This is a genomic window from Alteromonas sp. G4i13, assembly GCF_054960505.1.
Genome location: NZ_JBHNYX010000039.1, coordinates 1 through 45,389, shown reverse-complemented (window position 1 = coordinate 45,389; position 45,389 = coordinate 1). Strand labels below are relative to the sequence as shown.

Sequence of the window (45,389 nt, the reverse complement as noted above, 5' to 3'; positions counted from 1 at the left end):
AGCAGCTCAATTGAGCTGCTTTTATTTTTTAGCCAAGTAACGGAAACCTACAAACGTAGACCTTTACTGTCGTTATCACAAAAACGAAGGTCTTCTTATCGAGACCGGTTCGCATGAGTCTAATAAAGTCTTAGTTCACATAGCCTTCATTAGCTTTCACTGTAAGTGGGTGATAGCCCGGTTTCGCTTCTTCAAATGCGCGTTTAGCAAACGCCTTGCCTTCAGGTGTTTTTGATAGCTCGCGATAAAGGGGCCTAACAAGCTTATTGCGCCCTATCGACACCAAGTAGCTATACAAACGATCATAGGCAGGCTGATAGTTATTCTCTACTGCGATCATCAACCAGCTATGAGCAATTTCGTTGTTTTTAGTCGAGGTGAGTGAAAACGCTGAATCTAGCTCAGCCAGCTTTGCGCTGCTTAGCGATTCGGGCATGTTGTTTAGAAAATATAGCCACTCGTGTACAGTCCACTGCGCGGTTTCAATATCCGCCGCTTTCACGTCGCCAGAAAGCCAAGCGCTTCGTGTGTCATCGATTTTAGTGAACGCATCAGATTCTGGCTGTGGCGCTCCCTCGGGAATGCCTGGTTCAAAAATCCACGTTTGGATGCGCTCCGCGTCTAGCTTATCTGGATACTGCTTTAACAAGGTATCATCTAAATAAGCAATAAACGTGTCGGTAGTAATGCTCTTAAAAGCAAAGTCTTTAAAGTACTGCATTAAGAAAGCATCAAAGTTTTCTCGGCCAATCTTTTGTTCAATTTCACGTAAGAAAAGTGCGCCTTTTTCATAGGGAATATTTGAGAAAACATCGTCCGGATTGCGACCACGAAGGTCAATAGCCAGGATCTCATCATTTTCCTCTAATGCAGCAACATCATTCTCCAGGTCTTGATAACCGAGCACCGCTTCTTTTTTGAAACGATCGTGACCGTAGATCATTTCCATAATTCGGTAAGTTAAGTAGGTTGTGAAGCCCTCGTTTAACCACAGATCACGCCATGTTGCATTTGTTACTGTATTCCCAGACCAGCTGTGCGCCAGTTCATGAGCAATCAATGAAACCAAGCTTTTATCACCAGCAATGACCGTTGGGGTGATAAACGACAAACGAGGGTTTTCCATACCACCAAACGGGAATGACGGCGGTAGAATTAATAGATCGTAACGGTCCCACTGGTAAGGTCCATAGGTTTCTTCTGTTACTTCTAACATCGCCTCAGTGTCTTCAAATTCTTTCGCTGCACTTTCAAGTAACGCAGGCTCAGCATACACACCGGTACGCTCACCCATGGCTTTAAATTCTAAATCACCTATAGCCAACGCAATAAGATACGAAGGGATAGGCTGCGGCATGGTGAACTCATATTCACCATCGCGCTCGGTGGTAGGATCGTTTGACGCACTCATCACCGCCAACAGCGCTTCAGGTGTCTTAATGGTCGCGTCATAGGTTACGCGTACTTGCGGTGAGTCTTGAAGCGGAATGAAGCTTCGCGCGTGAACCGCTTGCGCTTGGGTAAACAGGAACGGGTGCTTTTTACCTGCAGTTTGCGCTGGCGTTAACCATTGTACGCCAGACGCTTCAGGTGAGGTTGAATACGCAACCGTTACTGCGTTTGCGGAACTAGGTAACGTAATAGTAAGAGGTGTACCTAAATCAGGGTCAACCTCTCCCATTTCAAAAGGAACACTTTCACCGTCTACGGTAACACTTTGAATGTCTAATGCTCGCGTATCTAACACCAATGTGTTGTTGTCGGGCTTTTCACGCTTTACATCAAGCGTTACGTCGCCAACAAGCTGCTTGGTCTCAAAGTTTGCAGTTAAGTTTAGGCTGAGATGGGTCACCCGAATCTCATTGGGGTTCGCGAAGGAGTGATAATCTACCCCAGAGGCAATAGCCGCGTCAGCTTGGCTTGCTACTGCAACATTTTGTGCTTCAGTGTCTGAAGTCGAGCGTACGCTGACGGCTTGCTCTTTGTCTGTCTTGGCTGCGTCTACATTGCTGTTGTCGCTGCATGCGAACAAAACAGGCGCGCATACGAATGTAGCCAGTAATCCGTATTTTTTCATATAACTTCCTAAAGGATGATTGATACGATCTCAGTGTATCAATCTGTTATATGACTGGCGACTCTAATTCGAAGAGCTGCGTTGTAACTGCGCTATATTTCGAAAAGCAGTAAGGGTTAACGTGAATAAGTGCAGGATAGCTACGCCATCTGACGAAGACGTAGCTATCCGACAAGGGCATTAACTATCTGCGTTAACCGCTGACTCGTTTGCCGTTTAATTAAGCAAGGCTAATATCTACTTCAATGTTACCGCGGGTCGCATTTGAGTATGGGCATACTTGATGCGCAGTTTCCACCAAGCCTTGCGCTTGTGCTTTGTCCATATCGCCCAAATCTACCGTCAGTTTTACTGCAATAGCAAAGCCTTGTTCAATAGGTCCAATTGCAACGTTGCCAGTTACACTAATGTCATCGGCCAGCTTAATTTTTTGCGATGCAGCCACATGCTTAAGTGCACCGATAAAGCACGCCGAATAGCCCGCTGCGAACATTTGTTCAGGGTTCGTCCCTTCTCCACCTGCACCGCCCAATTCTTTAGGTGTAGAGAGTTTAAGGTCTAGCTTACCATCACTTGATTTCGCTGTTCCTTCACGACCACCTGTTGCTGTTGCACTTCCGGTATAAACGACTTGTTGAAGTTTATGCATAGTTACTCTCCTCATAGGTTTATTTAAACAACTACTTTGCATGCAAAATAAATTATCACCAAACCAACTTGCAGATCAAGTGCTTTGTATGCAAAATATTATTATTAAGAAAAAGCCGTATCGATAAGGGTTAAGCGTCATGTCAGAATTATTGAAGTTGGAAAATCAGCTTTGCCACCGTTTTTATACGCTGTCGAATGCATTCACTCGTGCTTACCGCCCCCTTCTTAAAGCGCTGGATATCACCTATCCTCAATATGTGACTTTAATGGCGCTTTGGGAAGATGACGACATTACTATTGCCGAGCTTTTAGAGAGAACGGCCATAGACGGTGGTGCTATGTCGCTGATTCTTAAAAAGCTACAAGACAAAGGCTTCTTAGTTGTCACTAAAGATAAAGCCGACAAACGCGTTAAGCGCGTTCAACTCACTGAAACGGGCAAGAAGAAGAAAGCCATAGCAGAAGACGTGCCTGCGCAAATGCTCTGCAAGCTCAATGGCATGACTGCAGATGAAAGCCGTACGTTAAAAGTCCTACTAGACAAATTAGGCGGCTGTTTCGAGAATGCAGATTTAAACCAGTCCGGATAGATAATCACCACTCAGCCCTACATTCCCACGCTTTGCTAGGAAACTTGCCAGCGCCTTGTGAGTGGGCAATTATCTATGCGTATTGGTATTTTAACCTCTTTTTGTAATCTGATTGTCATCAGATTTTTGACGTTTTCTGTTATTATTTTCGCATTGAGCGAACAAGTGTGCGCTATAATTGTCCTAATGGACGTAGTAGGGAAAATGCTGAACTGCGCGCATCAATTGAAAGCGCTAGTCGCTGAAATGATCGCATGTCTTATCGAGAAAGTGCGACAAGAGGCTTTAAGGGCATTTACTACCCATTATTCTTAGAAATAAAAAAACAGGAGCTGTGATGATCCAAGAACAGATTCAGACACAGGCTGTGCCGCAATCAAAAAGCATTCCTGCAAAAGCCTACTCTGTACTGGAAGAGTGGCTGAACAGTATTAGTCATGGGGTTGGCTTTATTGCTGCTATCGTGGGTTTAGTATTTATGTTGTATCGAGCGGAAGATACGCTCGCGTTAACCACTGCAGCTATTTATGGCTCTACACTCATTCTGGTGTTTTTAAGCTCAACCCTTTATCACGCCATTTCCCATCAAAAGGCAAAGGGATGGCTTAAGCTATTTGACCACAGCGCAATATACTTATTGATAGCAGGTACTTACACACCATTGCTACTGGTTTCGATTGGTGGCGTGTTGGGTATTACTATGACCGCAATTATCTGGAGCTTGGCAATTGGCGGCGTGGCGTTTAAGCTCGTCGCGCAGCACCGTTTCCCAAAGGTATCCGTGATGACTTATTTGCTGATGGGATGGATTGCACTGGGTCTTATCTACCCTCTTTATGTCGCCCTTCCCGGTGCTGGCCTATGGTTATTGGTAGCAGGCGGGCTGTGTTTCAGTGTAGGCGTGTGCTTTTACGTGGCAAAAAAGGTAAAGTACACCCATGCAATTTGGCACATGTTCGTGATTGGCGGATGTAGCTGCCACTACTTTTCAATTTATTATTTTGTCGTTTAACAAAAGGCCCAAATTAAGCTGCTATGCCAAAACCATGTAAAAACTTATGCTAACAAACAAGCAAGACGCCGAGAAAAAGGAAAACAGCACTACGTTGACACCAGGTATTGCGTGGTTTTCACTACACGCAGGACAAATATGCTTGGGTAAAAAGCCCGTTGAAAGTGACTTTGAACGCCTTAAGTCACTGGGTGTTACCCATATTGCAACGGTACAAACCAGTGAAGAGAACGCACCGGTTATTCGTGATCGTTCAATAGCAGCTGGGTTAGAGTGGCTTTGGGTTCCTTTTTTACACCCGTCGTCAGAGTCCCCCACCGAAGACGTACACCTTCACCAATACCTTCATGAACTATCTCAAATGTTGACCGAAGGAGCGAAGATATACTTACATTGCGATGGCTCACAGCACCGCTGTAGCCTTTTGTTCTATGCACTTTGCCACTATTGCCGTGTTCCATCTAATAGCGCTTACAATGCGCTGCACAGCTTTGGCGCTAGTGCGGCAAATAACCTTAAGAGATCCGAACTCACTTGGGCAGCAGAATTAGGGCATATTGCACCTAAAATGTAGGCCAATAAAAAGCGCGCCTTCGTTATCAACGTTCATTAACGAAGGCACGCGTGCTATTTTAACAAAGCAAAGCGTTCATAAGTGCGCCGAGCTTATTTATTTAAAACTGATAAATATTAGCGTTGGTGAGAAGTTTATTCGCGTCTATTTTTTCTTGAACACAGCGCACTATATCAGCACGAGTAAATACATAAATTCGGTCTTTGCGCTCGCGGCTCTCGTCCATCTCAAAATCTTTCAGCACCATGCTGATATGTTCATTTTCCGGCAGACCGCGTAAGCCTGACCCAAATCTGCATAAGGTCTCGCTCATGCCCGACTCAAAACCGGCCAGAAACGTTTTGTAAGCTTGCTGCTGCTGCGCTTTACGCGCCTCCATTTGTTTAGTCTGCTCTTTTTCAATTGCTTTAAGCTCATCCTTCATGCTTTTTTCTTTCGCTTCTAATTGCTTAAGCTGCTCTCCAGACTGCTCTTTTTGCGCGAGTAATTCTTTTTTTCGCGCCTCGTCAGCGTGACGCAATTCAAAGGTAATATCTCGCAGTTCACGCTCTACTTCTCTTGCTTCCCAGGCAAGTTCACGCTGCATGTTGCGCAAGTCGCGTAAGCGACTATTGTTGTCAGCAAACGCCTGAGAAAAACGATGGCTGGTTTCTTCTGCGTAAGCTTCCCACTCTCTGGCTGCTTCAAACACAATGTCATCAACATCACTAAACGAATTTGCAGACGGAACTGGTGGTGCAGGCGGTGCAGGTGGTACGGTGGCAACTAATCCTTCTACCAGCGTTTCTATCTCTCGTACCCAGTTACCGCTTTGGCCTCTTACTGAAAAAGTAAATACCGCCCCCTGCCCAGCAAGATAGCTGGTTTCAATTTGACTCACTCTCCAAGAATCAGTTGCGGCATTTTGTCGTAAGGACGTTTTGAGTACCCCAGACATTATTTCTAATTCATTCGATAGCGTGTCATATTTTTGCGCACTTTGTGCGTTCGCAAGACCACCAGCAGCAGAGCAAAGTAGTAAAGCAGTTAATAAACGTTTCATAATTTCACCTAATTACATTAATCATCTAGCGACGACTGTGGATTGTTTGTTTCATACGGCATGGTTAATGGCACTTCAGAACGCCTGTTAGGTAAACTTACCGCGCTGTACCCTATTTCAATGTCATCAATTTCATCCTGTAGACGCGTAAATTGGCGTGCATAGAATCTTTGATCGTCAATACGCTGCTCGTTGATAAATTTAATAAGCTCGGCAAAGTCGTGTTTGCGCTCTTCTCTACTCGACGCTAATAAGTACTTAGTAAGCTCTGCACTGCTTTGTTGCTGCTGTGTAGATAGCGCCTGAGCGTATTCTTTGAATAGTGTTTGGTTTGCTTGTTGATAGAAATCACGTTGCTCACCTAAAGCTTTAGCAACTTCCTGCGTAACGCGCTGCTCAACCATTTCATCCACTGTGTTGGCGCTTTTGTTTGAAAACGTAAGCGCTATACCGTTATCGCTATACGACAGCTTTGCGCCTGTGAGTACGGCTAACAGCGCACAGGCCGACATGGCCATGGCACACGCTGGCAAGCTAAACCAAGACGACAGCGAACGTGGTTCATCTTTCTTAAAAAAGGTCTGTTCTTTGTCCCACTGGGGAAGTGCCGGAGCAACGAAGCTTGCTCTTGCGCTGTTCAAACGGGCGCTATTTTCTACCGCCTGCGCAAATTCAGCATCTGCTTCGCACAACGCGTTAAACTGCTTTTCTTGCTCGCTATCAAGCGAGTTGTCCAGATAAGCTGAGAATAAGGCTTCTTTGTCATATAAGGTCATTATTCCAACTCCAACTTCAATTTTGCTAAGGCAGCGTAAAGTCGCGACTTAGCGGTATTTACTGAGATATCCATTTGCTGTGCAATTTCTTCGAACGTGAAGTGGCCGAAGAATTTCAATTCCACCACAGCTTTTTGGCCTAAAGGTAAAGTCTGCATAGCCTGCGTTAACGCTCTACTCTCTCGGTCGCTATAAAGCTGCATTTCTGGGCATGGTGCACCGCAAGGCGGCGCCTGTATGTCGTCAATGTCTGAATGCGGCTTTCGCTTGCGATACAGCTCAACACAGCGGCAGTGGGCAATGCGATAGAGCCAACTTTTAAAACTGCCCTCACCTTTAAAACAGGCAAGACTGCGAAACACAGAGATAAAAATCTCCTGCATTAAATCTGCTGCATCATGGCTATTCCCTGTCATTCGAATACCGTATTGATACATAGCGGTTTCGTAGCGAGATATAAGCGTAAACCACGCTTTTTTATTACCCTTTAATGCCTGTTCCACGAGTTTTTCATCTCGTTTATTAAACACGCCGTTCCCCGTTTTTACGCTCTGTTTTTTTACTTAACCATTAAGTCGATAGGCTTTGCAAAAAAGTTTGTTTAATTGATAAATAAATTGTCATTTAGGGAATAACGCCAATGAAACTGTGCTTTAAGCGATAGATGAAGAACTTCTTTGGGGTTGGTGCACAAGACAATAATTGATGTCAGCAATAAAAAAGCGGCTGAACCTACAGGCTCAACCGCTTTAGCTAAATATGAAAGGTAGCGCGCTCAGCGCCAAGCTTATTTTAACGTGGGAATAGGCAGCAGTGGCGAGATAATTTCACCAATACGACGAAACAGCTGCATACGCGTCGTGCCTGAACGCCATACTAAGCCAATCTCACGAAATCCCTGCTCTTCAGCGGGGAAGCTCTTAAGACCTGTGTGCTCAAGAATAGACTGGTTTATCGCAAGTTCAGGTAAAAAGGTGTAGCCCATTTTGCTATTCGCTAATTGCACCAAGGTATACAAGCTGCTAGCCGCTACGCTGCTAATTTGGTCGCTGTGCTGAAGATTGCACGCACTTACCGCATGCCCGGTCATACAGTGCTCTTGCTGTAGTAAGAAAATACTCTTTTTCGGCAAGGTTGAAATGTCGACAGGATTAGGTAGTTGCTCAGCAATATCTTTGTGCGCAATAAGATGGAACGGGTCATGCCCTAAGACCATCTGTTTACACCCTGGTGTTTCCATTGGCAACGCTAGAATAAGTAAGTCTAATCTGCCGTCGGTCAATTGCTGTAGCAACTTCTCCGTCGTGTCTTCCTGCATTTCCAAGTTGATCTCGGGTAAAAATGCAGAAAACGCTCCCATCATTCCTTCAAAAAGAAACGGCGCAATGGTTGGAATAACACCTAATTTTAAGGTGCCTCGCTGCCAATTGCCTGCGTTTTGCGCATACTCAACCAGCTCTCCCGCTTCCTGAAGTAGCACTTTACTGCGTTCAACGATATCTAGTCCCAACGATGTAAACACAAAGGTTTTATGTTCACGCTCAAGAAGTTGGCTTCCGAAGTGCTCTTCAAGGTTCTGAATGGCCGTACTCAATGTTGACTGACTTACGTTACAGCGCTGTGCAGCACGGTGAAAATGTTGCTCTTGATGTAGCGTCACCAAATAGTGCAGGTGCTTAAGATTAGGCCATTTCATGGGCATCTCACAATTATTTAAAAAGGGATTAAAAAATATTGGATTAATCTAACATAAAGATTAAATAGCGCCTAGGGTTGATACCCATGGTTAACGAGAGCGATCTTCTATTATTCACAGCTGTACATATACAACATCCTAAAAAAGAGGTAGATAATTCTGTTTATTGTGCAATCTATAAGAAGCTTTTGAGAATTTGACATTTCCCGCTGGAAAGCCCCAATAAGTAGCGTTAGGATTAAATTAAAGCGTTATACGCAACATATTTTTACAGCGAAGTAAGACCCGCTCTTGTATCATTCAGTCAATAGAGCGATTAACTATTGAGGGCAGTATGAAAGGACATTATAAGAACATTTTATGTGTATTAAGCGACTCTCATCGTCAAGATGATACGGTAGCCCAAGCACTCCATATCGCCAAAGCGCACCAAGCCTCGCTTACCATTATGCTTTCGCTAGAATCTTTGCCGCCCAACGCCAGTATGGTCATGGAGTCTTTCTCTTATGTTGATTCTCAGCAAACCATGGAAACCCAAGCCCAGCATTGGTTAAAAGAACAAGCGGAAAGCTGGGGAAAACACTATCCTGTGTCTACCGCGGTAACGGTAGGTCAGCCGCTTATTGACGTTGTGCGTTATGTAAAAAAGAACAATATCGATCTAGTAATTAAACGGGCAGAAGAGAGCTTTCTAGATAAGTTATTCGGAAGCTTAGATATGCGTTTATTCCGCAAATGCCCTTGCCCGGTTTGGATCATTAACCACAAGCCTCGCAGTCAGTACAAAAACGTAGTTGCAGCACTGGATTTGAACTATCACTATCCTCAGCATGAAGTGTCTATTAGGCGCGATCTTAATCGCGACATTTTGCGTCACGCAAGCCAAATAGCCTTGCTAGAATTTGCACAGCTGCACATTGTCCACGTTTTCGATGCGGTTCCTGAAAACATAGCAAGAGACGGGTTTATATCGGTTGATAACGACAGAATGGAAACCGATCTTGCAAAAATCCATGCCGAGCGTGAATCGGAACTAGACAAATTGCTTGAAGAACTAGGCAATGAATTGGATGACAATGTATTAGAGTATTTGAAACCTCAGAAGCATATTGTTCACGGTTACCCTCGAAGAGAAATTGCAGCCACAACCACATCCCTTGATACCGACATTATTGTTATGGGCACAGTGGCACGTTTAGGTGTGCCTGGCTACATCATGGGCGACACCGCAGAAGAAACTATCCATCAGCTTAAGTGTGCCGTTGTGGGTGTTAAACCCCGTGGCTTCGAAACGCCTATCTCTATTGATTAGGTTATTAACTCAACAAACAAAAAGGCCGTGCTTCACTTCAAGCACGGCCTTTTTTAATTCTTTTCGCTTAATACGAACGTTTGTAAGCGCTGTGTTTTACGCTACGCCAAACGACGCTTTAAGAATGTAGAAGAAAATAATCGAGAGGATTGCGCCTGCAGGCAACGTAACAATCCACGATACGACGATATTTCTCACAATGCCTAGGTTAAGCGCTGATACACCACGCGCCAGACCTACACCTAGTACCGCTCCTACAAGCGTTTGGGTAGTCGAAATAGGTAAACCCGTACCTGATGCGATAACTACCGTACACGCTGCAGCGAGTTCTGCTGCAAAACCGCGGCTTGGTGTTAAGTGTGTAATACCTTGACCAATGGTCTTGATAACGCGATGTCCAAATAGCGCAAGACCCGCAACAATACCTAAACCACCAAGAGGAAGGATCCAAGGTGCAAGCGTAGTGCTAGAGTTAATTTCGCCGCCACTACTTACTACGCTAACTACCGCAGCCAATGGTCCAATAGCGTTAGCTACATCATTTGAACCGTGGGCAAACGCCATACAACAGGCTGTTACTACCATTAGAAGTGCGAATACTTTCTCAACGTTAGCCGCCTGTAGGTCTGCATCTTCAGAACCGCTGAACTTCATACGGCCGATAAACCATTTACCCAAGAAGCCCAACGCTACGGCAATAGCAATCGCCAGCACATATCCGTTAACAGCGCTTAGCTCTAAACCAACGTGCTTAAGGCCTTTCTTGATAGTAACAAGCGACATCACAAAGCCCGCTAATGCCATATAGAACGGCACATAACGCTTAGCATTTGCAAACGGAGAGGCAGTTTGGAAGATGAGCTTGTGCGCGCTCATGAAAATAAGATAAGCAATGATGCCTGAAATAGCTGGGGTTACTACCCAACTACCAACAATACCACCCACTTTGTCCCATGCTACTGCGTCCATGCTGACGCCAGTGGCAGTAAAACCGATGATTGCACCGATAATTGAGTGAGTGGTAGATACAGGCCACCCCAACCATGACGCTACCGCAAGCCAGATTCCAGCTGCAAGTAGTGATGAGATCATGCCTAATACAAGGTATTCAGGTATGTCTATAAAATAGGTTGAGTCGATAATCCCTTTTCGAATGGTAGACGTTACTTCGCCACCTGCTAGGTAGGCGCCAGCAAACTCAAATATCATTGCAATGATAATGGCTTGTTTTATGGTTAAAGCTTTAGAACCTACTGACGTACCCATTGCGTTGGCAACGTCATTCGCTCCAATACCCCATGCCATGACGAAACCAACGCCGGCGGCAAGGATTATAAGAATTAGGCCATAACTTTCAAAAAATTCCACGGATAATCGCTCCCGATCTAAACGCGATTTAGGCTGGACGCTACTTGAGTAAGTAGCATGATCTCTTCACCACAAAGGCTAGAGAATGAAGTTAAAGACAAATTGTGTTTTATCATAAGGTTCGATTAAATTTTGCACGATCTGTTCTTGGCTGCGGCGCATGATAACGTAATCATGTTAGAAGCCATAGCGAAAATCACTGAAAAACGATAAAAGTATGCGGAATTATTTGAATGCGATGATAAATCCACCAAATATTTCAGTTTTATGACAAATAAATTTCACGAACTTTCATATTTGAATATTACTACGCAAAATAACACTGACCATTTGGACAGGTTTACGTCAAATCTTCCAGCTTTTGCTGCATATTTTCCAGCGGTGTATGTCTAACATCAGTACCGCGAGTGAGATAAACCACATATTCACACACGTTTTTACATCTATCACCAATTCGCTCTAACGAGCGCATTGCCCACAACACATCCAGCCAATCCTGCATGTCGTCAGTGCTTTTCTGCATTTCGGAGGTGGTATACGACAGCAGCCGTTTGTACTCACTGTCAATGCGGTTGTCTTGGTCATACACTTCTAACGCCGCAGCCTCATCCTGACGAGCAAAAGCGTCGAATGTGCCGCGCATCATGGCGGCCACGCGCTCCCCAATAAGTAACATGCTGCTCTTAATGGTATCTGAGCTCGGCAACTTATTGCGCGTTACTAGTTTGGCAATACGCTCGATTTCATCGCCCATTCGCTCTATATCGGTAATGGCTTTGGAAATGGTCATAATTAAACGCAGATCGCTGGCGGTAGGATGACGTTTTGCAATAATGCGCAAGCACTCTTCGTCAATTTGAATTTCCATGGAGTTAATTTTTAAGTCGTTCAACACCACTTTTTCAGCCAGAGCGGCATGATTGTGCTTTACCGCTTTTAACGTATCCACCAGCTGCTGTTCAACTTCGCCCCCCATGGTTAATACCGAGTTACGCAAGTTTTCCAACTCGATATTAAACGTACCCGAAATATGCGTGTTTAAGGCTACCTGTCGCATGGTGTTTTCTCCTCGCGGCGTAAGCATAACGAATAACGACAATCAATCGTGCCGCTACCTGTGGCAGAACTATCGTGACAAACCGCGACATCTTGCCAAATTGAAGCATTACGGCGCAAACCCATGTTAGAACACACACCTACTGCTACGTTATCCATATCGCCCCGTTATGTAGTCTTCGGTTTGCTTCTTCTCTGGCATAGTAAACAGCGTATCGCTGTCTGCATATTCTATCAGCCTGCCCTGATGGAAAAAGGCGGTGTAGTCGCTTACCCTAGCCGCTTGCTGCATGTTGTGCGTCACGATAATAATGGTGCATTGTTTCTTTAATGCATCCATCAGTTCTTCGATAAAAAGCGTGGTCAGAGGGTCAAGGGCCGAGGTGGGTTCATCAAGAAGTAGAATGTCAGGCTTCAACGCTAGTGCTCTTGCAATCACCAAACGCTGCTGCTGACCGCCAGATAAAACATGAGCGGATTCAAATAAACGATCTTTAACCTCGTCCCACAGCGCCGCCTGTTTCAGTGCGCTTTCCACCGCGTCGTCTAAGTGTCGACGAATTTTAACGCCTTGAAGCTTAAGCCCGTAGCACACGTTCTCATAAATGCTCATAGGAAAGGGGTTGGGTCGCTGAAAAACCATGCCCACGTTCGTTCTTAGGCGTGACACATTTACTTTGCGGCTATTGATGTTTTGCCCATCAATAATAATTTCACCATCGTATTTGCAACCGTCATACAAATCGTTAAGGCGATTGAAACAGCTAATGAGTGTAGATTTACCGCAACCACTTTGACCAATTAACGCTGTGATTTTGTTTTTTGGGATCCGCATGCTGATGTCATTTAACACATGCTTATTGCCAAACCACAGGTTGAGTTTTTTAACCTCTACCGCAGTTTGTTCTTCACCAATGTCGTTAACGTTCAGCGTATTGTGTTCAAACAACTTCAACATGTTACAAAACCTGTATTATCCTTTGAGATAGCGTTTGCGCAGGCGCGCTCTAAGTACAACTGCCAGAATATTTAATACAAACACCACCACAAGTAAAAGCAAGCAAGCGGCAAACATCATGCTTGCGCTCTTTCCATCAGTTTGGCTGTGAAACGCTCCGTCATAAATAAGTACGCCCAAATGCATAAACTGCCTATCAAGGTGGAGATAAGGAAACTCTCCATCTATGGGCAAGGTTGGCGCAAACTTGACCGCACCCACTAACATAAGTGGCGCTACTTCACCTGCCGCCCTCGCAATCGCCAGAATTACGCCAGTCATAATACCCGGAGACGCAATAGGCAATACGGTACGCACTATAGTCTCAATTTTGGTAGCCCCTAATGCGTAACTGCCCGCTTTCAATCCTTCCGGCACCCTGCGCAAACCTTCTTCAGTCGCCACAATCACTACAGGTAAGGTCAAAATTGCCATGGTTAAGGCAGCCCAGAAAACGCCAGGGCTTCCCATTGTGGGTGCTGGCAGTGTGTCACTAAACAATAGCTCATCAATACTGCCGCCCAAGGTATAAACAAAGAAACCAAGGCCGAATACGCCGTAAACAATAGAAGGTACACCTGCCATGTTGCTTACACTGACACGAATAATGGTGGTAAGCGCCGTGTTAGGTGCATATTCGCTCAAGTAAATAGCGGCTAATACACCAAAGGGCGTTACGATGATGGTCATTAAGAATACCATGAGTACAGTGCCAAACAACGCAGGGAAGACGCCACCTGAGGTATTCGCTTGTTTAGGGGAATCGGTAAGAAAAACACCGATTTCCGAAAACGCCACCTGCCACTTTTCCCATGTACTTAGACGACTGACAAAATCTACATCTTGAATACTAGATATGGGAATAACAAACGGCGTTTCGTCAGCAAAACTTACCAATAAGGTATATTCGGCTCGTGTTGCTTCTAACGCTTCCACACGCTTTTGGTATTCGTCAAACGATGCCACTAAACGCTCTCTTGCTGGCGCGTCGGCAACAACATTACGTTTATCAAATTGAGATAGCGCTTCGTGAATAGGTGCAAGGTGTTGCGTATTTAAATCTTCAATTTGAGCGCTTATTTGAGCCACTTCCTCTAGCACAATATCAATGTTACCAAGAGGTTGAGGCGGTTTAGATGGCACGACGATGTATTCAGGAATTGCCAACACACGCCTGCCGTCTAACAGTTTTATTTCTGCGCTTTGGTTTGCAAGTAGAGAAGTCTCTATTTCCTCTCGAGATAACTGGATTTGAAAGCCATAAGGATGCTGAGCATCTGAGAATTTAAGTGTCACATCCTCATTTGTTGATTCATCAAATAGGTTCGCAAGCACCGAAAACCTTGTGCCGTCTTGATGCGTACCGGTAACCGTATAGATGGGTTCTGGCCAAAAATATGCCGTACCTCGAAAACTAATAAGTATAAGAACGCTAACTAGCGCAATAAGCAGCAGGCTGGTGAAAAAAGCCGTTAAGCTAATGACTAACGATTGACGCTGTACCGCACTTAACCCAAACGTTGTTCGATTAACCATAGTACGCCCTACTTCTTATACGCTGTCGCAATAGCTCTGCCATGGTGTTTACCAAGAAGGTAAACAGGAACAAAATACACGCGGTGAAAAATAGAATTTGATAGTGCGCCGATGATACATCTGCTTCTGGAAGTTCAATTGCCAAGTTAGCAGTAAGTGCTCGCAAACCTTCTATCAAGCCCCAGCTGGAGATTGGCGTATTCCCCGTCACCATAAGGACTATCATAGTTTCACCAAACGCGCGGCCGAAACCTAGCATAATCGCGGCAACAATACCCGGTAGTGCAACGTGAAGAACAACATGAAGTAAGGTCTGTAGTCGTGTGGCGCCTAAAGCAAAAGAGGCGTGTTTTAAATCATTTGGAACGCCGTTTATGGCATCTTCAGCAAGGGAATAGATACTAGGTGATATGGCCACACCTAACGCTAACGCTACCACTATAGTCGTTTTCCCGATGGGACTATCGGACTCGGCCGCAAGCATTGTAGACCCGTCTACCCCCATTATCGAGAAAATAAGCGAAGGCGCATACTCCACGCTAATAAAACCCAAAAGGAACACTCCGCTTATAGCAAATAGTAGCTCTGCTCCGTGTCTTAGCTTCTTTGGTAAGTATTCCGCAACAGGGCGCTGTACCAGGGCAACGACAATAAGCACAAAAGGGATAATGATTAGGAAAAAGGCAAAGGAAAATAAAAACTGCTCAGCTTTTGGCGACAACCAAATAGCCGCGATGAAGCCGATGAGCACACTGGGAATCGCTTCGAGCAATTCGATAGCCGGCTTAATAACGTTGCGAAGGCGGCCTTTAGCAAAAAACGCGGTGTAAATTGCGGCACCGATAGCAACCGGAATAGCAATAAGCAGCGCTAAAACAGAGGCTTTAATACTGCCTATTAATAGCGGCGTTAAGCTAAATTTTGCCTCTTGGAAATCAGAGGCACTGGTGGTTTGCCACACGGTTTCTTCCGTTTCATACCCTTCGTAATGCTGCGGTTCAAACAGAGAGGCCCATGTAGTAACGCCGCTTAAGTGCCTGCCTTCCCATACTGATAAGGTGCTATCTGAATAGCCATAAAGCTTATTGCCGTACCAAATGATATTCTCAGCAGAACGCTCTATCTGTTGTGATGCCACTACATCGCCTGATACACGGTTTACCAACAACACTCTTGCTTTATCGGTCAGCACAGCCATCAAGTTCATACTGGCATGTTCTGCCACATCCTTAACGTTCTCTTCTGGTAGCGCTACTTGGTAGGTTTGCTCGAAGGTAAGGCCTTTATCGCTTTTGCTCAGCACCCAGCGAGTAAGTGCCTGTGTATTGCTGTTCATTAGGAAAAATGTGCGGTTTTTAGCAAGTGGAAATACAATCTTCTCATCTAATGACGCTGTAATGTTTCCTGCTATTGGCAGTAGTGACGCCCCTTCATCCGTGAGCCTATTTAGGAAAAGCGTATCCTCCACTTGAAGTAACACGCTCTGACTGCCGGGTAACAATACGAGTCTGTCTATATTATGAAACCGTTTATCCACCACCTGTGTAGGACGAAGCCGATTTACCCAACGGATAAACACTTTATTGTCTTGAACGATAGAAACCACTGCCCATTTTGAAGACAGTGCAATGCTCCAGTCACTGCGTCTCTCCCACTCATCTTTGGGAAGCGCGAACGTAATGCTGTTCGACAACGCTGCTTGCGGCGTATTTGTGGCAATATCCTCTGCACTACCGTCGGTCATATTGAACGATCTAACCGGTAAAACTCTCACTTGGGCGTTGGGAGAAATGTCTACGATATAGTTCTCGCCCATCACACTGTGGGAAGACAGCCTATGCTCGCAAGGACGGATATAATCGTGATTACTTACCAGAGCATCGCCTTTAAGCAACTTTAATCCCAATCGACAGTCAGACTTCCTAACCAGCATTGGCTGACCGTTAATGATGTCGCCTGCGCTGATAATTTTTTCATTATCTAACGTTTTCAAGCTCAACAGGTGATTTAAGCTAGGGATATATGCCAACGGCAGAGCTTGGCTGATTAGATGGGTAATAAGAATAACTAACGTCAACAAAACAAGGCCGCCGAAGCCGGTCACTACATAGCGTGACCACCTGTCGCTGCGCTGGCGTTTTTTGTTTGTGCTGTTGCTGTCGAAAGTCATGCGGCTGTTTAGTAATTCTTATTTTCGAAATTCTTCATTTTTAAGAAGAATAACCCTAAATTGCACTGGTGAGCAGTGTAAGTTTTGTTATGCTAATAGCAAGTGAAAGTTTAAAGCATTACCTTCGCGCAACCTACTCTGCGCTTATGGTATTACCCAACAGGAAGACGATCAAAGTTTTTCTCTACACGCCCAATAAGGAGCATCGTATGCAATCATTGGTTATAAGCATTATGGGTAAAGACAAGCCGGGTTTAGTAGACGCACTGGCTAAGTGTGTATACAAACATGAGGGCAACTGGCAAGGATCGAGCTTTGCGCATATGGCGGGAATGTTCACCGGTTTTGTAGAAGTACATGTTGCCGATGAGAACAAACAGGGCTTAATTGATGCGCTAGACGCCATTAAAGATTTGTCGGTGCAATCTGTAGCGGTAGCGAGCAGTGAAAATAACAACACCACCAAATTGACGGTTGATGTAATGGGCAATGACAAAACCGGTATTGTCCAAGAGCTCACCTCTGTTTTAAACCAGTTCAATTTGAATATTCTCACCTTCGCTTCACACTGTGAAAGCGCGCCTAATTGGGGCAGCCTGATTTTCAAAGCAAAAGCAGAAATTGCGGTGCCAGAAGATTTTGACGACGGCGCACTGCAAGACTCACTGGAGTCGTTGGCTAACGATTTGGTGGTGGATATTACCGCGAAGCGATAAAAACAAGGGCGTATTTGTGGTGCCATACATTTTCCCGCGCATCACAATTACGAACTCATCATATTGAAAGTTAATGGAATAACCACAACGCAATGCGTGCGCACTTGCACCAGAATACGTGTTGTCACAGTAGTGTCACTGACTGATGGCAGTCTTTGACCATTTTTATGAACGTGAATTGAGACATTATGGATAACGACGTTTTATATTATCCCAAAGAATTAAGCTGGCTTGCATTTAACGAACGCGTATTGCAAGAAGCCGCAGATAAAAACAATCCCGCCGTGGAGCGAATTCGTTTTCTTGGTATTTACTCAAATAACCTAGATGAGTTTTATCGCGTGCGCGCCGCTGACGTGAAACGACAAATTACCATTGCGCAAAATGACGGCAATGAAGAAGAAGCTGAACGCCAAACCGCTCTTATGGCACTTATTCAGAAAAAGGTAGTCCAGCTTTCTGAAAAGTTCGACCAAATTCATAAGGATGTGGTTAAGTCCCTAGCTCGCTACAACATACATATTCTTCGAAAAGACGATTTAGATGATTATCAAAAGCAGTGGGTACGCAACTTCTTCGTTAACAAAGCACTGCGTCACATTGCACCTATTTTAATAGATAAGAAGACCGACCTACTTAGCCGTTTAAACGGTACGTCGGTGTATTTATATGTGGCGCTTAGAAGAAAGGACCGTAATCCTAAATTTGCGGTTATTCAGGTTCCTACCTCTGAAATGTCGCGCTTTATGCTGATCCCACCGCAAAAAAGCCGCAAGAAGAAGAGCATTATTATGCTCGATGACATGATTCAGCTGTGTATTGAAGACATTTTCCGCGGTTTCGCGAAGTTCGACGAAATTGAAGCATTCTCGTTTAAAATGACGCGTGATGCGGAATATTCTATCAACGAAGAAATTGACGAAAGCTTCGTTGAAAAGATGTCTGAAAGTATGAAGCAGCGCCTTATCGCTGAGCCTGTACGTGTTATCTACGACACGAACATGCCTGAAGACATGAAATCTGACTTGCGCAAACGACTTAAGATAACCAAGCTAGATACCATGCACGCTGCTGGGCACTATCGTAACTTTAAAGACTTTATTGGCTTCCCTAATGTGGGCCGAGAATATTTAGAGCATACGCCGCTGCCTGCTATCGACAGCAAGGCATTCTCTAAGTACAACACCGTTTTCGATGCCATTACTGCACGAGACATACTACTGTACTACCCGTACCATCGCTTCCTACACTTCACCGAGTTTTTGCGTCAGGCGGCTTTCGACCCGAATGTTAAAACCATACGTATTAATATTTATCGTGTTGCCAGTAATTCACGCATTGTAAACTCGTTGATTGACGCGGTAGACAATGGCAAAAAAGTAACCGTTGTGGTAGAACTTCGCGCCCGTTTTGACGAAGAGGCAAATATCGAATGGTCTAAACGCATGACTGATGCAGGTATACGCGTTGTACTTGGCGTGCCTACCCTTAAAATTCACTCTAAGCTGTGTATTGTTACTCGTGAAGAAAGAGGCAGTATGGTGAACTATGCGCACTTCGGTACAGGTAACTTCAACGAGAAAACGGCGAAAATTTATACCGATTACAGCTTATTTACCCGTAATCAAGAGTTGGCAGACGAAGGCGTGGCGGTATTCGATCTTATTCAATACCCTTACCGACGTTATAAGTTTCAGCATTTACAAATTTCGCCGTTAAACGCCAGAACCAAAATTCAGTCGTTAATTCGCCAAGAGATTCAGCACCTGAACCAGGGCCAAGATGCGCAAATCACCTTTAAGATTAACAACCTTGTTGATAAAGAACTTATTGATGATTTATATCGCGCGAGCCAGGCTGGCGTTAAGATCCGCGGTATCGTGCGCGGCATGTGCTCACTTAATCCAGGCATAAAAGGGATTAGCGAAAACATCGAGATCATCTCTATTGTTGATAGGTTCCTTGAACACCCTCGCGTGATGATTTTTGAAGGCGGTGGCGAAAGAAAAGTGTATATTTCATCTGCTGACTGGATGACCCGAAACATGGATAACCGCATAGAAGTAGGCTGCCCCGTTTACGATAAAGGTCTTCAACAGCGTATTGTCGATATAATGGAACTGCAATTTAAAGATACCCTGAAGGCTCGAGTGATTGACAAGGATCAGAGCAACAAGTACGTTGCGAGGGGTAATCGTAAAAAACTTCGCTCGCAAATAGAAATTTACGACTATTTAAAGAAGCTAGAAGACACTTTGTAGGATAGAAAATTAGTCCATGACCCAACATGAAACCGTTTTTAATGATGTGGAAACCCGCGAGGTAAGTAAAGTCGCGGCGTTAGATATTGGCTCTAACAGCTTCCATTTAGTAGTGGCGCGTATTGTTGCTGGGTCTGTTCAGATACTGCATAGAGTTAAGCAAAAAGTTCGCTTGGCCGAAGGCCTCAATGAGGACGATATTCTGTCTGAAGAAGCGATGGAGCGTGGGCTTGCTATGCTTAAAGTGGTAGCAGAAAGCCTCAAGGGGTTCGAGCCTGACTCTGTGCGCATTGTTGCCACCCATACACTGCGTAAAGCCCGCAATGCCAGAGACTTTATCAGTGCAGCAAAAGACATTCTTCCCTACCCCATTGAAGTTATCTCTGGTGTAGAAGAAGCCCGTCTGATTTACTCTGGCGTGGCCCATACCAATCATGCTGATGGCCAGCAACTTGTTATCGATATAGGCGGCGGCTCCACCGAGTTCGTTATTGGTGAAGGCTTCACACCCTTACTTTGCCGCAGCCTTCAAATGGGTTGCGTAAGCTATACTCAACGCTTTTTCCCCGACGGCGAATTAAAGTCTAAAGCTTTTGAGCGCGCGATTACCGCAGCTCAACAAGAGCTTGAAATGATAGATAACAAGTATCGCAGATTAGGCTGGGTACAGTGTGTAGGTACCTCAGGTACTATCCGATCGTTGTTCACGTTATGTCAGCAAGACCGTCCAAATGGGCATGATATTCCAGTAACCTTAAAAAGCCTACGCAACCTAATGAAGCAATTCGTTAGCGCAGGCCATATAGACAAATTAAGCTACCCAGATTTAAGTGAAGATCGTCGTGTGGTTATTGCTGGCGGCCTCGCTATTCTTATCGCCGTTTTCAAAGCGCTAGAGATTGAAGGCTTGGTGTACTCGCCTGCCGCCTTGCGCGAAGGCGTGCTTTATCAGATGGAAGATGAGCTTCATCACGCTGATATTCGCGGCAGAACCGCGAGTAGTTTGGCAACCCGCTACGATGTAGATACGTCCCAAGCCACTATGGTGCTTAATACAACCCTTTCACTTTTCAACGATGTTGAAAAAGCATGGAAACTTAAAGGGCGTGACTTTAAAAGCATGCTCGGCTGGGCAGCTTTACTTCACGAAGTCGGCATGCAAATTAACTCTCGAGGCATACAAAAACACAGCGCCTATATTCTTGGTAATGTGGACATGCCTGGGTTTACGCAGGAACAACAATTACTGCTAGCTACGCTCGTGCGATTCCATAGAAAGAAAATTCGAACCAGTGAATTGCCCGCGTTTAATCTTTTCGATGAGCGGTCGGTTAAGCATTTAATCGCGTTACTGCGTTTGGGTGTACTGCTTAATATTAAACGCCAAGAGGGTTTTGTACCTGACCTCGTTGTTGATGTAGAAAAGAACGAACTGACCACTACCTTCCCCGATGGCTGGTTAGATGAAAAACCTATTATCTCAGCTGACCTGCTACGAGAAAGCCACTACTGGAAAACGCTTAATTTAAAACTCACGGTTGTTCCTGATATTGAGCAATTACATCCCACCGTGGAATAGAAAAACAGCGCCTCTCACAATCGCGCTTTCGATCTTAAAAGCGAATGACGAATATGCTCGAATACTAAAAAATGGGGCCTTGAACCGATTGAGTCGGCGCATTAGCCCCACTTAGTTTCAGCACACTAATTATTGAGCTTCAACTTGCGTACTTTGTGACTGCACGCTGTCGTATTTTTTAAACCACGCCAAGATATTTTCAACTTTACCAATCATTCTAGATGGCTTAGAAGCGATCCCGTGGGGCGATCCAGGTACTTTTACCAGTACGCTATCAACCTTTTGAATCTTTAACGCTTGATAGAACTGCTCGGTCTCAGACATTGGCGTGCGCTTGTCCTCCACTCCCGTAATCAGCATGGTGGGGGTCGTTACATTGCCTACTAGCGATAGCGGTGAGCGCTTCCAGTAGTGCTCTACATTGTCCCAAGGCTTACCCGGAAATTGGAAAGGGATTTGATATAGACCTGAATCGGCAGTCAGCACTTTCGATAACCAGTTGATAACGGGTTTAGCGACTACGGCTGCTTTAAATCGGTTAGTAAGGCCAATGGCATAGGCTGATGCAATGCCGCCTGCTGAACCACCAGTAATAAACAGTCGCTCTGGATCAGCGATGCCTTTTTCAATAAGCGCATCTACGCCCGACATATGGTCTGAGAAGTCATATTCCGAACTGTATTTCCCTTGAAGTAGCAATGCAAAGCGCTCTCCATAACCTGTACTACCTCTGTGATTATCATAAAACACCACGTAGCCCTCTGCAGCCATGCGCTGCAGCTCGGCCGTGAAGACAGGGCCATAAGCGAGATTAGGTCCGCCGTGAATTTCTAAGATAAGCGGATATGTTTTCGAACTGTCATAGTTTGGCGGCAGAATGTACCACCCCTGGATTTCTTCGCCATCAATAGAAGACGGATAGACAATTTCTTTTACTTCGCCAAGTTGCTTATGACCTAGAACGTCTTCGTTTAGTGCAGTAAGCTGTCGCTCGTTTCGCGTAGTGACATATAAATCAGCGGGCCGATCGGTACGTCCTTTGGTATACGCCACTACATCATCAACAGCGTGATAGGTGCCAAACACATAAGGTCGTCCTAACGTAGTACCGCCCAGCCCCTTAGCTACGGCTTTTACGCTGCCCGATAGCGATACCACATCCACCTGCGCTAAACCGCGAACCGACTGCTGAAAATAAACGTGCTTATTATCTTTCCAGTGAAAGTTAGACACTGAATTATCAATGTCTTTTGTTAAATTTTGAGCATCTGTACCATCGCTCTTCATCACATATAAATAGCTATTTTTGTACATCACTTTTTCGTCATCGCGGCGTGCGTAAGCAATGTGCTTTCCGTCAGGCGATACGACAGGCGATGATTCGAGGCCTTTGTCGTTGGTAAGCTGTGCGATATTACCCATCATATCCACAGAAAAGATGTCCCCCTCAACAGGCTCATACTCCCAATTGTCACTGCGGTTGGCAGAGAAATAGATTTTGTCGCTATCAGGAGAGAAACTTAAGCGCCCATTGTGGTGATAGTTCCCTGAAGTAAGCTGTCGCGCTGTGCCTCCGTCAGCAGGAACAATAAAAATATGGGTGTAAGCAGATTCAAGAATGCCTCGGCCATCGGCTTGATAGCGCGCTTTGGTAATATATTGAAAGCTAGGAGACCACTTTGCACCGTCAGGCTTTTTAGGCATTTTAACGTCTAGCGGCTTTTCCTTGGCATCAACGCTCATAGTGAAAGCAATGTGCTTACCATCTGGCGACCAAGTGATGTTACTTGGGTTTGAGGTGACATTTGTTACGAGTGCCGTTTGCCCTGTATCCATCCAACGCACATACAGTTGTGGTTTACCTTCTTCATTAGAAAGGTAAGCCAATCGGCTACCGTCTGGTGACCAGCGAATAGAATAGTAACTCTTTTTCGACGACAGTAAGGGGCGGTGTGACTTTCCATCAACCGACGCTAGCCAGACGTTCGCTCGACTGCTGTCCGACATAATGTCGTTTGAACGGCGCACATACGCAACATATTTACCGTTTGGCGACACCTGAACTTCGCTCACGTATTCCAAATTAAAAATATCTTCCGATTTAAAATAGCGTCCAGAGTCGGAAGTAAGAGATTCTCTCTCATTGTTTGCAAGCGCTGTGGATGGCATAGCTAGCGTGCCTACGCTAAATAGTGCAGCCCATATAGCAAACCGTTTTTTGACTGACGGGTACCTGTGATTTCTCGTAAAAGACATATCTCACCTTAATCTATTTGTTCTTATCCGTTCTTTTTATAGGGTGATCACGTTGTAGTGATGCATTTATCGTCTCCATATTACTGAATAAATTCAGCCAATAAAGATTAAACGTTGAGCGACATCGCTAGGCGATTAAGCGCAGTACACAGGGGCGTTGGCTTAAGCCGAATGGTTAGTTGCGTGATAGCAGTAAAGTGCTAACTTCTATATAAGGCTTAAAGTTAATGCCCATGAATAATCCACACGGCGAGTTTGAATGTAGCGTAAGCGGTCAGTTGCTGCTCTTCTCAGCGCGCGGACCGTGGAATGACGAAACCATGAGAAATGGCGTAGTTAAGATGTCTTCTGACATTTCAAAATTCGAAAAGGGCACTAAATGGGCACAAGTAAGCTGTCTTTACGGTGAAAGCCTGATGCCCCCTTCCACCTTTGATATTTTTGTAAAACAAACTAGGGTAAGAAAAACCCGCGGCCTGTCGTTTCTTGCCGTGGTGATATTAGATACCGACATTATGCTCACAACTAAGCATCAGATTTCTCAGTGCTACGACGCTGCCGAAGTTCCTTATGGCTTTTACGAAACGGTAGAAGATGCTTTGGAAGCGATGACGAATAATGGCTATGATTTTGATAGTGACGAAGCTGAGCGCTTTTTTGCCCGCTTTAACTTTACGCGTTAACATTCAACACCGCATGCGTTCTGCTTTTGTCACACGTTGAGTCTGAAATTCACCGCCAGCTTTTGATGAAGGCGAAAAAAAGGAGAGCTAACGCTCTCCTTATTGTTTTAAGACTGCCATCCGCCTCCGAGTGCCTGATACAAATCGACCAGTGCGGCCATTTGCTGCTGACGGGTTTCTATAAACTCGCTACGCGCTTCCAGTGCTTCTCGCTGTGCAAGCAGCACCTCTAAATATTCACCATGAGCTGACGAAAAAAGCCCATTGGCAATATCAATCGACTGTTCGAGTGAAGCAATTTGATGACGCCTTGCTTCAGCACTTTTCTCCAAATTATCGAGCTTCGATAAACTGTTTGTTACTTCAGCTACCGCCGTTAAAACGGTCAGTTCATATTCGTAAGCCGCTTCAATTTGTTCGGCGCTGGCATTTTGATAAACCGCCTCAATCGCCCTGCGGTTTACTAATGGCGCAAAAACATCACCAGATAAAGAATATGCCAATGACTCAGGCACATTAAACAAGTAGCGACTATCAAACGCCGATAAACCTACCCCTGCTTTTAGCTCAAAAGAAGGGTAGAAGTTGGCTTTAGCCACATCGATATTTAACTCTGCTGCTTGGAGCTTGAGTGCAGCTTGTTTTATATCAGGGCGATTGTCTAATAGCGCAGAGGGTACACCCACCTGCGGGCTTTTTAGCTCGGCGCTGAGCAACACGTTACTGTCCCTTTGAATGGGCTGTGGAGTGCGTCCTAATAACAGATTGAGCGTGTTCTCTTTCTCTAGGATTTCCTGCTCAATCAAGTAACGCTCGCTCTCGTTTTTCTTCACTTCCGCGTTAAAGCGCGCAACGGGTAGCGATGACGCCCGCCCGTATTCTTTCAACGCATTAATAGTGTGAATAACATTACGCTGTAGCGAAATGGTTGAGTCAAGATTCTCTAGCTTGTTATCTAGCGCCAGCAGTTCATAGTAAGTACGCGCAACTTCAGATACTAACTGGGTAACGAAAAAGTTTTTACTTTCAACCGACGCCAAGTATTCAAGCGAGGCCACTTTAGACGCATCTCTCAGCTTATGCCAAACGTCAATTTCCCACGACGCATTAAGGCCTAGCTTTAAGTTTGCCAGCGGGTCGGGAAATTCTTTATCCTCCTTGATATTTAACTGTTCTTCTACTGCGCCTTCCCGGGTATATTCGCCAACCTTTTCGGTTTCAGCGGCTACCCCCGCAGAGAGTCGAGGCAAATATTCCCCTTCCCGTGCATACACTTCATTCGACGCCATATTAATGCGTTGAATTAATATAGACACCTCTTGGTTGTTCTTAACCGCCGTATCCACCAGCGCAGAAAGCGTAGGGTCGTTAAACCACTCACTCCATTGAATATTTGCTTGTGTACTCTGGTTAATCCCTTGACCAGCCTGAGTATCCATTTGCGAAACTTTCGCGTTAAACTGCTCTGGCAAATCTAGTTTAGGGTTTCGCGTTTCAATGGTAGGAATGGCACATGCCTGTACTAACAACGCACTACTAAGCGCTAACCACAGCGGCTTATAGGTAAATCGCTTTTTATTTGTCATCGCTTAGCACCTCATCGTTATAGTGGTAAGTTTCAGTAAGAGGGACATGATCTTCGTTTTTGATTAATGACTTACCTTCTTCAAATTTGGCGAACAAGTAGTAAAGCCCAGGAATAACCAGCACACCAAAAATAGTGCCGAACAAAGTACCGCCTAAGGCAGAAGCACCAATAGTTCTATTTCCCACTGCGCCTGCCCCCGTTGCAATAACAAGCGGAATTAGCCCTGCTACAAACGAGAACGATGTCATTAAGATTGGACGGAAGCGCTGTTTGGCCGCTTCAACAGCTGCGTCAGCAATCGATAAGCCCTGCTGATTTTTTTGCACTGCGTATTCCACAATAAGCACGGCATTTTTGCCGAGTAACCCAACCAGCATAACTAAGCCAAGCTGCGCATAAACGTCGTTGGCCAGCCCCATTCCTTTTAGAAACAGGAATGAGCCGAGAATACCGGTAGGTAGTGAAAGAATGACTGCAAAAGGTAGAAGCAGACTTTCGTATTGTGATGCCAGCACGATATATACAAACAACAATACTACGGCAAAGATAACGATGGCTTCATTGCCTCGTTTAGCCTCGTCAAATGACAGGCCTTCCCAACCAATGTCATATCCTTTTGGCAGGGTTGCAGCCGCTACTTCCTCAACTGCTTTTATCGCTTGCGCCGAGGTATACCCTGCTGCAGGCTCTGCACGAATTGCTGCCGAGGTATAAAGGTTGTAGCGTGTAATTTCATTAGGGCCTTGGGTTTTAATCAGCTTCATAAAGGCCGAGTAAGGCACCATTTCACCTTCTTCGTTTTTCACGTAGTAATCCAATAAGTCACTGGGATAACGACGATATTCTGGCGCACTTTGTGTGTACACTTTGAAGAAGTTATTAAAACGCGTGAAACCTTGCTCGTAAGTACTACCGATAAGAATATTCAGATTCTCCATGGCAGCGCCAATAGATACCCCTTTCTGCATTGCAGCTTGGTTATCTATCTCAATTTTATACTGAGGATAATCGGCAGCATAAAAAGTGAATAAACCTTTTAGCTCATCACGTTTACCAAGCTCTTCCATGAAGGCTTTGTTGATTTGGTCAAACTCTTGATAGTCGGTTGTGTTGGTTTTATCGAGTAAACGAAATGATAACCCCGACGACGCGCCATAACCCGGCACAACAGGCGGTTCGAAATACTCAATCACTGCACCTAAGTGGTGTGTTTTGGCTTCCAGTTCTTCAATGATGTCACGTACCGACTGTTCGCGATTAGCCCAATCTTCAAGGTTAATCAAGCAGGTACCAGCATTTGAACCTCGTCCTTCCGTGAGAATTTCATAGCCAGCAAGCGAGGACACCGAGGAGACGCCTTCAACGTCCAGCGCCAAGCTTTGCAGCTCTCGCGCTACTGTATTCGTCGCTTCAAGGGTACTGCCTGGCGGTGTTTGAATAATGGCATAGATTTGCCCTTGGTCTTCACCGGGAATAAAGCCTGTAGGTAATGCCTGATTAACGCCAAAGGTACTTACCACAAAGCCCGCAAGCAGCACTACAGTAACACTCCGGCGTGTAACGATAGCTTTAATAATGCCTGTATAACGACCGGTTAACTTATTGAAATAATAGTTAAATCCATCAATAAACTTGCTTAATGGCGTTGCCTTTCTTGTGTGTGAATGTGGGTTTTTAAGCAACATCGCACACAGCACTGGCGTTAATGAAAGCGCAACAATACACGAGATGATAATTGACGATGACATGGTAATAGAGAATTGGCGATAGAAGACACCTACCGGGCCCGTCATAAAAATAAGGGGCACAAAAACCGCCGTCATCACAAGTGTAATCGCGATAATAGCTCCCCCCATTTCACCCAGTACTTGTTGGGTAGCCATATAAGGGGTTAGGCTGCTGCTCTCTTCCATTTTCGCGTGAACGGCCTCCACGATAACAATAGCGTTATCCACCACAATCCCGATAGCTAGTACCAGAGCGAACAGAGTAATAAGGTTTATGTTCACCCCTGTGGCTTGCATGCAGAAAAACGTCCCTACCAGAGAAACCGGCACAGCAAGAAGCGGGATAAGTGTGGAGCGCCAGTCCCCCAGAAAGATGAACACCACCAAGGAAACCAAAATAAAGGCTTCAAACAGGGTATGCAGCACTTGTTCAATAGAGGCATCTAGAAACTTGGAAACATCGTAGTTGATTTCGTACTTCATGCCTTCTGGAAACGTTTTTTCTAGTTCAGCCATAGTGGCTTTAACCTGAGAAATAACCTCGTTGGCACTACTTCCGTAGTTCTGCTTAAGTACTATGGCAGCGGAAGGATATCCGTCTTTGTTTGAGTAAATATCGAAAAATTCACTACTTAACTCAACATCGGCAATATCACCTAATTTGAGCAAGCGTCCGTCGGAATCGGCGCGAATAATGATATTTTTATATTCTTCAGGCTCGTCGTAACGTCCTTCGTAAATAAGCACGTATTCTTTGGACTGAGCAGTAATGCCTGAGCTTCTGCCAAGTCGCCCAGGGCGTCCAATCAAGCTTTGCTCGTCTATCGATTCCATGATCTCATCTACAGAAACATTGTAAGCACGCATGCGATCAGGCTTTAACCAAATTCGCATTGCGTACTGGCGACTTCCCAATATTTTTGCACTGGCAATACCGTTTACTCGCTGTATCTCTGGGATAAGGTTGATATTGGAATAGTTGTACAGAAACTTTTCATCAGCCGTTTCGTCCGTGCTATAAACGTTTATGTACATCAACATGCTAGGCTGAACCCGCTCTAGTACCACCCCTTCTAACTGCACGAGCTGGGGCAGCCGGTTCATGATCTGGTCAAGCCGCGTTTTCACATTAATGAGCGCCTGATTCGGATCTACATCTAAATCGAAGATAACTTGAATGGTGGCTTCACCCGCGCTGGTCGCATCAGACACGATGTACTTCATGCCCGGCACACCGTTGATTGAACGCTCAATGGTAACCAGCGATGACTTCACCAATACATCAGCGCTCGAACCGGGATATGCCAGAGAAATAAGCACTCGCGGCGGAGCAATATCTGGAAACTGTGACGTGGGTAGGCTAAACACCGACAACACGCCCAAAAATATAATCATCAGCGATAGCATGATGGCCATCACTGGACGTTTAATAAAAACTCCAAACATAGCGCCCCCTTATTCTGCGTGCAGTGACAGTTCAGCTAATGTGTCGCTGGCTGAAATAAGTTCAGGCTCTATCTCATCGCCGTTCGAGACTCTTCGCAGTCCTTCAATCAAAATAGTGTCGCTCGGCGCTAGGCCGTCTGAAACCAGATAGATGTTAGGGAGTTCTGCAGCGATGTTAATGTGGCGGGTTGCTAACTTGTTCTCGCTATCCAGCACATACACAAAGCTTTGATCGAGAATTTCGAATGTGGCCTTCTGAGGAATAACCAGCGCATCTGGATAGGCAATATCCACCATGACATTTCCGGTCTGCCCATGTCTTAGCAGCTGGTCTGGGTTAGGGAAAGACGCACGCATTTCTATGGTACCGGTATGATTATCAAAATCGGCTTCAATGGCATCTATCACGCCTTGGTGCTCGTAAATACTGCCATCGGCAAGCTTTAATCGCACTGGCGTTTGTTTGTTTGACGGGTTGTTTTGCGCGTATTTCAAATACTCAGATTCAGGTACATTGAAATACACCCACATGGTGCTGATATCAGATAGCGTGGTAAGCAACTCACCCTCATCAAGCAGACTTCCCGTTCGAGCTTCCAGTCGGTCCATTTTCCCTGTGAACGGTGCTTTAACGTCAGTAAACGTTAGGTGGGTCTTCGCCAGTTCAACTTCTGCCTGTACTTTTTGAAGCTGCGCTTCAATCACGGCAAGTTCGTTAGGAGAAACAATGTTTTGCTCAACAAGCGACTTTGTATTTTTGTACTCCATCTCGACTGCTTTAGCCTCGGCTTCAGCGCGGTGTAGTTCAGCTTCATACACGTTCGGCATTATTTTAAACATGGGCTGACCACGTTCTACCGTTTGTCCCTCATCAACAAAGGTCGATTGAAGATAGCCTTTTTCCATAGCTCTAACTTCAATATGTTGAATGGCACGTACCTGACTGACGTACTCTTTTACCAGCGTTGTGTCTTGTACGATGGGATGAGTAACGTTGAATTGAAGTTTTTCGTGATGCGCAGCATGTTCTTCATGGCCACACCCACCTAATAGTGCGGTAACAATGCTTACTGCAAGAAGTGCTTTTTTGCTCATAATGTAAATTCGTAATAAAAGGCTAATCGTGACGTGCCTCGTAAAAAGGCAGCACGCCACTAGCGCGCGTTCAGCAATAAAATTCAGTGCTGAAAATTAAGCGCGCAAAAACATCCAGCAAAAAGGGCTGGCGCTATGTAATGAATATCGAATTAAGGTGTTTCTAGGTAAGCAGCTAACTGCTAAGCCTAAGAAACTAAGCAATAGGCGGCGCTCGTGTTAACGGCGTTGCGTAGTTAAGGGATGTTTTGAAATGCCAGCGCGGACGTGGCTTTGCGGTTTCAGTGAAGGAGTCCGTAAGGTAATCCAGCACAACATATTGTGGTGGAGCGGGCTCTTCCGGCGCACTTTCCTCTGTATCAAACTCGAAGGAATATTCGGAAATAGAAGCATCGAAATGATGCTTGAACGTGATCGGCTTGTAATCCTGTTTAAGTCCAGATAAGCAAGTAAACAACAACGCAATTAATGCGTATATGGTGTACTGCTTCATGTACTGATGATTATTCACCGATGATTATTCCAGAAATTCAATTATATAAGGAAAATTGCGGCGTTATGCTACACAGGCAATTACGCTTTTACAAGAAACATTCTTGCTAGTAAACGCGGGCAATAAGCGATTGCACGTTTTCAGAATCGACAAAAGCGAAATGGAATAGGAAGTGACAAAACCGCACAACGAAAAAGAGCGCCATTAGGCGCTCTTTACAATCAATTTAAAAGGAGAGGATCAAGCTTTAGACGCTTGGTAGATACCTTCAATTGCAGTATCAAGCGTTGCTTCAAACTCTTCTTGAGTTTGCTGTGCAGATACGCCTTCTGTCAGTGCGCGAGAGAAACTCGCGATCATACCTTGGTTTTCTGCCAGCTTCGCGTTTGCTTCCTCGCGGCTATAGCCACCAGATAGCGCCACTACTTTAAGTACACGAGGGTGATCAACAAGCTCTTTATAAAAGTTTGCCTCTGTCGGAAGCGTAAGCTTAAGCATGACTTCCTGACCTTCGTTTAGCAGATTAAGCTGCGTCAAAATCTCTAGCTTAAGTAATGCTTCTGCTTCCGCTTTTTGTGGACTGTGAATATCCACTTCTGGCTCAATGATTGGAACAAGGCCCGCGGCTAAAATTTGCTTACCCACTTCAAATTGCTGAGCAACAACGTCTTTAATACCTTGGTGATTCGCAAGCTTAACAACACTTCGCATTTTAGTGCCAAATACATCTTGCGCCACCGCTTTAGCTAGCAGTGCATCAAGACCTGGCATTGGCTTCATTACCTGCACGCCGTTGCTTTCTTCAGCTAATCCTTTATCTACCTTTAGGAACGGAATTACGCGCTTCTTCTGCCATAAGAAATGTGCAGAAGACATGCCTTCAATTTCTCTATCAAGGGTGTTTTCAAACAAGATTGCGCCAAGAACGCGCTCGCCGCTAAAAGGGGTGCTGGTGATAATGCGTGTACGCATTTCGTGAACAAGATTAAACATCTCTTCGTCTGAGCTATACTCTGACTCTTCGATGCCGTATAAGCGCAACGCTTTAGGGGTACTACCGCCGCTTTGATCTAACGCTGCAATAAAACCGGTTTGCGTCTTCAGTTTATCCAGCATTGCCTGCTGAGCTTGTGATGCCATTGCAACACTCCTTTTGTATATTACTGCCTTAATAGACAGGTGTAGGGTTTATTGTTATACCAATTCTATTAAAGATCTGTTTGTCTCAGACGCAGCATGCCAGCACCTTAAGTAAACACATCTGTAATAAAGTTGGTATTTATGCCTGCGTACTTCACTGTTTCGCAGGTGTAATCGTTTCCGATTAAAAGGTCACGCTCAACAATGCTGTTACTGAGCGTGACACTTATGGGGTAACGTTTGTACTAGGCCTTAGCTATCTAGAGCTTTAAAACGCTGCGTTTACATGCAGCGCCCAGGCTTATTTATTTTTTTCTTCTAGTACTGCTACCGCTGGTAGTGTTTTGCCTTCCAAGAATTCTAGGAACGCGCCACCACCTGTTGAAATATAAGAGACCTTATCGGCAATCCCGTATTTATCAACTGCTGCTAGTGTATCACCACCACCTGCGATTGAGAATGCGTCGCTTGCCGCAATCGCTTCAGACAGCGCTTTTGTTCCAGCACTGAACTGTTCAAATTCAAATACGCCTACAGGGCCATTCCATACAATGGTTCCCGCGTTCTTGATAATGTCCTCTAACGCCTTTGAAGAGTCTGGACCAATATCAAAAATCATATCGTCGTCGGCAACGTCACTGACTACTTTTAGCGTCGCTTCGGTATTCTCATCAAACGCTTTGCCCACGACCACATCTGTAGGTACTGGAATATTACCGCCATTCGCCTGTGCTTCATTCATAAGCTGCGTGGCTTGCTCGGTAAGGTCCATCTCTACTAGTGACTTACCTACATTATGGCCTTGAGCAGCAATGAAAGTGTTGGCAATACCGCCACCAACAATCAGCTGGTCAACTTTTTCAGCCAATGTTTTTAACACGGTCAACTTGGTAGACACTTTAGAGCCACCCACAATAGCAACCATTGGACGCTTAGGGTTGTCTAGCGCTTTGCCAAGTGCGTCTAATTCTGCAGCAAGTAATGGGCCAGCACAGGCTTTTGGTGCAAATTTAGCAACGCCATGAGTAGACGCTTGTGCGCGGTGAGCAGTACCGAACGCATCCATAACAAAGATATCGCAAAGTGCTGCGTACTGTTTTGCTAACGTTTCGTCGTCCTTCTTTTCGCCGTTATTAAAACGTACGTTTTCAAGGATAACTAATTCGCCGTCTGCAAGCTCCACGCCATCTAAGTAATCTTTTACAAGCTTAACTGGTACGTCTAGGGCGTCATTAAGATAATCAACAACAGGTTGAAGAGAGAATTCGTCTGCAGGCTCGCCTTCAGTAGGACGACCAAGGTGAGACATCACCATAACTGCCGCACCTGCGTCTAGGGCTGCTTTAATCGTAGGGATTGATGCTTTGATACGCGCATCAGAAGTTACTTTGCCGTCTTTTACCGGCACGTTTAAATCTTGTCTAATTAATACGCGCTGACCTTTTAGGGCCATATCGCTCATGCTTGGAATTGCCATCGTCTTTCCTATGTTAATTTAAATTCAGTAGAGCGAGTTTTGAAGGTAAGACACGCTCAAATTAACTGTGAAAGCTGCGCGGGCTGGTGCTACCAACCCTTGGCAGCATCAATGCTTTATTTTGCGTCGAACATCACTTTTGCGGTATCGAGCATACGGTTTGCAAAACCCCATTCGTTGTCACACCATACTAGTGTTTTAACCAGTTGTTTGTGACTGACTCTTGTTTGTGTGCCATCTACAATACACGAGTGAGGGTCGTGATTGAAATCTACCGACACCAAAGGCTCTTCGGTGTAGTCCAAAATGCCCTGTAAACGCCCCGCTTTTGCATTGCGAAGGGCTTGGTTCACTTGCTCAATCGTTACCTTAGATTGAAGCGTTACACTTAAATCCATGGCAGTAACATTGATAGTTGGCACTCGAACCGCAATGGCTTCAAATTTTCCCGCAAACTTAGGCAGAATGCGCTCTATACCGGCAGCAAGTCGGGTATCAACGGGAATAATCGACTGACTTGCAGCACGGGTTCTGCGCAAATCTTCGTGATAGGCGTCGATAACTTGCTGGTCATGCATAGACGCGTGAATGGTTGTGATCGTACCACTTTCAACACCGAACGCAGCGTCTAGCGCTTGGATAACAGGAACAATGCAGTTTGTGGTGCAAGAGCCGTTGGAGACTAATTTTTGTTCACTGGTCAACGTGTCTTCATTGGTTCCGAAAATGACCGTATTGTCTAAATCTGGTGACCCGGGTGACGAGAAAAGCACTTTGCCAGCGCCGGCATCTAAATGTGCTTGCCCCGATGCTCTGTCATCAAACTTGCCCGTACACTCAAGCACAATATCAACGCCCAAGTCTTTCCAGGGTAGGTCTTTAATATCGCTTATCGCGAGCAGTGTAATATCGTCGCCCGCGACATTTAGCGTGTTATTTTCTAAGGCCACATCAAAACGGAACCGCCCGTGGGCGGTATCGTATTTAAGTAAATGTGCTATGCCTTCGGGTTTAGCAATGTCGTTAATGGCCACCACGTTAAATTCGTTGTTGCGCCCGCTTTCATACAGCGCGCGCAACACGTTACGACCAATACGACCAAACCCATTTATGGCAATATTTACCATAGGCTTATCTATTACCTCTTACAGAGACAGTGCTGCCTCTACTACAGCGTCAGTGGTAATGTTGAAGTGCTTAAACAGGTCGCCAGCAGGTGCAGATTCACCAAAGGTGTCCATGCCCACGATAGCGCCATTAAAGCCAACGTACTTGTACCAGCTATCTTTAGACAGCGCTTCAACCGCTACGCGTTTAACAACGCTAGAAGGCAGTACGCTTTCACGGTAATCAGCAGACTGACGGTCGAATACGTCAGTTGATGGCATAGACACTACGCGAACGGCTTTGCCTTGCTCGGTTAGTTTCGCTGCGGCTTCAACGGCTAGCTGAACCTCAGAACCAGTACCGATAAGAATAAGCTCTGGCGTACCTTCACAGTCTTTAAGTACGTAACCGCCTTTCGCGATATCAGCAACTTGTTGAGCCGTTCTTTCTTGCTGCGCTAAGCCTTGACGCGTGAAGATAAGCGTTGTTGGGCCGTCAGTGCGCTCAATAGCAGACTTCCACGACACAGCAGACTCAACCTGATCACAAGGACGCCAGTTATCAAGGTTAGGCGTTGCTCGTAGCGCTACCACCTGCTCTACTGGCTGGTGAGTTGGGCCGTCTTCACCTAGACCAATTGAATCGTGGGTGTAAACGAAAATTGCAGGCTGCTTCATTAGCGCTGCCATACGTACCGCGTTGCGTGCATATTCCATAAACATTAGGAAAGTTGCACCGTATGCCTTAAAGCCACCGTGAAGGGCAATACCATTCATCATGGCCGACATACCAAACTCACGTACACCGTAATAAATGTAGTTACCTGAGGCATCGTTTGCTTCAACACCTTTGCTGCCTTCCCAAATAGTAAGGTTAGAACCTGCAAGGTCAGCAGAGCCGCCTAATAGTTCAGGAAGTAGCGGACCAAACGCATTCAGTGCATTTTGTGACGCTTTACGTGACGCGATATTTTGTGGGTTAGCTTGAAGTTCAGCGATGATAGCGTCTGCTTTGTCGCTGAAATCTGCTGGTAACTCGCCATTTACACGGCGTTTGAATTCTGCTGCAAGCTCTGGGTAGGCGGCTTCGTATGCAGCGAAAGCGTCATTCCACGCGCTTTCCGCGTTTGAACCTTTCTCTTTAGCATCCCAACCAGCGTAAATATCGTCTGGAATTTCGAACGCGCCATGGCTCCAGCCAAGCTTCTCGCGAGTAGCGACAATTTCGTCCTCACCTAGTGGTGCACCGTGACAAGACTCGGTACCTTCTTTATTAGGTGAACCGAAACCAATGGTGGTTTTACAACAAATAAGCGTAGGCTGCGCAGTATTCGCCTGTGCCTTTTCAATAGCGGCTTTTACTTGCTCTGCATCGTGCCCGTCAACGCCATCGATCACTTCCCAACCATAGCTCTTGAAGCGTGCTGGTGTATCGTCGGTGAACCAACCTTCCACTTCGCCATCAATTGAAATGCCGTTGTCATCCCAAAACGCGATAAGCTTACCAAGGCCTAGCGTACCGGCTAGTGAACAGGTCTCGTGTGAGATACCTTCCATTAAGCAGCCGTCACCTAGGAATGCGTAGGTGTGGTGGTCAACAATAGTGTGACCATCTTTGTTAAATTGTGCAGCTAGTACTTTTTCGGCAAGCGCCATGCCCACAGCATTACTGATACCTTGGCCTAGTGGGCCAGTGGTCGTTTCAACACCTGGCGCATAGCCATATTCTGGATGGCCTGGCGTTTTTGAATGCAATTGGCGGAAATTCTTTAACTCTTCAATTGGCAGTTCGTAGCCTGATAGGTGAAGAAGAGAGTACAACAGCATCGAGCCGTGACCATTTGAAAGCACAAAGCGATCGCGGTTAGCCCAAGATGGGTTTGCAGGGTTGTGTGATAAGAAATCACCCCATAGTACCTGTGCGATATCAGCCATCCCCATTGGGGCACCTGGGTGACCAGATTTAGCTTGTTGAACGGCATCCATGCTTAATGCACGGATTGCATTGGCGAGTTCACGACGAGAGGGCATGTTGTCTCCTGATTTATTTTGTATCTTTTGTTTCGTATCTTAGCGGGCTAGGCAAGCTAGACGAGCGTAGAGGTAAGGCGTTCGCTCTACTTCTTTATACGAATGAATGTGGCGTTATTCTTACCTATGCCACCTTTCAGTTCAATGGGTTTTCATTGCCAATAGCGAAAGTCATAGTAAAAAATGGTCTATACCCTGACCATCACGTATTCCCATTACAGCAAAAACAGTTATATCTGACGCCTAGTTTTACAAATACATCATTAACTTCGACAATTACGACCTGAATAACCCTATAAGTGATCGGGTTGTGTCAACTATTCGTAACGAAGAGACTTTTAGACGTCTAGAAGTAAAGACTGGTATTTATAACTTGTTTTAGTACAATATACGACTATTTTGATAATTTAACGCTTACGGAGCATTTATGGCCACGCATTTATTCACATCCGAGTCAGTGTCTGAAGGACATCCGGACAAAATTGCTGATCAGATCTCAGATGCGGTTCTTGACGCTATTTTAGAACAAGATCCTCGCGCTCGGGTGGCCTGCGAAACGTATGTAAAAACCGGTATGGTTTTAGTGGGTGGTGAAGTAACTACCTCTGCATGGGTAGATATTGAAGAGCTTACCCGAAAAACAGTTAAAGAAATTGGCTACACGCACTCAGATATGGGCTTCGACGCTGATTCATGTGCGGTATTAAATGCTATTGGCAAACAGTCACCTGACATAAATCAAGGTGTTGATCGCGCAAGCCTTGAAGAACAAGGTGCTGGTGACCAAGGTCTAATGTTTGGCTACGCTAGTGACGAAACTGACGTACTAATGCCTGCGCCAATCACGTACTCTCACCGCCTTGTTCAAAAACAAGCCGAAGTGCGTAAATCTGGTAAGCTAGACTGGTTACGCCCAGATGCTAAAAGCCAAATTACTTTCAAATATGAAAACGACAAGCCTGTTGGCATCGACGCGGTTGTGCTTTCAACCCAGCACTGTGATTCAGTAAGCACTGAAACAGTTCGCGAAGCGGTAATGGAAGAAATTATTAAGCCAGTGCTGCCTAGTGAATGGATTGATGGAAATACACGCTTTCACATTAACCCAACGGGACGATTCGTTATCGGTGGTCCAATGGGCGACTGTGGCTTAACAGGTCGTAAAATCATTGTTGATACTTACGGTGGTATGGCCCGTCACGGTGGTGGCGCGTTCTCTGGTAAAGATCCATCAAAAGTAGACCGCAGTGCAGCATACGCGGGTCGTTACGTTGCTAAGAACATTGTTGCAGCAGGACTTGCTAAGCGCTGTGAAATCCAAGTGTCTTATGCAATCGGTGTGGCAGAGCCAACGTCTATCAGCATCGATACCTTCGGTACAGGTGTGGTAGATGAGAAAACATTAGTGGCACTGGTCCGTGAACATTTCGACCTACGCCCGTATGGACTTATTCAAATGCTAGACCTTGAGCGCCCTATTTATCGCCCAACGGCTGCGTACGGTCACTTTGGTCGTGACGAATTCCCATGGGAAGCAACAGATAAAGCAGAAGCGTTAAAAGCATCGATTTAATTCGATAACCAAATAACGCTTTTAAATACGCCGCTCAGTTTTTATAACGCTTTGCAAAAAAGTGTTGGTATAAACTAGCGGCGTTTTTTATTTGGCTAGCAAAATCAACGAAACATATAAAAAACAGTAAAGAATATTTTCATCATTTATTTTTTGCAGCTATGCTTAAATAACGAACACACTATCGCTTGTAGTTTCTGGTTGTTTACAAGCCATGATAACAACAACTTGGGCTCTTCCATGAATGTGGTTACTGGAATTCTTCTGGCACTTACTTTGGCTGCGTCTATGGCGGCTTCCCCCGTGCTCGCGGAAATGAATGCTCCCCACTACAGCCCTATCCAATTCAAAAGCAAAAAAATAGCCCGGTGGCAGCTAAATAGTATGTACCGCATTCAATCTACAACCGAAACTTATCTATACGACAACAGTTATACCTACCCAGCGGGGTCACAAGGTATGTTTAGCGCCAGCAGGCGGTTTAACACTTGGGTTCCGCAAAAGGTCTATGCAACGTACAAAACCAACAATACCGCCTTTCAGCATTACGCAGAGTGGCTTTATTTACCACATGATGTAGGTACTTTTACTCGGTTGGGCTGGCTGCTTGGCAAAAGCGAGGGTTTAAACATGGCGGTAGAGCTTGAACATAGGCAAGTTGGGGAAGAAGAGAATATGGGCCTCTCATTGGGCGTCAATTACTTGTTTTAGGTCACCGCTACATTGCACTCACAGTGCGCTTTTAGTATTACACCCCATCATAAAGACGAAACGTAGTTGCCGTTATGCCAATGATAAGGTTTTTGCGTAAGTCTGTTGAATTACCATCGCGTCGGAACTCGCTCTATGACGCTTAACATCAAGTTGGCTCGCAAGGCGGCTTTTCACCTCATGCCATTGATTCATTTGTGCTTCAGACAAAATATATTCCAATGCTCTACACGTGAAAGACATTTCTACCTGCGCTGCGGCGTAGAGCTTAATTAGCCACGGGTTATCAACGACCCAACCGTCACTGTAAACAACCGTATTGCCAAGGAAGTTATTTAACTCAACACAGACTTTTCGAGGCTCTTCTCCTCGAGTTTGCAGCATCTGCTGCGTTATGCCGTGCAGTGACTCCGCTTTTCGATCCCAGTGAACCCACGAGTCAAAGGGCCGAAGTAGCTTACACCACTTTGCACCATCATAGCGCACGATACCTATCTCAATAGGGTAACTCGCTGCGCCAAATCCACTTGCTTCAATGTCTATTATTGTTGGCAGGGTATTCTTTCGCACTCACGCTCCAAACCGCTGTTTATCCTTGCTTGCAACATACGCAAACCATTTTTATCAGGCGGTTTTACTGCTACCTCGTCACCAGAGGAACAACTAAACAACGTCGAGCACTGTTTAGCAAATGTACAACCACTCTTCTCGAAATATAAGCTAATAGTAGAATCGTGCCACAATTAATGCGCACTCGTTTAGTACACCAACCCGTCGCCAGCGCTCAAAAATCTCGTAAAAGCTCTCAAAAAAGCATCAAACTTATACTAAAGGATAAGACGTTTACGCTAAAAGACTGAGCACATTGCTATACACTTTTAAGGTTAACATTTAGGTAGCCTATTCATGCGTGCACTTTCTATCTTTCTCTCGCTGGCTTGCGTCTTTTCAATTTTTACTGCAAGTAAAGCATTAAGTTCAACGGAACCTCTGGTGATTGGTATTGATGCCGATCTTTCAGCGGTAGCTGTTGAAGGTGGCATCGCTATTACAAGAGGGGTCGAGCTTGCCGTCGACGAAATAAATGCCGCTGGTGGGATTCTAGGTCGTCAAATAAAAGTTATTGCGAAAGACCATCGCGGCAACCCAGCTCGAGGTGTATATAACATTGAGCAATTTTCCCAAACTCCCAATTTACTTGCGGTAGTAGGCGGCGTTCATACACCTGTAGTTCTCGCTGAAGTCGACCCAATACACGAAAAAAACATTTTGATGTTGGTTCCTTGGGCAGCGGGGACGCCTATTATCGACAACGGGCACTCACCGAATAACATATTTCGCGTGTCGGTACGCGACGCTGAAGCAGCGTCAGTCCTAATTAATCACGTCAAATATATGGGGCTATCAAATATCGCGTTGGTACTGGAAAGAACAGGATGGGGACGCTCAAACCTTGAATCATTAACACAAGCTGCAAGTAATAATGATATTGATATAACAGCAACCCATTGGATAAATTGGCAGCAGAAAGACTTTTCTGAGGATATCGCGGCAATAAAAAGCGCGAAAGCGGAAGCGATTATTCTTGTCACTAACGTTCCTGAAGGTGTTGTGGTACTCGATGAGATGGCAAAACAAGGCATCGCCTCTCTCCCTGTTGTGTCACATTGGGGAGTCGCGTCGGGTCAGTTCGCCTCTTTACTTGCAAAGCCCATCGCTAACTACAATGTGTCAGTACTTCAAACCTTCCACTTCAACCACCAGAAAAATACCAAGGCAAAAAGCTTGTTAGAAGCCTATTATAGTAAGTATGGCTTGGTGGATGCGACTGCGATTGGTGGTGTGACAGGTTTGGCTCATGCTTATGATTTAACTCATTTAATCGCGGCAGCTGCCGCGAAAGCTGGTAGTATAGAAGTAGACGCATTACGCGGTGCGCTAGAGTCTCTTCAAAATGTGCAAGGTGCAGTGAAGCACTACACAGCTCCATTTTCAGAGGACAGACACGATGCACTCTGGGCAAAGGATTATTTTATGACTACGTTTAACGAAAAAGGTCACTTGGTAACAACGGGCGTGCAATGATGCAGCAGCCCCCAAGGTTACGCTCTCTTCTGCTTTCAAGCATGTTACCGCGACTGGTTTTACTCGTCGCGGTTTTGTCTATCATTCTGTTTGCTCTCTCTTTTCACTTCATTGTTAAACAAACCGACCAGCTTCAACAACAATCTGTTGATGGTTTAGAACAAGATATCAATTACATTGTTAGCGACACCACTAGACAGCTAGCAGACTTGGCAGCTAACGATATCATCATCAATTCCTTGGTTGATTTCGAGCAAAGGGATAATTACCTTCCCATGTTTTTCCGCTCGTTAAATTTAACTCAGGCGAAAAGTGTCGAGTTTGCGCTATTTGATTTTGCCGGGAACCGGGTGATTGATAAAAACTGGAATGCTGTTATCCCCGAGTCGCTCAGTAGTGCATGGCGCCAGCAAACCCTTGGTTCATCGAATGCATACTCCTCGGTATCAAAGTACGGCGTATTAATAAGCGTTCCAGTGTTACTTAGAGGCGTAGCGGAAGGCGCACTTGTCATGTATGTGGATAGCTTGCAGTCTTTGCTCGCGCCCTATCCCAGACTGACTAACCAGCTTGTTACCGACTCTAGTGGGCATGTCCTATTTAGCAGTGAGCCCTCACTCATTGCTCCCAACTCAAGCTTTTCCGATTTTGATGACAGCGGCTACGCTATAAAAAAGGCTGATTGGCAAAATCTAACCTTATACAGCGTAAAACCCACCATCACCGCATACAGAGAAGCCGCATGGACTGGGATTGTATTGCTGGCAATGATTGTAGGCTTCGTATTTATCATTTTGCATATGGTGAGTATGACGGGAACGCTTGCCGAGCGAACACTTTCGACTTTGTACAATGACATTAAGAATCGACTAAACAGTGATGATAAGACCTCACTACGCCTTGATAGTGACGTTGAGGCCCAAGAACTTGCGGATATTCGCGAAGCGTTTGACAAACTGATTTGGGATTTGACAGAGGTTTCACTGTCTAACGAACAGTTTTCCAACGTGTTGGAATCAATGGGCGATATGCTTGTTGTGGTTGATCAAGACAAGCAAATTTTACTTTCTAACAAGCGCTTCGACGACTTTTGTCATGACCAGTACGGTGAAAAGAACGGTATTTTGAAGTTCATTATGCAAAAGCTTGCTTCTTCACAGAGCAATGAACTTACACACTTTTCGGTATCAACCGGCCAAGAGCGGTTTGTTCATTGGACTAAAACATCACTGGCCGATGCTAATGGTAATATTCGTGGTGATATCTATGTTGGTAGCGACGAAACCGAACAACGCTCTCTTGAAAGTCACGTTAAAGTGCTCACTCACGCTATGGATGAAGCAACCGTGTCGATCATCATTTCGGACATTAAGCGCGTCGGCCAACCAATAATATACGTAAACAGTGCCTTTGAAGAGCTTACAGGCTACAGTCGTGAAGAAATAATCGGTCATAATTGCAGGTCGATGCAGGGCGATGAAACCAGCAAGCAGACAGTTGACCAAATCCGCAAGGCTATTGCAGTGCGCGAGCCTATTGAAACAACGCTGCTCAACTATAAAAAAGACGGCAGCGCCTTTTATAATCGTTTGAATTTAACGCCGGTAAAAATAAATGGTGAAGTCACTCACTATATCGGGTTTCAACAGGACGTTACTCAACAACGACAAACCGAACAGTATCTTCAGGATGCGCGAGAAAAAGCGGAAGAGTCTGCCCGTCTTAAATCGAGCTTCCTCGCTAGTATGAGCCATGAAATACGCACGCCAATACACGGTATTTCTGGTGTTTTGCAGTTAATGGCTAGCTCTGAACTCACTGAGGAGCAAAAGCACTACCTGTCTCTTGCTAAGTTTAGTATCCAAGGCCTTTTACATATCGTAAATGATATTTTGGACTTCTCTAAAATAGAGGCAGGCCAATTGCAAATTGAAGAAAACCCATTCGACATTTTAGAATCGCTTGAAAACCTTCAAAGTCAGTACGCGATTATGTGCCAAGAAAAAGGGTTAGCGCTACATTTTCACTTTGATTTACAAGGCTTTCACGTTGTACAAGGCGATGATGTACGCTTTAGACAAATACTCTCGAACTTGTTAGGTAATGCCGTGAAGTTCACCGACAGTGGATGCATTGAAGTCACCACCAGCATTCAGCAAAACGCAGATAACAGCCTTAAGCTTTTATGTAGCGTAAAAGACACCGGCATTGGTATCGCACAAGATAAGCAAAGTACAATCTTTGATGTCTTTACCCAAGAAGACCTTTCTACAACTCGCAAATTCGGCGGAACAGGCCTTGGACTTTCTATTAGCAAACAATTATGCGAACTCATGGGCGGCGATATAAAACTTGAGAGCGTTAAAGGTCACGGAAGCACGTTCTCTTTCACTATTATGCTTGAACAAGCCGACGAAGCCCTGCTTAAGCCAGTTCACCACTCCTCAGGAGTGAAACGGGAAAAAGGGAAAAAACGCAAAGTATTAATTGTCGAAGACAACGACATTAATCAGGTTATTGTTAAACAGCACCTAAATAACCACACTACATTGAGTGCCAAATCAGGCCTAGAGGCACTTGAAGCGTTGAACAAAATGAAAGTGACCTTTGATGTTGTCTTGATGGACTGTCAAATGCCAGAAATGGACGGCTTTGAAGCAACTAAACGCATAAGAAATGGTGAGGCCGGAGAACGCTATTTAAACGTGCCGATCATCGCACTAACCGCCAATGCCATGAAAGGTGACAAAGAGCGCTGCGTTAACGCCGGAATGGACGATTACCTAAGTAAACCTTTTGATGCTATTGACCTCATCGACAAAGTTGAGCATTGGGCAAGTATTGAAAGAAATAGTGAAGAAAGCGCCGTTCATTAATCTATTGAAGTGGAACATCTTGAGTGAACGCCTTAGCGAGACTAGCCCAACACATCAAAAAAGTTGTTTCGTTTATCTTATTGATTAACGTTTCGCTTTTTGGCGGTGGCGCGACTGCCGATGAAGTACTGCGATATAATCTTGGAACGTCAGGCAGCTCTATCCCGTACGAAAATGCTGTCGACGAAGATAGGGCCGGTATTCTAGTTGAAATCCTTCCCCTTATTATGAATAGAGCAGGTATTAAGACAGAAAAAGTCATGCTCTCTACCAAACGTGCCATGCTTGCATTTAAAACAGGCGCTCTTGATTTCGACTTTTTCAGTCCAAGCTGGCTGTCTAAAGATGAGCCCGCGGGCGACTTCACTTTCTCAGATCCCATTATAGACATCACAGAATACTTTATTACTCTGCCTGAAAACCATAGCCGATACCAAACCCTCGCCTCTATCTACGGTGAAACCGTAGGGATGATCTCCGGCTATGTGTATTTTGATTCTGATAAGTTCGTCAGAATGGACTTTCAAGCCGAGAGTAACCTTATCTTAGCCCTTGGCATGAAACGGATAGATGTCATCATAATGGAGGAAGCAGCAGCGCGTTACTGGTCTTCAATGCACAACGTAAAAATAGCGCTGGGCCCCATCCATACCGCAGGCCAAATGGCGTTGCGTGTTCACAATCGACATAAAGATAAGCTCCCCGCCATTAACCGCGCCATTGCTGAATTAAAACAAACGGGTCAAATTGATAGAATACTTAACAAGTATTCTGACTTTTCATTATAAGCCACACGCGGTTTCAACATTACGCCGTTGCTTTTTTGCCATAGCGCTTTAAAGCAAATGGAAATTTTATCGATTGGATTAAAAGGCAAAGACACACCAGCGTCATGCCAACCCACCCCACCGGCTTGAATACTTCACCAATCAGAAAAATAGCGAAAAGTGTCGCAACCAGTGGCTCAATTAACGTAATAAGCGTAGCTTTACTCGCTTCGGTAGTGCGAAGACCATAGCCAAATAGCAAATAACCAAGAAACATCGGCACAACAGCCATATAGAGTGAAACGCTAATGTGGATAGTGTTAGCAAACAAGTTTTGACCGGTAAACCAGAGGGAAGGCAACAGAGCAACGGCAGCGCAACCGAAAAGTCCGGCCATGGCAGATTTTGAATTTGCGCCAGCGTCAATGTGTTGCTTCGCAGCCCATGAGTATCCAGCGTAAGTTAAACCGGCAATTAAACCCAATATAACGCCGAACACCTGATCATCTTTAGATGCTGACAACGCCATTGCGTCGTGTGCCTTACCCATGGCTAACATGCCAATCCCAAACGCACCAAACACAAAACTAATAAACCATTTTAAAGACACGGGCTTTTTACTTAAAAAATACTCTAAAAGCGCAGCGAATAGTGGTGCACTGGCGATAGAAACCACGGTGCCTATGGCAACGCCTGACAAACGCATTGAGCTGTAAAAGGCCAGCGGATAAATTGCAACACATGCACTGCCAAACAGAAAGGTCAGTGGTGTAGAAAAAAGAATAGGTGCATCCTTTACCAGTGATTTTCGGGCACTAACACAAAGCAATACACCACCTATACCCATTGCAAAGGCACCGATTGCCAGAGGACTGATTTCTGGAGCGAACTGAGCGGCAGTGCCTGTTGTCCCCCACAGAAA

Annotated in this window: 35 protein-coding genes; 13 read left to right on the top strand and 22 right to left on the bottom strand. The window is 45.2% G+C overall.

What is annotated here, in order from left to right:
* Positions 1-130 precede the first annotated feature (130 nt).
* Entirely contained in the window at positions 131-2,077 is a 1,947-nt protein-coding gene (locus ACFI6J_RS16805; RefSeq protein WP_156085984.1) for a M1 family metallopeptidase, read from the bottom strand.
* Positions 2,078-2,297: 220 nt separating this feature from the next.
* Complete coding sequence (locus tag ACFI6J_RS16800) at positions 2,298-2,726, bottom strand: organic hydroperoxide resistance protein (RefSeq protein WP_014948414.1); 429 nt, start codon at positions 2,724-2,726, stop codon at positions 2,298-2,300.
* A gap of 139 nt (positions 2,727-2,865) precedes the next feature.
* Between ACFI6J_RS16800 and ACFI6J_RS16795 the strand changes: the two genes are divergently transcribed.
* The 3 genes from ACFI6J_RS16795 (at position 2,866) to ACFI6J_RS16785 (ending at position 4,904) form a co-directional block, all read left to right on the top strand.
* Positions 2,866-3,318 carry a MarR family winged helix-turn-helix transcriptional regulator gene (locus ACFI6J_RS16795; protein WP_039230769.1) on the top strand — a complete coding sequence of 151 codons (453 nt, stop codon included), beginning with the start codon at positions 2,866-2,868 and terminating at the stop codon, positions 3,316-3,318.
* Positions 3,319-3,655: 337 nt separating this feature from the next.
* Positions 3,656-4,330 carry a PAQR family membrane homeostasis protein TrhA gene (gene trhA, locus ACFI6J_RS16790; RefSeq protein WP_014948411.1) on the top strand — a complete coding sequence of 225 codons (675 nt, stop codon included), beginning with the start codon at positions 3,656-3,658 and terminating at the stop codon, positions 4,328-4,330.
* Between the two features lie 46 nt (positions 4,331-4,376).
* On the top strand, positions 4,377-4,904 hold the full coding sequence (locus ACFI6J_RS16785) for a protein-tyrosine phosphatase family protein (RefSeq protein ID WP_061484801.1): 528 nt from the start codon (positions 4,377-4,379) through the stop codon (positions 4,902-4,904).
* 100 nt (positions 4,905-5,004) lie between these two features.
* Here ACFI6J_RS16785 and ACFI6J_RS16780 read toward each other — a convergent pair whose 3' ends face one another.
* From ACFI6J_RS16780 to ACFI6J_RS16765, 4 genes are all read right to left on the bottom strand, one after another.
* Entirely contained in the window at positions 5,005-5,946 is a 942-nt protein-coding gene (locus ACFI6J_RS16780; RefSeq protein ID WP_014978448.1) for a hypothetical protein, read from the bottom strand.
* A 17-nt stretch (positions 5,947-5,963) separates the two neighbouring features.
* Complete coding sequence (locus ACFI6J_RS16775) at positions 5,964-6,722, bottom strand: anti-sigma factor (RefSeq protein ID WP_156085983.1); 759 nt, start codon at positions 6,720-6,722, stop codon at positions 5,964-5,966.
* Positions 6,722-7,252 (bottom strand): RNA polymerase sigma factor, encoded by a 531-nt coding sequence (locus ACFI6J_RS16770; protein ID WP_156085982.1) that lies wholly within the window; start codon positions 7,250-7,252, stop codon positions 6,722-6,724. The genes ACFI6J_RS16775 and ACFI6J_RS16770 overlap by 1 nt, the downstream gene beginning before the upstream one ends.
* A gap of 257 nt (positions 7,253-7,509) precedes the next feature.
* The gene (locus ACFI6J_RS16765) at positions 7,510-8,418 is read right to left on the bottom strand and encodes a hydrogen peroxide-inducible genes activator (RefSeq protein WP_156085981.1); all 909 of its coding nucleotides are present in this window, start codon (positions 8,416-8,418) and stop codon (positions 7,510-7,512) included.
* Positions 8,419-8,752: 334 nt separating this feature from the next.
* Here ACFI6J_RS16765 and ACFI6J_RS16760 point away from each other — a divergent pair, with 334 nt between their 5' ends.
* Positions 8,753-9,730 (top strand): universal stress protein, encoded by a 978-nt coding sequence (locus ACFI6J_RS16760; protein WP_014975760.1) that lies wholly within the window; start codon positions 8,753-8,755, stop codon positions 9,728-9,730.
* Between the two features lie 96 nt (positions 9,731-9,826).
* On the opposite strand, the gene ACFI6J_RS16755 is transcribed toward ACFI6J_RS16760, so the two are convergent.
* From ACFI6J_RS16755 to ACFI6J_RS16735, 5 genes are all read right to left on the bottom strand, one after another.
* Positions 9,827-11,098 carry an inorganic phosphate transporter gene (locus tag ACFI6J_RS16755; protein WP_039224609.1) on the bottom strand — a complete coding sequence of 424 codons (1,272 nt, stop codon included), beginning with the start codon at positions 11,096-11,098 and terminating at the stop codon, positions 9,827-9,829.
* Positions 11,099-11,438: 340 nt separating this feature from the next.
* The gene (gene phoU / locus ACFI6J_RS16750; RefSeq protein ID WP_014948403.1) at positions 11,439-12,155 is read right to left on the bottom strand and encodes a phosphate signaling complex protein PhoU; all 717 of its coding nucleotides are present in this window, start codon (positions 12,153-12,155) and stop codon (positions 11,439-11,441) included.
* A 150-nt stretch (positions 12,156-12,305) separates the two neighbouring features.
* Positions 12,306-13,112 (bottom strand): phosphate ABC transporter ATP-binding protein PstB, encoded by an 807-nt coding sequence (pstB, locus tag ACFI6J_RS16745; protein WP_014975758.1) that lies wholly within the window; start codon positions 13,110-13,112, stop codon positions 12,306-12,308.
* A 15-nt stretch (positions 13,113-13,127) separates the two neighbouring features.
* Entirely contained in the window at positions 13,128-14,687 is a 1,560-nt protein-coding gene (gene pstA / locus ACFI6J_RS16740; RefSeq protein ID WP_075176031.1) for a phosphate ABC transporter permease PstA, read from the bottom strand.
* A complete protein-coding gene (locus tag ACFI6J_RS16735; RefSeq protein WP_462586283.1) occupies positions 14,680-16,857 on the bottom strand; it encodes an ABC transporter permease subunit in 2,178 nt (725 codons plus the stop codon). The genes pstA and ACFI6J_RS16735 overlap by 8 nt, the downstream gene beginning before the upstream one ends.
* Before the next feature lie 209 nt (positions 16,858-17,066).
* Between ACFI6J_RS16735 and ACFI6J_RS16730 the strand changes: the two genes are divergently transcribed.
* The 3 genes from ACFI6J_RS16730 to ppx all read left to right on the top strand — a co-directional run bounded on the left by ACFI6J_RS16730 (position 17,067) and on the right by ppx (position 21,413).
* On the top strand, positions 17,067-17,573 hold the full coding sequence (locus ACFI6J_RS16730; protein ID WP_014975755.1) for a glycine cleavage system transcriptional repressor: 507 nt from the start codon (positions 17,067-17,069) through the stop codon (positions 17,571-17,573).
* Between the two features lie 188 nt (positions 17,574-17,761).
* A complete protein-coding gene (gene ppk1, locus ACFI6J_RS16725) occupies positions 17,762-19,834 on the top strand; it encodes a polyphosphate kinase (protein ID WP_462586282.1) in 2,073 nt (690 codons plus the stop codon).
* A gap of 16 nt (positions 19,835-19,850) precedes the next feature.
* A complete protein-coding gene (gene ppx / locus ACFI6J_RS16720; protein ID WP_462586281.1) occupies positions 19,851-21,413 on the top strand; it encodes an exopolyphosphatase in 1,563 nt (520 codons plus the stop codon).
* 129 nt (positions 21,414-21,542) lie between these two features.
* Here the strand turns inward: ppx and ACFI6J_RS16715 are convergent, their stop codons facing one another.
* Positions 21,543-23,669, bottom strand: a complete 2,127-nt coding sequence (locus ACFI6J_RS16715; protein WP_462586280.1) for a S9 family peptidase — start codon at positions 23,667-23,669, stop codon at positions 21,543-21,545.
* A gap of 233 nt (positions 23,670-23,902) precedes the next feature.
* Between ACFI6J_RS16715 and ACFI6J_RS16710 the strand changes: the two genes are divergently transcribed.
* Entirely contained in the window at positions 23,903-24,352 is a 450-nt protein-coding gene (locus tag ACFI6J_RS16710) for a hypothetical protein (protein ID WP_039230797.1), read from the top strand.
* A 107-nt stretch (positions 24,353-24,459) separates the two neighbouring features.
* Here the strand turns inward: ACFI6J_RS16710 and ACFI6J_RS16705 are convergent, their stop codons facing one another.
* The 8 genes from ACFI6J_RS16705 to tkt all read right to left on the bottom strand — a co-directional run bounded on the left by ACFI6J_RS16705 (position 24,460) and on the right by tkt (position 36,455).
* On the bottom strand, positions 24,460-25,938 hold the full coding sequence (locus ACFI6J_RS16705) for a TolC family protein (RefSeq protein ID WP_462586279.1): 1,479 nt from the start codon (positions 25,936-25,938) through the stop codon (positions 24,460-24,462).
* Positions 25,928-29,113: an efflux RND transporter permease subunit gene (locus ACFI6J_RS16700; RefSeq protein ID WP_462586278.1), complete on the bottom strand. Its 3,186-nt coding sequence runs from the start codon at positions 29,111-29,113 to the stop codon at positions 25,928-25,930. The genes ACFI6J_RS16705 and ACFI6J_RS16700 overlap by 11 nt, the downstream gene beginning before the upstream one ends.
* A gap of 9 nt (positions 29,114-29,122) precedes the next feature.
* Positions 29,123-30,208, bottom strand: coding sequence for an efflux RND transporter periplasmic adaptor subunit (locus ACFI6J_RS16695; RefSeq protein ID WP_202941117.1), 1,086 nt, complete (start codon positions 30,206-30,208; stop codon positions 29,123-29,125).
* Positions 30,209-30,404: 196 nt separating this feature from the next.
* Positions 30,405-30,719 (bottom strand): hypothetical protein, encoded by a 315-nt coding sequence (locus ACFI6J_RS16690; RefSeq protein WP_283630232.1) that lies wholly within the window; start codon positions 30,717-30,719, stop codon positions 30,405-30,407.
* A gap of 222 nt (positions 30,720-30,941) precedes the next feature.
* Positions 30,942-31,841 carry a fructose bisphosphate aldolase gene (locus ACFI6J_RS16685; protein ID WP_014978432.1) on the bottom strand — a complete coding sequence of 300 codons (900 nt, stop codon included), beginning with the start codon at positions 31,839-31,841 and terminating at the stop codon, positions 30,942-30,944.
* 301 nt (positions 31,842-32,142) lie between these two features.
* Positions 32,143-33,318 (bottom strand): phosphoglycerate kinase, encoded by a 1,176-nt coding sequence (locus tag ACFI6J_RS16680; RefSeq protein WP_014975742.1) that lies wholly within the window; start codon positions 33,316-33,318, stop codon positions 32,143-32,145.
* Between the two features lie 116 nt (positions 33,319-33,434).
* Positions 33,435-34,445, bottom strand: coding sequence for an erythrose-4-phosphate dehydrogenase (epd, locus tag ACFI6J_RS16675; protein ID WP_014948384.1), 1,011 nt, complete (start codon positions 34,443-34,445; stop codon positions 33,435-33,437).
* 18 nt (positions 34,446-34,463) lie between these two features.
* Positions 34,464-36,455 (bottom strand): transketolase, encoded by a 1,992-nt coding sequence (tkt, locus tag ACFI6J_RS16670; RefSeq protein WP_061484788.1) that lies wholly within the window; start codon positions 36,453-36,455, stop codon positions 34,464-34,466.
* A gap of 427 nt (positions 36,456-36,882) precedes the next feature.
* Here tkt and metK point away from each other — a divergent pair, with 427 nt between their 5' ends.
* Positions 36,883-38,028, top strand: a complete 1,146-nt coding sequence (metK, locus tag ACFI6J_RS16665) for a methionine adenosyltransferase (protein WP_014948382.1) — start codon at positions 36,883-36,885, stop codon at positions 38,026-38,028.
* Between the two features lie 240 nt (positions 38,029-38,268).
* Positions 38,269-38,739: a hypothetical protein gene (locus ACFI6J_RS16660; RefSeq protein WP_156077941.1), complete on the top strand. Its 471-nt coding sequence runs from the start codon at positions 38,269-38,271 to the stop codon at positions 38,737-38,739.
* A 72-nt stretch (positions 38,740-38,811) separates the two neighbouring features.
* Here ACFI6J_RS16660 and ACFI6J_RS16655 read toward each other — a convergent pair whose 3' ends face one another.
* Positions 38,812-39,309, bottom strand: a complete 498-nt coding sequence (locus tag ACFI6J_RS16655) for a 3'-5' exonuclease (protein ID WP_014948380.1) — start codon at positions 39,307-39,309, stop codon at positions 38,812-38,814.
* Between the two features lie 336 nt (positions 39,310-39,645).
* Between ACFI6J_RS16655 and ACFI6J_RS16650 the strand changes: the two genes are divergently transcribed.
* The 3 genes from ACFI6J_RS16650 to ACFI6J_RS16640 are packed head-to-tail and all read left to right on the top strand — an operon-like array spanning position 39,646 to position 44,488.
* On the top strand, positions 39,646-40,824 hold the full coding sequence (locus tag ACFI6J_RS16650; protein ID WP_049586185.1) for an ABC transporter substrate-binding protein: 1,179 nt from the start codon (positions 39,646-39,648) through the stop codon (positions 40,822-40,824).
* Positions 40,821-43,700, top strand: coding sequence for an ATP-binding protein (locus ACFI6J_RS16645; RefSeq protein ID WP_187446898.1), 2,880 nt, complete (start codon positions 40,821-40,823; stop codon positions 43,698-43,700). The genes ACFI6J_RS16650 and ACFI6J_RS16645 overlap by 4 nt, the downstream gene beginning before the upstream one ends.
* Before the next feature lie 23 nt (positions 43,701-43,723).
* A complete protein-coding gene (locus ACFI6J_RS16640) occupies positions 43,724-44,488 on the top strand; it encodes a substrate-binding periplasmic protein (protein ID WP_156077940.1) in 765 nt (254 codons plus the stop codon).
* A gap of 19 nt (positions 44,489-44,507) precedes the next feature.
* Here the strand turns inward: ACFI6J_RS16640 and ACFI6J_RS16635 are convergent.
* On the bottom strand, positions 44,508-45,389 hold an 882-nt coding region (locus ACFI6J_RS16635; RefSeq protein ID WP_462586277.1), incomplete at its 5' end, for a DMT family transporter.

What these genes read in the sequence shown, in the direction of transcription:
- ACFI6J_RS16695 (WP_202941117.1), bottom strand. Translation starts at nt 30,208, where the DNA reads ATGAGCAAAAAAGCACTTCTTGCAGTAAGCATTGTTACCGCACTATTA.
- ACFI6J_RS16795 (WP_039230769.1), top strand. Translation starts at nt 2,866, where the DNA reads ATGTCAGAATTATTGAAGTTGGAAAATCAGCTTTGCCACCGTTTTTAT.
- ACFI6J_RS16765 (WP_156085981.1), bottom strand. Translation starts at nt 8,418, where the DNA reads ATGAAATGGCCTAATCTTAAGCACCTGCACTATTTGGTGACGCTACAT.
- ACFI6J_RS16785 (WP_061484801.1), top strand. Translation starts at nt 4,377, where the DNA reads ATGCTAACAAACAAGCAAGACGCCGAGAAAAAGGAAAACAGCACTACG.
- ACFI6J_RS16705 (WP_462586279.1), bottom strand. Translation starts at nt 25,938, where the DNA reads ATGACAAATAAAAAGCGATTTACCTATAAGCCGCTGTGGTTAGCGCTT.
- epd (WP_014948384.1), bottom strand. Translation starts at nt 34,445, where the DNA reads ATGGTAAATATTGCCATAAATGGGTTTGGTCGTATTGGTCGTAACGTG.
- ACFI6J_RS16735 (WP_462586283.1), bottom strand. Translation starts at nt 16,857, where the DNA reads ATGACTTTCGACAGCAACAGCACAAACAAAAAACGCCAGCGCAGCGAC.
- ACFI6J_RS16805 (WP_156085984.1), bottom strand. Translation starts at nt 2,077, where the DNA reads ATGAAAAAATACGGATTACTGGCTACATTCGTATGCGCGCCTGTTTTG.
- ACFI6J_RS16700 (WP_462586278.1), bottom strand. Translation starts at nt 29,113, where the DNA reads ATGTTTGGAGTTTTTATTAAACGTCCAGTGATGGCCATCATGCTATCG.
- ACFI6J_RS16660 (WP_156077941.1), top strand. Translation starts at nt 38,269, where the DNA reads ATGAATGTGGTTACTGGAATTCTTCTGGCACTTACTTTGGCTGCGTCT.
- ACFI6J_RS16775 (WP_156085983.1), bottom strand. Translation starts at nt 6,722, where the DNA reads ATGACCTTATATGACAAAGAAGCCTTATTCTCAGCTTATCTGGACAAC.
- pstB (WP_014975758.1), bottom strand. Translation starts at nt 13,112, where the DNA reads ATGTTGAAGTTGTTTGAACACAATACGCTGAACGTTAACGACATTGGT.
- ACFI6J_RS16715 (WP_462586280.1), bottom strand. Translation starts at nt 23,669, where the DNA reads ATGTCTTTTACGAGAAATCACAGGTACCCGTCAGTCAAAAAACGGTTT.
- ACFI6J_RS16645 (WP_187446898.1), top strand. Translation starts at nt 40,821, where the DNA reads ATGATGCAGCAGCCCCCAAGGTTACGCTCTCTTCTGCTTTCAAGCATG.
- ppk1 (WP_462586282.1), top strand. Translation starts at nt 17,762, where the DNA reads ATGGATAACGACGTTTTATATTATCCCAAAGAATTAAGCTGGCTTGCA.
- pstA (WP_075176031.1), bottom strand. Translation starts at nt 14,687, where the DNA reads ATGGTTAATCGAACAACGTTTGGGTTAAGTGCGGTACAGCGTCAATCG.
- ACFI6J_RS16650 (WP_049586185.1), top strand. Translation starts at nt 39,646, where the DNA reads ATGCGTGCACTTTCTATCTTTCTCTCGCTGGCTTGCGTCTTTTCAATT.
- phoU (WP_014948403.1), bottom strand. Translation starts at nt 12,155, where the DNA reads ATGCGACAGGTAGCCTTAAACACGCATATTTCGGGTACGTTTAATATC.
- ACFI6J_RS16730 (WP_014975755.1), top strand. Translation starts at nt 17,067, where the DNA reads ATGCAATCATTGGTTATAAGCATTATGGGTAAAGACAAGCCGGGTTTA.
- ACFI6J_RS16710 (WP_039230797.1), top strand. Translation starts at nt 23,903, where the DNA reads ATGAATAATCCACACGGCGAGTTTGAATGTAGCGTAAGCGGTCAGTTG.
- ppx (WP_462586281.1), top strand. Translation starts at nt 19,851, where the DNA reads ATGACCCAACATGAAACCGTTTTTAATGATGTGGAAACCCGCGAGGTA.
- metK (WP_014948382.1), top strand. Translation starts at nt 36,883, where the DNA reads ATGGCCACGCATTTATTCACATCCGAGTCAGTGTCTGAAGGACATCCG.
- ACFI6J_RS16800 (WP_014948414.1), bottom strand. Translation starts at nt 2,726, where the DNA reads ATGCATAAACTTCAACAAGTCGTTTATACCGGAAGTGCAACAGCAACA.
- ACFI6J_RS16780 (WP_014978448.1), bottom strand. Translation starts at nt 5,946, where the DNA reads ATGAAACGTTTATTAACTGCTTTACTACTTTGCTCTGCTGCTGGTGGT.
- ACFI6J_RS16760 (WP_014975760.1), top strand. Translation starts at nt 8,753, where the DNA reads ATGAAAGGACATTATAAGAACATTTTATGTGTATTAAGCGACTCTCAT.
- trhA (WP_014948411.1), top strand. Translation starts at nt 3,656, where the DNA reads ATGATCCAAGAACAGATTCAGACACAGGCTGTGCCGCAATCAAAAAGC.
- tkt (WP_061484788.1), bottom strand. Translation starts at nt 36,455, where the DNA reads ATGCCCTCTCGTCGTGAACTCGCCAATGCAATCCGTGCATTAAGCATG.
- ACFI6J_RS16685 (WP_014978432.1), bottom strand. Translation starts at nt 31,841, where the DNA reads ATGGCATCACAAGCTCAGCAGGCAATGCTGGATAAACTGAAGACGCAA.
- ACFI6J_RS16680 (WP_014975742.1), bottom strand. Translation starts at nt 33,318, where the DNA reads ATGGCAATTCCAAGCATGAGCGATATGGCCCTAAAAGGTCAGCGCGTA.